A 57,012-nucleotide genomic window follows, 5' to 3' on the forward strand; every position below is an offset into this window, starting at 1 on the left:
CCCCTAGCACCATGCCATCCAGCCAAGGCGCGGCGGCTCCTGAAATCCGGTCGTGCTTCGGTGTTTCGTCGCTATCCATTTACCATTATCTTGCACGAGATTGAAGCCAAAGATTGTGTCGTTCGGGAAACTCAACTCAAAATCGATCCCGGCTCGCAAACAACTGGGTTGGCTATCCTGTCCGAAAACCGAGTCATTTGGGCGTCCGAACTCAGCTATCGCGGACAGCAAATTAAGAACGACTTAGAGAAGCGTCGCGCTTTACGACGCTCCCGACGCCATCGAAAAACTCGTTACCGAAAGCCTCGCTTTCTTAACCGTACTCGTCCGAAGGGTTGGCTTCCACCGTCTCTCAACCATCGGGTCGAAACTACGATGACCTGGGTGAACCGTTTGCGAAAACTTTGTCCGATCGTCTCGATTGCTCAAGAACTCGTGCGGTTCGACACCCAGAAACTCCAAAACCCCGAAGTGAGTGGTATTGAGTACCAGCAGGGCGAATTGTTGGGCTATGAAGTGCGCGAGTACGTGTTGCAAAAGTGGGGTCGGAAGTGCATCTATTGCGGCGCGGAAGACCTACCATTAGAGGTCGAACATATTCATCCCAAATCCCAGGGAGGGAGCGACCGAGTTTCCAACCTCGCTTTGGCTTGCCATCAGTGCAACCAAGCTAAGGGAAACCGAGATATTCGCGAGTTTCTATCGGGCAAACCGTCCGTTCTCGACCGTATTTTGAAACAGGCAAAAGCGCCGTTAAAAGATGCGGCAGCAGTCAACGCAACTCGCTGGAAGCTGTACCAACAGTTGAAAGAAACTGGATTGCCCGTTGAAGTGGGAACGGGCGGACAGACTAAGTTTAATCGGACTCGATTGGGTTTGCCGAAAACTCACTGGATCGATGCGGCTTGCGTCGGGAAATCGACTCCCGATAGATTAGATGTCGCGATCGAGAAACCTTTACTCGTTGCAGCCAAAGGTCACGGAGTTCGGCAACGATGTCGTCCCGATCGATACGGTTTTCCGAGGGCTGTTGCCCCGAAAGCCAAATCTTTTCAAGGTTTCCAAACCGGCGATATAGTCAAGGCGACAATTCCTCAAGGAAAATTCGCCGGAAATTACACGGGGCGGATTGCTATTCGGTTTCGCCCTTCCTTTCGACTGAACGCTGGGGTTAAACCTTTCGACGTTCATCCGAAATATCTGACGACTGTTCAGAAATCAGACGGCTATGAATACAGATTCTCGAAATAAGGATGCCCTGTCGGGCAGTTCGTTTGTTGGCGGGAATTCCCCTCCCGCTAATCCTGTCGGATATAACGGGAGTCCCCTTCCCGCATTTTAGATGGAGACGAGGTGCGATCGCTTCGAGAGATTCAGCCCGAAACTCAAATACCTGCTACGCTACGAAAGCAAGTCAGCCCGCGATCCCATCTATCCGCTGTGAACTCACCTCCGACCCGCTCCTCCGTTCGCATTCTCCACCGATTTGCTAACATTTTGACGTTTTTAAGATGACTGTGTCGAAACTCAACGCTCGCACGATCGTCGCCTTTACTCTCCCCGCCATTCCCATTTCCGCGTTAGGACTGCCGTTAGTGGTGTATCTCCCTCCCTTTTACGGTGGAGAAATGGGGTTGGGCTTGTCTGTCGTCGGAACGATTTTCGCGATCGCCCGTGTTTGGGATATCTTTACCGACCCAGTGTTGGGAGTCGTCAGCGATAAAATATCCAGTCCCTTCGGGCGACGCCGGTTCTGGATTATCTTTTCGGTTCCCATTTTAGTCGCCAGTGCGTACGCCCTCTTTTTACCAAAAGCCCCCGTCAGCCCGAGTTACCTGCTGGTCTGGATGGTGGTGTTGTACGTCGGATATACCATGCTGAGCATTTCCCATATGTCCTGGGGGGCCGAACTGTCCGACAACTACTACGATCGCTCGAAAATTCAAGGCTGGCGCGAATTCGCCCTGACCTTTGGAATGCTGGCCGTGTTGGCGATTCCCGCCATCGTCCAACAAACTCACGATGCCAACGACACCTTAAAAGTTGCGGCGATGGGGTGGTTCGTCATCCTCACCTTACCAGTAGCCGTCGGTTTGTCTGTCAGTACGGTGGGAGAACGTCCCCTACCGCCATCGGTTCCGGTGGGATTGCGCCGCTCGATCGCCATCGTCGCCAAAAACCGACTGTTGCAACGAGTCCTGTTGGCAGACTTTTTAATGGGATTGGCACCGGGGATTACTGGCTCGATTTACATTTTTTTCATCAGCCACGTGATGGCACTGTCGAAGTGGTCGAGTCTGATTTTGTTACTCTACTTCGTCGCCAGTTTGGTCGGGGTTCCCCTGTGGATTTGGCTCAGTTGCCGCTTGGGAAAACACCAAACCTTCATCGCCGCTATGGTCTGGATGGCTTTGATGTTGCCGTTGTTGCTGTGGGTCGAACCGGGAAATCTGACGGCGAACGTCATCGTCAACGCCCTGTACGGTTTGGCAGGGGGAGCGAGTCCGTTTTTATTGCGATCGATTTTGGCCGACGTGACGGATTTCGATACCCTCAAATCGGGGACTCAACGGACGGGGCTGTATTACGCTCTATTGATGATGACGAACAAATTCGGATACGCCCTCGCCGTGGGAATTACGTACCCGATCCTCGATCGCATCGGCTTCGTTCCCGAACAAACCAATACGGCGGCGACGTTGGAAGGGCTGAAAATGCTGTTCGTGTTTTCGCCGATGGTGTTGGTTCTGTTGTCGGCCGCCGTGATGTGGCGGTTTCCCCTCGACGCGAACGCTCAACTCGAACTGCGTCGTCAGTTAGCCGAACGAAACCGGAACTCGTAGCGAACGACGACAACTGGCTGATGCGAAATCGCCGCGTGCGAGCGTCTCCTCCTCTCACCATCTGGGGCGGATCTGGTAGGATGAGATCGTAGCGGCAACGCGCCGTTAGAATACTATGGGTAGGCTGGGAAACACCCCGAAAACCCGTGGTCAAAGAACATCGCTAACTCCAGTGAGTTGGTGTTGCCGGAAAGTTAAAAATCTCCTTACCCGAAGGCGGTGGGGCGCATCGTCTTCGTCCGACAAAACACCTGTGAAGTCCGTTCCGATCGAGGAAGTTTGGCACTCTGCTCGGACATCTCAGTACGAGCTGACAACGCAGGAACGTCCCACTGACTTTCTCGCTCGAGAAAGACCGTCAAAATCGCGGCGCAGTGGGGTAAGAATCTCTAGACTCGATCGACGGTTTGGGTCTTGCCAAAGCGTCCGCGTTTACTCTCGAGGTCAGGATCGCATCTGCTATGGCGCGATCCCGAATCGTAGCCGCTCGCGAGGGCGCTTTTCAAGCGAAACTCGGGTTGTTGTCTGTCCCCGCGCGAACTACTCCCTGACAGTCGCGCGTTTTTGACAAACGTCCATGCACGAACCATCGGCAAAGCTGCACTGCCCCAATCCGACCTGTCAGGCTGTTAATTCAGAAGGCGAAGCGTTTTGCCATACCTGTCGAACGGCCTTGCCCAAACGCTACTTATGGGCGATCGCGCTGTCTCCGTCTCGAGGGGATACGGTGTCCTTAGACGAAGACGCGACGGATTCCCAGTTCGGACAGTACTGGGGCGATCGCTACTGGGTTAAAGGCGATCGCATCGTTCTCGACACGCATCCGGGGAATTTTCCCGACCTTCCCGATCGCGTTCCCAAAGCCCTCGAACCCTATTTGAAACTATTTCCCTATCGCTGGCATCTGCCCCAAGTGTACGGACAAGCCGGGCCGCCGTCACAACTGAGGGGGCGTAACGTCTGGTTGCTCGAAAACGCCCCGATTTGGCAGCCAGACGGCCAAACTTGGACACTGCGACCGAGTCTCGACGAGGCATGGGACGACGCGTCGCCGCTGCGACAAATCAACTGGCTCTGGCAGATGGGGCAGTTGTGGGAACCCTTTTCGCGAGAAGGGGTTGCCGCCAGTTTGCTCGATCTCGATCGCCTGCGGGTCGAAGGGGGGTTGCTGCGTTTGTCGGATTTGGCCTTGGGGCGATCGCAACCGGTTCTCGTGCAGCTCGGTCGCCTGTGGAAACGCTGGGTCGATCGCACGGCCTCGCCCTATCGGGAATTTCTCGACCGGCTGTGTCAAAAGTTGGAAACCCGAGAGATCGCGACTTCCGAACAGCTCGTGGCTGCCCTCGATCGCGCCCTCGACCTCACCAGCCAAAACTACAGATACCATACCGAAATCGCCACCCTCAGCGATCGCGGTCCGAGTCGTGTTCGTAACGAAGATGCCTGTTATCCCGTCAGCGGTCAGATGCCCACCGCCTCTCGCGTCCAGGGAACGGAGGCTCTGACGCGCCAGTTGGCGATCGTTTGCGACGGCGTCGGCGGCCACGAAGGGGGGGATATCGCCGCCAATCTGGCCGTTCACACCATCGAACAACATTTACGCCACCTAGCGACGCCGAAACACCGCCCTTCCTCCCGTGACGATCGCAACAGTCCGGTCTCGGCAGACGTTCCCCCAACCCCGGAAAGCGGCTCTCGAGCGATCCGAAATGGAACGGGACGCCATCACTGGCGCAACGGTCTGTTTTCTGCCATCGAACACGCGATTTTCGAGGCCAACAGTGCGATCGCCGATCGCAACAACCTCGAACAACGTCAGGGACGGCAACGAATGGGAACGACCCTGGTGATGTCTGTAACCTGCGATCGCGACCTCTTTATCACCCATATCGGCGACAGTCGCGCCTACCTCATCACTCGTTACGGTTGCTATGCCATTACGCTCGACGACGACGTGGCCACGCGAGAGGTGCGCCTCGGGTACGCCTTCTATCGAGAAGCACTCCAGCAAACGTCGGCCGGTTCGCTAGTCCAAGCGTTGGGAATGGGATCGTCGATCGACCTCCATCCGACGATTACGCGCTTCGTTCTCGAAGACGATTGTATTTGTTTGTTGTGTTCTGACGGCCTGAGCGATTACGATCGCATCGAACAAATTTGGCAGCAGGAGATCCAACCCCTCATCGAAAACGGTAATCTCCGACAAGGGGTGAAGCGGTTGGTGGCGATCGCCAATACCTCGAACGGCCACGATAACGTGACAGTGGCACTGACGCGAGTGCGCGTCCGACCGAAAGCCCACGCCACCCTCGAAGTTGCCGATCTCTCAGCCTGTTTGGACGACCTGCCGCAAGAGGTCGATAGCAACGACGAAACGATGCAACTGTCGCGATTCGACGATACGGCTTCGACGGAATTCGTGTCTCCGCTGGTGTCGTCGTCCTGGGGAAATCGCCTGCGGACGGGGATCGCGATCGCGTTACTTTTAGGGATTGCCAGCTCGATCGTCTATCGCGTCGGACAGCTCGATCTCACGGGATTCGGTCGCGACGAGTCGAATCCTTCGCCGATTTTAAACCTCACGCCAGAACCGACTCTGTTTCCCGAACCGGGCGAACGGCCGGTTCCCGAGGCGGGAACGCTCGTCCGTCTCAACGGCGATTTGGTCTTGCGATCGCAGCCGAATTCCGAAATCTCTTCGTCGCCTGCAACCCTCCCAACGGGTCGCGTGGTGGAAGTGACGCAAAGCAGACGCCAAAATTCGGCACAAACTTGGTTGGAACTGCGATCGTGTCGCGACCTCGAATCTTCTGCCGATGGCGATCCGTCACCGGACGATTTCGTCAGCGGTTGGATCGAGTGGTCGCAACTCAAAGCGGCGGAATTCGAGATCCTCGAGGAGACGACACAGATCGAGTGTCAACCCCCCGCTACACCCGAGACGACCGAGACGACCGAGTAATTCGTCTTCAAACAAACCGATAGTCTTGCTATTTCGTAAGCCAAAATAGAGCAGTGTCGCGACTTGAGATCGGAGCGATCGGGTAGAGAACTCACCCAGCGATCGCCATGTTCCCCAACCGGCACTGACAACCGTATCGCGAGTGTCGCACCGCACTTTTACACTCGCTTTTAACCTCGAAGCTTACTCTCGACCGATTCAATCTTATGAACGCCAAAGACCTTCTCGGTTTGATTCATCCGGCGATCGCGATCGCCTTTGTTTTTCCCCTCGTGGGTATCGTCGTCAACATGGCTTGGCAAACTCGCCAACGTCGGTTGCATCCGAGTCAAAATAAAAAAATTCCGCCCGTCGTGGGACGCGAACATCTCAAATACGGCCGTTGGCTGACGGGGGCAGTCGTGGGAATTACCTTACTGGCGTTAGCCTATTCAATTTTTATCAAAACGCCGTTTTTCGAGAATCCTCCGTTTCAAATCGGCTTCGTTATCGCCATGTTCGTGCTGACGATCGCCGCATTAATCTTGTTATACCGAACCCGTCCCAACCAACCCCTTTGGCGTGCTGTTTTCGCCACCCTCACCAGTGCGGGACTCGTGGTTCTCGGCTCTCAAGAGGGCGTGTTTCGGCGGACGAACGAATGGTACGTTTCACATTACTATTTCGGCATCGTCGTCTCGATCTTAATGGTCGTTTCGCTGACGATCGTTCCGGAAATTTACAAACATAAAGGATGGCGCGTCGCCCACATAATTCTCAATACCTTGGCTGCATTGTTGTTTGTTGGACAAGCAATGACGGGGGCGCGAGATTTACTCGAAATTCCCCTCAGTTGGCAAGCGCCTTATTTATATCAGTGCGACTGGCAAAATCAGGTGTGTCCCGAACCGCAATCCTCTCGTTCCAGTGAAACCGAGGCTACTGCGCGTGTTTCGCCTCGCACGGATTCGACGCCAACGCTGAGATCGACGCCCGTTCTCTGAGACAGTAGAAAAGCGTGGTATTTTGAAAGTCGAAGCTTCTGCACGCGTTGTCGAGACGGCGCGGGATGCTTTCGGACGCCCTCAACTTCATGCCGATGCACAAGTGGAATCTGATCGACTCTGAGTTTGTCATCAACCATCGTTGGTGTCGCGTTCGTCGCGATCGCGTGAAGTTACCCAGCGGCGAAGTCATCGATGATTTTTTCGTAAACGTTCGTCCCGATATCGCTTTAGTTTTACCGATTACCCCCGAGGGAAACGTGGTGTTCGTTCGTCAATACCGCCACGGAGTCGGTGAGGTGTTGTTGGAATTACCCGCCGGAGCTTTCGATCCCGAGGAGGAAGAAGCTGAAGCCGCAGCGAAACGGGAGTTCGAGGAAGAAACGGGATATCAACTCGATCGCCTCAATAAAATTGCCACGCTTTACGACAATCCCGTTAAAGATACGAACCGCATTCATTTGTTTTTAGCTGAAGAAGTGGAGCTGTCGGGAACGCAAGCTCTCGATCGCACTGAAGAGATCGAAGTGGTATTAGTGCCGATTTCTGAGGTTTCTGATAAAATTCGCTCTGGAGAAATTTGCGTGGCGGGAACGCTCGCCGCGTTATTTTTAGTGTTATCTTCGCGGTTTACTCATCCGTTCGTCCGTCGCGATGCTGAGGAAATTATTTTTCCAGACAATTGAACCACCAAACGGGTGAGGTTAAAATGAGTTTTGCCAGTTTGCGATATCCTCGACGGCGAGGATGGCTACCATCGGTTTCGGCGACCTCGCAATGATAGTTTCGATCGGCTAAGAGGACGGAATGCACGTCGATATACGGAATCTCGAGCCTCGAACAAAGCTGTGAAATGTCGCGAGTCAGCTCGAAAATTCGCTGGTTTTGGGCGCGATCGATCGCGGGAGGCGGACTGATAAAAAGGGTGGGATAGCGTTGTTTGGCTGCTGTTAAAATTTCGACAGTATTCTCGCGCGATTCGGAGGCGGAAACGCGAGGTTTTCCCGCTTCGATCGCCGTATCGTTCGTACCGAAAGAAAAAACTACGCGAGCGTCGCTGTTTTGGGGAAGTCGGCGATCGCATTCGTCTCGCCATCGCTGCAAAATATCGCGACTGGTATCTCGGCGAATTCCTAAATTGTATCCGGTTACGTCGTATCCCTGTCGGCAGGCGTCGGCGCACACCCGTCCCACCCATCCCAAACTCTTTTCGTCTCCCGTTCCGAGAACGAAAGAATCGCCAACAAAACCAATTCGGATATCAGAATTCATGGAAAAGTGGGGTTTGACTCGATCGCCCAAACGTAACAATTTCTCTCGATCGGAAACCCGACTCGATACTGATGGCGCGATCGCGAAGTTCGGGGAACAGTCGTCCGAGCCGTCAAGCAATAAAGTTTTATATATTATTTTCCTTGTTTTGTCAAGTCTAATGAGTCGGTCGGCAACAAACCCGCCGCGAAAAACCGGAGATCGCAGTCGGTATAAACGCTGACACCGAGAATTTTAGATTAATTTTATATTAGATTTCGTAATAACCTCGAATTACCTTAATTAAGAGTCGAGCGGATATGGATTACAAACAAGAGATCGTTACGACGATTCACGATTTCGGCTGCGATCTGGACGTCCTCGAAGCACGAACGCTTCAGTTGAGCGAACAGTTTCCGACGGCCGTTTTGATTCCCGCCCTCTACGAAGAACTCGAACGACCGGCGTTAACGCAAATCCGCGATCGCCTACGCCAGTGTCACTTCGTCAAAACCGTAGTCGTTTCCCTCTATGCGAAATCCCTCGAGCAGTATCGAAAAGCCGTCCAATTTTTTAGCGTTTTACCGCAACAAACCCTAGTGATTTGGGAAAACGGCGCGCGCGTGACCTCGATCCTCGAAGCCCTACGCGATCGCGGTTTGGACTTATTAAAATTCAAAGGTAAAGGACAAGCCGTCTGGCTGGGGTTGGGCGTAGCGTCCCTCACCGCCGATGCGATCGCCCTTCACGACGCCGACATCACCACCTACGATCGATCGTATCCCCTCAAACTGCTGTTTCCCCTCCTCGACAAAGAATGCGGCATCGCCTTTAACAAAGCCTATTACGCCAGACTCGGGAACGAAACCCGCAGTCTCAACGGGCGAGTCGCTCGCTTGTTCGTAACGCCGCTGCTGACGGCTCTAACCGAACTGTTCGGCTATCGAGATTACCTGCGTTACCTCAGTGCGTTCCGCTATCCCCTGTCTGGCGAATTCGCCCTCACCAGCGATTTAGCCTTGACGACGCGCATTCCCGGTAACTGGGGTCTCGAAATCGGAATGCTGGCGGAAGTGTATCGTAGCGTCGCCCAAAAACGGATTTCTCAAGTCGATTTAGGCATTTTCGACCACAAACACCAATCCCTGGGTCAATCGAGCCAAGAGGGACTGCAAAAAATGTGTCGCGACATTCTAAAATCCGTGTTGCGAACCCTCACCGAAACCGAACAGGTGGTGATTTCAATGGACCACATTCGGGCTTTACGAGTGAAGTTCCGTCGCGAAGCCCAAGACTTTACCCGTCAGTACTTCGTCGATGCAGTGTTCAACAACCTCCCCTACGATCGCCATCGGGAAGAAGTCATCGTCGAAGTGTTCGAGCAGGTTATCTTAGAAGCGGGAGAAGAGTATTTCCTGAACCCCGCAGGCGCTCAAATTCCCGACTGGACGCGAGCTTTAGCGGTAATGCCCGACCTCAGAGAGCAACTGCAAGCGGCCGCCGAAACCGACGCGCGAGAGGCGTTATCTGCGGTGGTTCCCGTCGTGCCAGAATTCAACGAAACGCATACCAACGGCTTAGTTCCGACCGCTTGAGCCTCGTATGGCGAGAAATGGCAACCCGGCACTTTCACCGGATTTCAACGTCTGCCCCAGTATAAGATCGGTGAAGGCTAACGGCGTGAAACGGGTTCGAGTTCTCAAACGGATATGAAACGAAGTGTCGGGTGGTTGCTAGGATTCGCACTAACTCTCCTATTGATGTGGGGATGGGGACATCGCGGCGACAGTCAAACCCCAACCCCCACCCAAATTCTCCTCGACGAGTTATCTGACTGCGAACTGGTCGATCGCATTGAAGACGAACGAATTCTCGAAGTGGAGTTTCCACCAGCTTGTCTCGATGAAAAACTGCGACTGTATAAATTTCTCGACGTTGCCAAGCAGCAAGTTAACGATAACGAAAACGTTCCGCTCGTTATTGAAAACTTACGCTACCAACTCATCGACGAGGGGGTTCGGATTCGAGGTAATCTGGCGATCGACTATCCTGTGGTGGGACTGGTCGATTTTGAGGTGTCTCAGACTGTATTCGCCGATCTCACCCACGGCGCGTTGAATTTACGAGCGGGGGAAACCCAAGTCCGAGTTGACGTTCCGTTTTTTGAAAGTAACGATTTGGGCGGACTCGTCAATCAAATTGTCGATACGCAGCTAACGATTTTCAATCAAAAAAGCTTACAGGATTTTCTCTCAGATACGGGATTAGACGAACGGATCGCCGAGGAAACCGATTTAAGCGTCGAGGCGGTTAATTTTATTGCCAAGGCGGTCGAACCGAACGTGAGCGCCCGCATTACGGAAGATGCGGTAATTTTATCGGTTCGATTTTATCCCGAAGACGAAGAAAATTAAGAGTGGTAGTGGGCATCGCCCACCTTTCCCCCAATTTCTTGGAATTAAGATTCCTGAAAGCCAATCGACTCGTAAAACATCTTGAAAGTGGGTGGTGGGCATTGCCCACCCTACTACAATTCAAATTGATTTTTTTAACTTGGAAAATCGGACAATTACGACGATGCGATCGGCTACCCGATCCAGATTCAAATTGATTTTTTTAACTTGGAAAATCGGACAGCTACGACGATGCGATCGGCAGTCGTTTGCGGAGTGACTCGCTCCGTTTTTTGGCGACTTTGTTCTTAGAATCGTATTTTAAAACAGCTTCGTAAGCATCTAATGCTTGGGCGTCTAAATTTTTCTTCTCGTAAGCAAATCCTAAATTGTTTAACGCCGTGATGTATTCGGGTTGTAAACTTAAAGCATCTTTGTACTGACGAATTGCTAAATCGTACTGTTCTTGTGCGGCGTAAGCGTATCCCAAGGCGTTATACACGAGAGCTTTGTTTTCTTCTTCTTTCAAATCTTTGGATTTTAAAGCTTTCTGAAGCTGAACGACTGCTTGAGAATAGAGTTTTTTATCTAAGAGCAAACCGCCGAGTTCGTAAAAATCTTTGGCCGTGGCATCTTTGCCTCGAACGCGCTTTTGCAGTTGAGACAGGGTCTTTTCGATCCGTCGCGTTCTGACAACTTGACGGACGATAAACCAACCTGAAACCAGTAACAAGACGATCAGTACAGATAAGTATAACAGTGGGAGATTACTGTCCATATAGCAACCCTAAATCAGTTGTGTAACAAAATTGAGACAAAAAGGGAATCGGGAACGAGGAACGGGGAACGGGGAACGGGGAGTCAGATTTTTTCTGGTGTTTTAATTTTTGACGACCCATTTGGGACTGCTATAGCACCGAAAACGAACGATAAATGTACACTGAGGCTCTACAATCCCCAGATGGCCGCACGTTCTGCCAGCCAACCTTCAGCACGCCAACGGGCGATCGCCGCGTTCACCTGCTGTCGCAACTCATCATACTGCAATCCTTTCGGCATCACGACCCCCAAGGGTTCGGCGGATAACACTTCCGACAAAAGCCGGTAGTGGGGATAGTTTTGTACCCACCCAGCTAAGACGCTACGATCGCCTGCGAAGGCAGTGGCGCGATCGGCTTCGAGTAGGCGCAACGCTTCTTGATAACTCTCGACGCCGACGAGTCGGGCTGAGGGAAGATAGTAACGCAAAAGGGGAACCGCACTCGAACCGTGCAACAGAACGATGCGACGATCGCGCAAGTCCGAGAGTTGACGAATATCTGGGTTTCGGGTGACGATCGCGGTTCCGTCGAGGTAGTAGGGCAAGCTGAAAGAGACCAAACGTTCGCGAGACAAGGTTTGCGTGACTTGGGCGATCGCTAAATCCACTTCGTCTTCTATGACCCAAGCGAGGCGATCGCGATTCGACACGGGAATCAATTCCACGGCGTTGGCGTCGCCGAGAATCTCCTCGGCTAACCGTCTGGCGATGTCGATTTCTAAACCTCGTAACTGTCCCGTTTCGTCGCGAAACCCTAGCGGACGCAGGTTGTCTTTGACGGCGATCGCCAGATAGCCGCGATCGCGAATTTCCGACAGCGGTGCCGCTACCGCAGAACGGGCGACAAACGAATGCGCCCCGATCGCGCTCAGTCCGAGAATTAAACCCAGACTGACACCAAGGCGCACTGTTTGACGAAATCGTCTCAAAAGTCGCTGACGCTTCATGTTGTGAAGCCTCTATCGAATGGGCGTAAACCTACGCACCTTTGGCCACTTCGACGACTTTGGCAAATCCCTCGGGATCGAGAACTGCCAATTGTGCCAGCATTTTACGGTTGATTTCCACGTTGGTCGCTTTGAGCTTCCCAGTTAGTTGAGAGTAGCTGATGCCGTTTTGACGGGCTGCGGCGTTGATGCGCGTAATCCACAAGCGGCGGAAATCCCGTTTGCGTCTGCGGCGATCGCGGTAGGCGTTCCGCAGGGCTTTCATCACCTGCTGGTTGGCCGTGCGAAAGTTTCTCGAGTGAGAGCCTCGAAAGCCCTTGGCAAGTTTTAAGATTTTTTTACGGCGTTTTCGGGCGACGTTCCCGCGTTTAACTCGACTCATTGAGGAATTCTCCTATTGGTTTACAAATACGGCAGCATATCGCGCACGTTTTGAGCGTCGCGTTCGTCCACGACGGCTTTGTTGCTCAGGTTGCGTTTGCGTTTGGTGCTTTTGTGTTGGAGCAAGTGATTTTTGAAGGCTTTGCGGCGCATAATTTTTTTGCCGCTACCGGTTGCCTTGAACCGCTTGGCTGCGGCTTTGCGCGTTTTCAGTTTGGGCATGGTCGCATAAATTTTGACACAGCATCCTATCATATCGCGATCGATCTTATCTACGCAATCGATTCGATCGATGAAAACCGTTTCCGAGTGGCCGTTTCCAAACCGACCAACTCTGGTACATTAAAACCAACAGGGAATGGGCGACAGAGCATCATGCAGGTTGAGGCAACGAACCGGCAACTTAACGATCGCACCTAACCCAAATCCCTTACGGTTCCCTGTTCCCTCGACCGACGGTCGGTCAAATCGTACTGTCAAACCCTACGCAACACCGACGATCGATGATTTTTGACGAAGGCGTCATCAAATATCACTGCGATTGGCAAACCGCCGAACCCTTAGCGGAGAAACTTCTGGCGCCGTTGATGCAGTGGCGCGATCGCCTCTACGAATTGGGACTCATCGGCACGTACGATAACGGAATCGGCTACGGAAACGCCAGTCTTCGCCTCGACGACTCCCTTGAATTCGCCATTTCCGGCACCCAAACCGGCCATCTCCCCCACCTCGACGCGCAGGGATACACCCGCGTCACCGCCTTCGACTTGGAGGCGAATACCCTCGTCTGTCGCGGTCCGATTAAAGCTTCCTCAGAATCCCTCACCCACGCGGCGATTTACCGCAAACGTCCCGAGATTCGCGCTATTCTCCACATCCACCACCCGCAATTCTGGAAATCCCTGCTGTATCGCGTTCCCACTACGCGCCCCGAGGTTCCTTACGGAACGCCAGAGATGGCGAAGGAGATGTTTCGCCTGTTCGACGAGGAAGGGTTAGACGGGGCGAAAATTTTGGTGATGGCGGGTCACGAAGATGGCGTCATCAGCTTCGGACGGGATTTAGATGAAGCGGGTGAGGTGTTGTTGCGCCACTTTCAGGAATTGCATTGACTTTTAAAGCAATGTGGAACAGGCGCGGAGTTCGTCGGGAATTGTCGCACCGTCGGGGAATTCGAGGAGGGTTTCGTAAGCCCCGAGGTAGCCGCTTTCGGCGAAGGACAACAGCATCCGACAGAGTGCAATCCATACCGATCGCTCGAATTCCCAATCTTCGTCTCTCGGGGCGCGATCGGCGATCGATCTCAACGCCCAAAAATAGCTGTTTCGGGTAACTGAACCGCGTTTCTTATACCCAGGAACGTCGTCTTTGTAGACGTACAACACGCTGTCTTTGATGGTAACTCTCATAGATTCAACAGTATTTTCGGATCTGTTCTAGCGTTTCGAGTTTTTCGGAAAAACGCGATTTTCGCTACAGTGAAATAAATTAGAACAGGACGAGAAAAGATTGCTATGGGCGCTGCTTCAATGTATTCCGAGGATCACTACGTCGTCCTCGAAACCAACCAACCCGAACAGATTTTAACGGCTGAGGAACTGTTCGCCAAACTGAGGGCGATCGTGGAGAGTCGGGCGATCGAGGAACTCCCCCGAGACTTGCAAAAAATCGACGATCTCGACGATCGCGTGCGTTACCTCATCGATAACACCTGCGATCTCGATATGAATCCCGGTGAGTTCCTCCAGTGGTACGCGATTCGCCTGGAAAAATAAACCCAGGTGTACCTTGTCGGTGCGTGACGAGTTCTCGGTATAAGGATTCACACCCTATTTTTCAAGTCACGCACCCTACGCTTTGGCGTCGGAAATCAACGCCACGTCGATAAAATCTTCGTCCGGCTGCTGAACTTCCACGCGCACGCCGGGTCCGAAAAAGGTGGTCATATCGTCGCATTTACCCTTCCAGGTTTCGAGAGAAATGCGGGGGGAGTCGAACTCCAGAATTAACGCATACGCCCCATCGACAGCTTCTTCACGGAGTCCTTCGAGAACGGGGCGTTCTTTGTCGTTGGGGCTAAGTCCCAGGTGTTCCAGGGTTTCGAGGAGATGCGCGCGTTCGGCGTAGCGATAGCGAGTCACGTCGCTGCGGATTTGGTTTTGGGTGTCGGTGGCTTGTTCCTCTCGCAGTTTGAGAACCTCTGGGGGCGTTTCCTGAGTCACGGGAATCGGAGGAAGTTCGGCGGATTTGAGGGCCAAACCGATGAGGAGAATGGGAATTCCGTAGAAGAATCCCGCCAGGTTGAGGGTGGCGTTTCCAGAAAAGTACGCCCCGAAGCCGATGACGGTAATCGCCCCCCCCGCGATGAGGGCGATCGCGGCGAGGGAGGTTTGACGGAGAAACGAGGGAATCATGGGTTAAAAGCCGTAAAAGCGTCGAGTGAACTTCGTTTGCGCGATTGTCGCGTTTTGAGATTGTCGCGCGATCGCCGTCTCGGTTTCAACTCAAGCCAAACCCCTCCTCTTTGTGTCCTCTGTGTCTCCGTGGTGAAAAGTCTTGGACGCGATCGCTTGACGAATTGTTAAAATAACCGCGAACACCCGTCGCCAAAGGCACGCTAAGCATGGATACGACTGCAATCCGCGCCCAAATCGATCTCATTGAAAGCAAGCGAGACGTTTTACTCGACTTACTCGAACGTCCCGATCTCGGAACGCTTCGCATCGATGTCAATCAAGCGTTGGAAGAGATGGACGAGTTAATTGAAGAGTTCAAACGCACCTTTCCCGATTCCGATTCCGACGGCTGAGGCGAATCGTCAATTCTGAAGCCGCCAGTTCGCCAACTGTCTCCTCATCGCCACTGAATTTCCTAGAAATCGCCCCCTTCGCCGCCTGTCTGTACGTGACAGTTGAAATAGCGTCGGGGGCGATCGTCCGTTTCCATCAGAGATCGCGTTTACTGAACCTATCGAACTCAGGAGTGCTATAGCTGATGGAAACGCTCGCATATTGCTTTACAAGTTTACTGCAATTCTCGAATTCCCCTAGGGACAACGTCAATTCTTCCCAAGGTTCTAGCCAGTCGTCTCGCAACGATACATCTGAGACGGACGTGCTAGGACTCGGACTTCTGTAACTCTTTCTTCTGAAATGTTAAAGAACGTTCCGAATTTCTGGAACCGCTCTTTCGCACGCTGTTGTTTACGTTAATACGCTGTTGTATTTGGAGTCACGAACCATGTCTGAGAAAAAAGTTTTTCCCGTCGCCAGTCAACCCCAACGCCAAACTGTCGAACTGGGATATTTTGTCAACGAAGTATTCTGGAACTTGCTGTTTCACCCGCAATGGGAACGAGTTTGTAAAGTGCGATCGAAACGATTGTTCGTCTCAGCTTCCCAAAGCTAAAAATAGCGTTTTTCTTATCATAAATACATCAAAAAGTCAACCCTCTAGCGTTTCGGGATCGATCCCCAACTCTTTCAACTTGGCTGCCAAACGTTCGGCTTTTCGTTCTGCCTCCGTTGCCCGTCGTTCTGCTTCCGTTGCCCGTCGTTCTGCGGTTATCGCCTGTTCTGAGGGCGAGGGAATTAACGCTCCATCGCGAGTCAACCACCGCAACCACAGGCGATCGCACCCTCGATAGCTTCCCCGCCACAGTCCCAAACTTAGCTCGATTTCCGGTATTTCCACCCGTCCCGCCACGAGTTCGACGGGTTCGTAACGTCCGCCTTCGAGCCGAAAAACTCGCAATTCGTCAGTATAGCGACCGAACACCGCGTAATAGGGAACGCGCAAAATTTGCTCGTACACCTGCCATTTCGTGGGCGGTTTTCCCGGTTGCGGCGTGGTTTGTCCCAAATCCTCGTCCTCCGTTCCCGGCGAGAGCAATTCCACCACCACAAACGGATAGGCGGGTTCTTGCCAACAAACGTAACTCAACCGCAAATCTCGTCCGTCGTACAATCGCGGTACCCCCACCGCTGCAAACCAATCCGGGCGTTTGTGCCAAAGCGGATGCGTCACGTCGTAGTAGAGATTTAAATCGCCTCCCGAGAAGATGCGATCGCTTTCCCAGTTCGGCGGTTGAAACGTCGCGTCGAGTAAATGGGGTTGGTCGTAGTGAAACGTATCGGGCAAACCTGGCTCGTCAGGAAACTCGCTAGGCAGATCGTACATCGTCGGGAGCGTTTCCCGTGGCGAACGGGGGGGATCGTATTGAATCATCGAGAAAACTCCGTTGGCACAGCAACATCGAGATGGGGCGATCGCGCTGGGAGGCACTTTGATAAGATTTTGACAACTCCCCGTGCTGAAGCAACGGGGATTCTTCCTTCACAGAACGATGCTAGGCAAAGGCAGTACCCTGGCTCAGTCTTACTCTTTCTCCAGAAGCGGTAGCGAGATGCCCTCCCGCCAAAATTCGTAAACCTTCATCTTTGATATTGATGGCTGCATTGATGTCTCTGTCATGCTTAGTTTGGCATCCTTGACAAGTCCACTCTCGAATATCGAGAGGTAGACTGCCGACTTGATTTAGGCAAACATGACAGGTCTTCGACGAAGGGAAGAATCGGTCAATTTCGACGTACATCTTTCCTTCCCATTCAGCCTTATATTTCAACAGGGTCTGGAACATACCCCACCCCACATCACTAATTGACTTAGCGAGGCTACGGTTGCGTACCATGTTCTTGACGGCTAGGTTTTCGACCACAATGACTTGGTTTTCGTCAACTAATTTACGACTTAGTTTGTGGAGAAAATCCTCACGACAGCGAGCAATCTTCTGATGAACCTTAGCAACTTTTTTACTGGCTTTAGCACGATTGCTAGAGCCTTTTGTCTTTTTAGCTAACCGTTTTTGGCGAATCACCAATTTCTTCTCGTATTTACGGTAATACTGGGGATTCCCATGCTTTGACCCATCTGAAGTAATCGCAAAATGGGCAATTCCCAGATCTACCCCAACCGCTTTACCTTCGCGACTTGGCTCAGGCTTCTCTGTGCCATCGTCGTACAGGCAAGAGGCATAGTATTCCCCTGTCGGTGCCATTGAGACTGTAACCGACTTGAGTACGCCTTCTGGTAAGCGTGAGACCCGGCAGTAGACTTTCTTGAGTTTAGGCAAGACTAGATACTCCCCATCGAGCTGGCAATTCTGAGGAAAGCGAATTGATTGCTTCCGATGCTTACTCTTGAATCGGGGGTATCTCGCTCGTCCCGCCAAGAAATTGAGGAAAGCACTGGACAGGTCAAGTGCTGCTTGTTGCAATACCTGAGAAGGTGGCTCGGTTAGCCATTCATGTTCTTTCTTGAGTCCAGGCAAGAGTTTGACGAGATCGTTGCGACTTAGCCCTTTACCTGTCTCTTGATAGGTCTTGGATGCTAAATCAAGCGCAAAATTAAAAAACCAACGTGCCGACCCGAAGGACTTAGCAAGTAAGACCTTTTGTTCTGACGTTGGATAGATTCTAAATTTGTACGCTTTTAACATGAATTATCACCATCCTGGCCACATACTAACACACTGCCCAGGGAATGGTAAGGTGGAAGTTAAGGCGCATGGCGCATCCCCGCCCTAGAAGGGCGAGGTTTTCCCGCGCCATGTTTTTGATAAACTTGCAAGAATTTCCGATCGCGATCGCACAGCAAACCACAAAAGCACCAAACTTGAGGGTTGAACTGTTTGTGGCGCGTCGTAAAAAAACTCGAAACTGACTCGAAATTAAATTCCTATGGCTCAGCAGTACCGCATTACTCTGTTACCGGGCGATGGTATCGGCCCTGAAATTATCCCCGTCGCCGTCGATGCGTTGACAGTAGTTGGGAACCAGTTCGGCTTCAAACTAACGTTTCAAGAAGGATTAGTCGGGGGTGCTGCCATCGACGCCACGGGAAACCCGCTTCCCGAAGAAACCCTAGAACTCTGCCGCAACAGTGACTCGGTGCTGCTGGCAGCGATCGGCGGTTATAAATGGGATAACCTGCCTCGCCACCAACGCCCGGAAACGGGATTGTTAGGCTTGCGGGCGGGTTTGGGCTTGTTTGCGAACCTGCGCCCCGCCACGATTCTGCCCCAACTCATCGACGCGTCCACCTTGAAACGAGAAATCGTCGAAGGCGTCGATATTATGGTGGTTCGGGAACTGACGGGAGGCGTGTACTTCGGTCAACCCAAGGGCGTGTTTGAAACTGAAACCGGGGAAAAACGCGGCGTCAACACGATGGCGTATACCGAATCGGAGATCGATCGCATCGGGAAAGTGGCCTTTGAAACCGCCCAGAAACGGGGCGGTAAGCTGTGTTCGGTGGACAAAGCCAACGTTTTGGAAGTGTCGCAACTGTGGCGCGATCGCATCACCGCCATGTCCTCGCAGTATCCCGATGTAGAACTGTCCCATCTCTACGTGGACAACGCCGCGATGCAATTGGTTCGCGCCCCGAAACAGTTCGATACCATCGTCACCGGGAACCTCTTCGGCGACATTCTCTCCGACGCAGCGGCGATGTTAACCGGAAGTATCGGGATGTTACCCTCGGCGAGTCTGGGTGCAGACAGCCCCGGCGTTTACGAACCCGTTCACGGTTCCGCCCCGGACATTGCGGGACAGGATAAGGCGAATCCCTTGGCGCAGGTTCTCAGTGCGGCGATGATGTTGCGTTACGATCTCGACCAACCGCAGGCTGCCGATCGCATCGAGAAAGCCGTTATGACGGTACTCGATCGCGGGTATCGCACTGGGGACATTATGTCTGAGGGGATGAAACTCGTCGGATGTCAGGAAATGTCCGATGCGTTGATGGCGGCGTTGGAAGAGTAGGATTTTCGGCGTTCTCGCCTGAAAAAATACTGACTTCTGGTTACAACCCCGGTTTCTTGGAGAAGCCGGGGTTTTGTCGTGGTTTTTTAAAGATTCTGTGAAGCGATACGAAAGGGGCGATCGGACTTGGGCTGTATTTCTGTCTCCATGAAGTTTTCGCGGAATTTAGGCTTCAAAATTCCAGCGATCGCACCGTTGAATCTTACGTTTTATTTGTTAAAAAATGTAAATTTACGATGCCATTCCCGTAAAAATCGTCATTTTTGACCGAGTTAATTAGGGAGGATAGACTCTTCAGTAAATCCACAGATATAGCGCGATCGCTTTACCGAAATTTCACAGACAAATCGGGTGCGATCGGCTAATTTGGACTCAACTTGAAGTACATATCGAATCAATATCGGTTCGTCAAACTTACGTAATCTTACGTAAATAAATACGTAAATAGCATAAGCGATCGCATCTCGTAATTATCTCGTAATCACCATACCGCGTTCTCTCCAGCCATCAGGAGCATCTAAATCATGAGTTCTTCCATTTTCACCAAATGGTTCCAAACCCGCGTCAAGAAGCAAAAGAACGCTGAAGAGAACGCGCAAACCTTTATCGGGTCTTCGGAGTTTGTGGTTATAAGTGTATAAAATGATACAAAAAAATTAAGAATTCGAGAGCCAAAACCTTTGAAATCTCGTGAAGTTCATTTTTCTGTCACCCTAAACTCCGAAGAGCCAATTTCGCCACCCGCCCTTCAAGACTTGCAGGAAATTATTGATTATTTTGGGTCTTCTGGGTTTGTGATGAGAACTGTATCCTAGACTACATAAAATTCAAGCTACAATCGCTGAAATCCTTGGTATCACGTTATCTATACACAAAAAATCACCGTATATCCCGAAGACCCGTAAATTTGAAGCTTGGTGTCAAAAGCTACGAAAATTCCCCACGATCGGCAAACGCTATGATGGTCTCTCGATAGGTTGGAGAGGAGTTTTACTGGATGAATATATTTTATTTTACCGAGTTACAAATAATGTGGTTGAAATTGTCCGCATTGTTTATGGAAGACGAGATTTAATGAGGCTATTCGATCGCAAATAGGTTGTTGTGCTGCTTTGGCAGCTAAATGGATGACATTTCTCTAAACAACCGCAAATCCGAATCTCAGCACCCCAGTATCTCCAAAATACCGGGGTGCTAAACCAGAGCAATTTACGACGACAGCGCGATCGCCCCAACATCCCCAAACCCGTCAAAATAGGGAATCGAACCCCACACCCGCGATTCCCATGAAACACCTCTCCCTACACAACATCCCCACGCAAGGCGTGTCCCACAACCCCAACATCCGCAAACAAGTGATGTTGAAATCGGGAGACCTCCCACACCTGACGAACTTCGCTCAAGCCAGATTCGCCCCCGGACAAGTGGCCGCCGCCCATTCCCACTCCGATATGTGCGAAGTCTTCTTCGTCGAATCCGGTTCGGGGACAATTCGCATCGACGATACGCCCTATCCCCTCGAACCCGGAACCTGCATCGCCGTAGAAGTGGGAGAAGTCCACGAAATCACCAACACGGGAGAGTCCGAACTGGTTTTAACCTATTTCGGTTTGCAAGTCTAGCGATGACTGACATAGGCTTTCCGTAATCGTTCACGAGCAATTACAACGTCCTATGTGGGAGCAAATCGCCGCGCATATTACCGAAGCCACTGGAGAACCGTTTGGTATCTCGACGAACCAATCCGTCGGCGGTGGCTGTATCAGTCAAGGAAGTACCATTTCCGACGGAAAACGCACTTTCTTCGTCAAACTCAACCAAGCCTCCGCTGCGGATATGTTCGCCGCCGAAGCGGTGGGGGTGAAGGAGATGTGGGAAACCCATACGATTCGCGTCCCCAAGCCGATTTGTTGGGGAACGGCGGGAAATTCCGCCTATCTGGTGATGGAATGGCTGGATTTGCGCGGTCGGGGCGGAGGTTCTCAGGTTTGGGAACAAATGGGGCGTCAGTTGGCGCAGATGCACCGTACCGGAACCCGCGATCGCTTCGGTTGGGATCGCAACAACACCATCGGTTCGACGCCCCAGGTGAATACTTGGACGGAGGACTGGGCGGAGTTTTTCGCCGAACACCGCATTCGCTTTCAGTTGCGGTTAGCCGCCCGTAAGGGGATGCGTTTCGACGGTGGGGAGGCGTTGGTGGAGAATATTCCCCAGTTGTTGGCGGGACATCAGCCGATTCCCTCGATCGTTCACGGGGATTTGTGGGGCGGTAACGCTTCGGTGACGGCGGATGGAGAACCCGTTATTTTCGACCCGGCGACGTACTATGGCGATCGCGAGGTGGATATTGCGATGACGGAGTTGTTCGGTGGATTTTCCGGAGCGTTCTATCAGGGCTATAACGAGGAGTGGTCGCTAGATGAGGGGTACGATCTCCGCAAAACGCTGTACAACCTCTATCACATTATCAATCACTTCAATTTGTTTGGAAGTGGTTATGCAGGTCAAGCGCAGCGCATGATTCAGCAACTTTTACGCAGTTAGGTGCATGGCTCTCGTCAATGGATGTCCTCAGTTTCTTGGGAACTGGGGATTTTTTTTGAAGGCTTTTTTAAAGATTCTGTGAAGTTACAGAAGCCGTTTGATTCCGAACTGGATGTATCGCTTTTGATGTGGGGAATTCACGCGATCGTTCTCTCCAATTTTTCGAGGAGCGATCGATAAATTTATTGTTTAAATTGTTAAAAATTGTAAATTATTAACGCTATTGCCGTAAAAATCGAAAATTTTGACCGAGTTAATCAGGGAAGATAGATCTATCTATAAATCCACGGATATTGGTCGATCGCTTTACCGGAAATTTACAGACGAGCTAGAAAAAATCGAGTAACTTAGAGTCAACTCAAAAGACCCATTGGGATTTTTGGTTTTCCGTATTTTTACGAACAAAAATACGAAAGTATATGAATCGATCGCCCCAGAGCGATCGCGTTCGCTCGAGACTGTAACTTATTTTCAGCCATCAGGAGCATCTATAGCCATGAGTTCTTCTGTCTTCACAAAATGGTTCCAAAGCCAAGTTAAAAATCAACAAAACAGAGAAAAAAATGCACAAACTTTTATTCTCGAACCCATCTACACACCGAGTGGTTTAGTTGATGGTGGAGATGACGCCGAGGCGATCGAAGTTCCTGCGATCGACGACCTAGAAGATCTCAGTGAAAATACAGAAGAAATGGAGGCGATCGATGCCACAGAAGTCGAAGATAGCAGCGACACCGAAGACACCAGCGACACCGAAGATAGCAGCGATACCCTAGACACCACCGACGCCAGCCACATCTCCGACGAAGACATCGGCGAAGACATACCCTTCATCGAAGACGACATCGAAAGCGAAGACACCACAGACGACGTATCCGCCACCGCAGAAACCTCAGACTCAACCGAAGACGACACCACTGAAGAACCCGTCGCCGCCGAAACCACCACAGAAAAAGGGGTTGAAGACGACGCCACCGAAGAAGTCGTAGCCGAAGAAGAATCGAGCCAAGCCGATACCTCTGAAGACACCGTCGTTGAAGAGTCCGAATCCTCCACAGACGACGAAACTTCTGAAGACACCGTCGCCGAAGACGACGAAACTTCTGAAGACACCGTCGCTGAAGAGTCCGAATCCTCCACAGATGACGAAACTTCCGAAGAAACTGTCGCTGAAGACGACGCCAACGAGGACACCGTCGCTGAAGACGACGAAGAACTCGACGAAGAAGCCACGGCTGAAGACGAAGAACTCGACGAAGAAGACGAAGAGATTCTCGACGAAACTCCCAAATTCGAGCTTCCCAACTTCAACTCCGGCGTCTTCACCGTCGGTGAAAGCGGAGAAGTGGGAATTGACTTCCTCTACGACGGCGGGAAATATCGCGGTGAAGTAGCTATTTTCAGCCTTGCGGGTTTAGACGAACTGGAATTTGAAACCGTCGAAGACTTCATCGCCGAAGCCGCCAATCGAGCCGCCAGTGGCTCCGACCTCGGACATATTGTGATTAGCGACCCCAGCGAAGGCGCCCGGTTTAACGGTTCCCTCGAAGGAGGAGAAGACTGGAACAGTGGGAATTACCAAGGTGTGAAGACCTTCACCATGAAAGCCGGAGAGAAATTCGGCGTCATGCTGGTTCCCAACGGTCGCGTTTCCGAGGTGGTCAACAATCCCGAAATCGGTGGCGCCAAACGACCGCTGTTTTCGCTGTCTACCGCCAACCCGGATGACGAGTTTCATATCGGTCAGATTGCGGACGTGACGGGGGATGGAAATACCTTCGTCATGGAAGATATGCGAGCGGACGACCGGAGCGATCGCGACTATAACGACCTGATTTTCCAAGTTCGGGGCGCGAAAGGTCAAGCCACCTACATCGGTAACGTCATCAACAGCAACAACGACTGGCGAACCGAGGACATGGGGAAAGCGTTACTGGCGTATTCCGAACCCTACATCACCCCCGACCCCGTTCAAATTGACTTGACCGAGGCGGTTGAGACAGAACTCGATGTCACCGAAGGGGGAGAAGACGCCACCGTTGAGGAGGGTTCGGAGATCCCTGCTGAAGACAGCGACGAGTCCGTGGTGACGGAAGCCGAGGCGGACAGCGAAGCAGTTGATGAGGAAGCTGCGGTAGAAGACGCCGAGTCCGAAGCCGAGGAAGAGCCAGCCGCCGAGGTATCTCGTCCGGTTGTGGAAGAATCGGAGACGGTTGAGGAAACGGCTTCTACGGATACCGTTGAGGAAACGGAGGCTTCGACGGCGGAACCCGTAGACGAGAGCGACGCGACGGAATCTGAGGAATCGGCGACTGAAGCGGTAGAGGAGAGCGAGGAGGAAGTTACCGAGACGGTTGATGCTGTTGAGGAAACTCAAGAGGAAATTCAAGAGAGCAATTCCTCGGAACCCATCGTAATTGAGGATAAGTTTGAGTTTGCAAAAGAAGACCAACCCGATATCGGAATTATCGATACGGGATTTGCGGCGAACAATCCCGACCTCGATTATGACAACATCACGCAAGGAACAAATGTCGTCGATGGCGATGACAATCCGTTCATAGAGGAGGGTGAAGGAAGCGAACACGGAACCCACGTTTTAGGGATTATTGCGGCGGAACAGGATAACGGTGAAGGAATCGACGGAATCAACGACGATGCGCCGATTTGGGTCGGTCGAGCCATTGGTTCCGGGAAGTGGGCTGAGTCGTTAGTGGAGTTTGTCAACCACGCCAAGGAGTCCAGTCAGCCGAATGCGGTGGTGAATCTGAGTTTGGATTTGACGCAGATTGACGCTGAAGGGAACGTGACGACTCGCTATGAGTTTACGCCCCAGGAACGGGCGGCGATTGAATACGCCCGTCAGAATAACGTGTTAATCGTGGCGGCGGCGGGTAACGACGGCGGTGTGATGTCGGTGTTGGGTCAGGCCTCGCAGGAGTTTGACAACATCATCACCGTTGGAGCGGCTGAGCGGGTTAACGATGAAATCGCCGCTGCGAAGGCTCACGACCGAGCAGACTATTCGAGCTATGGACAGGGCTTAGGTATTCTGGCTCGTGGCGGTACGAACGACAACCCGGAACTGTCTTTGACTGGCGATGGTGTCGGGACGATGGCGGGTACGTCTGTGGCGACGGCGAAGGTGACGGGCGCAATTTCGCAAGTTTGGGCGGCGAATCCCGAACTCAGCTATCGTCAAGTGATTCAGGTTGTTAAAGACACTGCAACTGATTTGGGTGTGGCCGGTTTTGATAACGAGACAGGTGCAGGCTTGTTGAACCGGACTGCTGCGGTGTTACTGGCGAAAGCTACTACGCCGGAAGCGCACTTTGCACCGTCTTCTGTCATTCCTGATAGTTGGAGTGGGGAAGGAACCTATACCGCTGGTGAGCGTGCCGTCAAGATTCATGAGACTGGTCAATTTCATGGTCAAGTTACTGCAACTATTGGTGCCAATCTGCGTGGCGGATCGAGTACGAGCTATGGCATCGTTGGCTCTGCGAGCTACGGAAAAACTCTGACATACGATGCATGGCAGGAAGGTGAATATATTAACTATCCAGGTTTGGGGGCAACAAACCGCTGGTATCGGATTGCAGGTACAAATCAGTGGATTTCTGCCGCAATTACAACTGGTAATCCTCCGGCTGTAGTGACGCCTCCACCTTCTAACAATAATCCTCCGTCACCGCCTCCTGCTCCCGGTTATTCAACGGTTGAGAACCCAATTCTGTCGCGAGTAGACGCAAGCTACTTCAATGCACGTCCGCAGTACTACACCAGCGGTAACATCTTTGCCTTGTCGATGTATGGCTCTAGCTTGGTTGGTGGACGTGGATATACAGAAGGAAACTGCACCTGGTACGCTCATGGTCGCGTTCTGGAGCTAGGGGGTAATAAGGCTGCATTGCAGTCGATGCGCGGTAATGCCAACGAGTGGCATACTCAAATTTCTAATGGAACGCAGATTGTATCGAGTCCTCGTCCTGGCGATATCGCTCAGTGGACGAGTGGCGGTGCAAATCACGTAGCAGTGGTTGAGAAGGTCAATGATAACGGCACGATCGTTATTTCTGAGTCTCACTGGAAGAGTGAGATGAGTGGTTCTAATTATTTAGGACGTAATAACGGCACGTTGCACAACGTTCGGACAATTTCAGCGAGTAACCCGGATCGCTTTCTCCGCGTACCTGGGGTGAAAGTCGAGAATAACAACGGATACTCGACACCGCCAGTTTCGGGGAATACGTTCACGGGTCGCGTGATTGCCACAATTGGAGCTTACTTGCGCGCTACACCGAATAAAACGGGTAATCCTGTTGGCTCAGCAAATTATGGTGCAACACTCACTTTTGACAAAGCAATAACCGGTGAGTATGTCTCCTATCCGGGTTTAGGAACCGCCAGTGACCAATGGTATAAGATTGCAGGAAAAAACCAGTGGATTTCGGCTGCTCTCATTCACGGTTCGCCGCAGTCGTCAGTTGACGATCCTTCGGCGAAGCCTGGCGAACAGATGCAATACATCGTCAAGCCGGGTGATACGTTGTGGGGAATTGCCTACGATCGTTGGGGTGATGGTAGCCGTTGGCGGGAGCTGCAAAAAGCTGATGGTAGTACGTTTACGGATGCAGATGCACGGAATTTACGGGTAGGACAGTCAGTTTACATTCCGGTTTCATATGAATCGGGTACGGGTCAACCTATTGAGAATAATCCTCCTAGTTCTGATCCAGGTTCAGAGAGTGGAATTAATTGGGTGGACTTTACGGGATGGGTCGGACCCAGTCAAGGTGTGAATCTTCGCCATAGTCCTCGTCACGAAGATCGAAGCAATCGCAATGAGCCTTATCGTAAGACACTTGAGTTTGATGGTTGGAAGTATGGCGAGACAGTAACTGATATTTGGTTAGGGACACCTGATTCTCGCTGGTTCAAAGTTAAGGGAACGAATTATTGGGTGCCGAGCGCTTATATCTGGGGAAATCCTTCTGATGCTTCAGATTCTCCAGAAAACAATGAGAACTCAGGAGAAGCGGAAGCCCATGTCGATATTGACTCAGAACTTATAGATGATTCTCCACAACCCAACTATTGGCGTTTTTGGGAAGCACTGGAATATATGGTCGACGAAATGAAGACGAACGTAAATAGCTCGACGGCAAATGATATCCGGAATTCTAATAACAGTGCAAAATATCATTTAGAGAAAGAGCAAAGCTACTTCTGGAATATCTTAAAGAAGCAGTATCACAATGCTCAGTACATCTATCACCAATCATCTGCTCTTTTGCAGTGGGCTGGAATTGTCAAAACGGATGCGGAGTGGGATCACAAACCTAAGCTCACCACACGTTTGGAACTAAATAATCCTCCTGACTACTATTTCCCCATCCCAGGTGGCGGAAATCATGAGTACTACTATGATATTTGGTCTAACATTCACTATGGCTATGTGGGAGCATCTGTAGGTTTTGATCGATCAACTTTACAATTTGGTGCTAATCTGCATGAGCAATTTACAGGTGTGAATGATGACTCTGATGTAATTGCTGTAGACATAGGAATTTCTCTCTGGCAGAAGTATGCAGGGAATATTTCAAAGAATCTGCTTCATGAATTGATTATTTCTCACAAAGACAAGCTGAACCGTACATCAAAAATGATCAATTACGTATAGTTTTTGAGTCACACAAAGTCTGTTTATTGTTAAGGTAAACAGAATGCTTGTCTTAACAATAAACTTGTTTTTTAGAAAAGAAAAATCGCTTTTTCGAGAGGATGTTTAAAAAGTGGTAAGATGGTGGGGTGCGTTCCAGCTCTGTTCAATCCTTGCATTTTGCCAATTAAGATTAAGCCAGCCGGAACACACCGATTCGGGAACTAAGCATTTGCTCTGGCGTGAGTTCCAACACCAAACCCTCCAAAACAGGCAACCTTTCTCTACCTTGAAACAAGCCAAACCGATCGCCCGATCGCATCACCATCACCACCTCTTCTTCCGGATCAACTAACCACCCCAATTGACCTCCAGCCTGTAAACAAGTTTGAATCTTCGCAATCAGCCGAGTCGTACTCTGATTGGGGAGACAAAATTTCAATTATCCAAGCAGGCGCACCGGAAAACGGTAAGTTTCCCGCTGGCATCGTGTCGCGCCGCACTACTGCAATATCGGGAACGATCACATACGAATCGAACAGACAACGTAACTCAGGAAAAGCTTCGTAGGGAGACTCACAAGCATCGACGATCGCCACTAAACGCTTCTGAAGAATACTATGATAAGCCGTTGACATGGGTTTCTGTTTGGGGTGTCCGTCGAGTAACTCCCAAGCTGGCGAATCGTCAATTTCAGGTAACTTTAGAAACCCTTGAAGATCGATCGACGAACCTGTCGTAATCATGCTCTCCCCTGTAAAGACGAACGCGCTACGATTTTAGCGCAAGCGATCGCCCAAACCCCACTCATCCACAACTCCCGGCTTGCGAGCGACGAAATCATTGTCATTGAGGTTGAAATCGCGATCGCCAAAGCCCAAACGGCCAGAGCAATTGCCCTCAGCATGGCAATTACTGTCATTTTTTGCCATAGTAGAGGTGTTGAATGCCACGACTCTGCCATGAAAAGCATGAATGTCTCTCTTCCCGATTCAATGCGGGATTACATCGATCGCCAAGCTCAAAGCGGAGGTTACGGGAGTGCCAGTGAATATGTCCGCGACTTGATTCGTCGAGACCAAAAGCGACAAGCTCAAGAAGAATTAGAAAACTTACTCCTGGAAGGACTCAGATCCGGTCACGCAACTGACATGAGCGATCGCGACTGGCAAGACATTCGTAAAGCTGTTCGAGATAAACTCAACCAGCAGCAAGATGCTTGAGATTCGCAAACGTCCACAGGCCGTTCGCGACTTAATTGATATTGCCACCTACATAACACCAACCTTGACCAAAGCGATCGCTTTCTTCAGTCCGCTGAAGCAACATTCCAGAACCTGGCCAAAATGCCAGGAATCGGTAAACGCTGCCAATTTCACAACTCTCAATTAAAGAATATCCGGCAAGCTGGAGTCAAAAACTTTAAGAAATATCTGGTGTTTTACCGCGCCAGCGAGCATAGCATTGAAATCATCCGATTTATACATGGATCGCGCGATTTAGAAAACCTTATAACGGAAAAGAATGAAGATAAAACTGACTAAAATCTATCAAATATACCTTTCAAAAATTATCTGATTTAACTAACTTTACTAAAGATAGAGACCTAAACCGATGGTTGCCATCCCCCACCACATCAGCCCCACTGACTACCTCGCACTCGATCGCCAAAACCCCATCCGCCACGAATACCGCCAGGGACTCGTCTATGCCATGACTGGCGGTAGCGACGCTCACTCGCGGATTACAATCAACCTCCTCAGTCTCCTCAATCTACACCTCGACGAGACACCCTGTCGCCTTTACAACGGTGATGTCAAGGTTAACTACCAAGAGGACTTTTATTACTACCCCGATGCCTTCGTCACCTGCGACGAACGAGACCGTCAAGACCGCTTTATCAAACGCTACCCCAAATTTATCGCTGAAGTCCTTTCAACCAGTACTGAAGCCTTCGATCGCGACCTCAAATTCACCGACTACCAAAACCTCCAAAGCCTTGAAGAATACGTTCTGATCTCCCAAGATGCCCAGCGCGTCGAATGCCGTCGCCGCACCGCCGCCGACACCTGGGAAACCACCATTTACCAAACCGGCGATCGCATCACGCTCACTAGCCTCAATCTCGAATTTCCGATCGACCGACTCTATCGCGGCCTCGACTAGCGATCGCCCCTAACGCAACCAGCCAAACATTTGCTCTGGCGTGAGTTCCAACGCCAAACCTTCTAAAACCGGCAAACTTTCTCCACCTCGAAACAAGCCAAACCGATCGCCCGATCGCATCACCATCACCACCTCTTCTTCCGGGTCAACTAACCACCCCAATTGACCCCCAGCCTGCAAACAAGTTTGAATTTTCGCAATCAACCGCGTCGTACTCTGATTGGGAGACAAAATTTCAATTATCCAAGCAGGCGCACCGGAAAAAGGTAAGTTCCCAGTTGGCATCGCGTCGCGCCGCACTACTGCAATATCGGGAACGATCGCATACGAATCGAACAGACAACGTAACTCGGGAAAAGCTTCGTAGGGAGAATCACAAGCATCGACGATCGCCACTAAACGCTTCTGAAGGATACTATGATAAGCCGTTGGCATGGGCTTCTGTTTGGGGTGTCCGTCGAGTAACTCCCAAGCTGGCGACTCGCCAATTTCAGGTCCCTGAAGAAACGCTTGAAGATCGAGCGAGGAACTTGTCGTAACCATACTCTCCCCTGTAAAGACGAACGCGCTACGATTCTAACGCAGGAGATCGCCCCACGGACATCGATCGTCCTACTATTGAATTCCCCAAGAAACCGGGTTTTTTAGAACCCGATCCTCTAAATCTGTCCACCCGACCAGTTACTCATCCACACGACCCACCAAAATGCGATCGATCGACTCATCCAACCCTAAAACCTCACTAGCCGCACGATTCCGCCACGCCTTACTCCGCCTGAGCATTGCATCCGTGGGAACGATCGCCCTCCTAACCGCCACCGATCGCACTGCGATCGCCCAAACCCCACTCACCAACAACTCCTGACTCGCGATCGACGGAATCAGCCCTATCGCAGGAACGTTTCGTCAAAAAACCGTTGCATCGTCGCCCAAGCCTCCTGTGCCACGTCCTCGTCGTAAGCCGTTCCCTCAAACGGATCGTCGTCAGCCCCCGGATCGGTGAAACTATGAACGGCGTTTCCGTACATCACCATTTGCCAATCGACGTTTGCCGTCTGCATTTCCTCGATAAAGCCGTTGACGTCAGCGATGGGGACGAACGGATCGTCAACCCCGTGCAACACCAAAACCCGCGATCGAATATCGGCCGCATCCTGGGGATCGGGAGTGTCGAGGTTGCCGTGAAAGCTGACGACTCCCGCCACAGATGCACCGCTACGGGCAAGTTCGAGGACGGTTCCGCCGCCGAAACAATAACCGATCGCCGCAATGCGATCGCTCTCCGTCATCGCTAAATCGCGTAAAAAGTTCGCCCCAGCATTGGCCCGCGATCGCAACAGTTCCCGATTTTCTCGATACAGCGTCGCCAGTTCGTTCGCTTCGTCAGTATTGCTCGGTCGCACTCCTCGCCCGTAAATATCGGCCGCTAAGGCTACGTATCCCATTTCCGCCAGTTCTCGCGCCCGAGCTTTCTCGAAATCCGTCAATCCCATCCAAGTGTGAACCACCATGACGCCGGGGCGTGGGGCGACGATGGCGTCGTCGTAAACGAGATAGCCTTCGAGAACCGTTTCGCCATCGCGATACTCGACGGTTTCAGTGCGAATTTCAGCCAAGGCAGTTCGGACGCTCAGGAGTGCCGTGGCAGCGGCCAGGATCGGGGAAACCCAGGAAAATTTCATCAGTGTCTTCGTGGTATCGTGTGCCGCTAATATTATCGATGGTCTTCGACGGGCGAACGAAATCTTTCTAGACTAGATCGCAATGTTGGAAATTTGAAGCCGTTTAAAAACAGTCATGGCAACCTATCTCGTAACCGGCGCAAGCGGTGGCATCGGCGTAGAATACTGTCGTCAGTTAACAGAGCGGGGAGACGAGGCGATCGCCGTCTGTCGCTCGAGTTCGCCAGAATTGGACAAGTTGGAAATTCGCGTCGAAACGGGAATCGACATCACCTCCGACGAGGCTGTCGCCGACTTGGTGTCTCGCTTGCAGGGTAAAGCGATCGACGTTTTAATCAACAACGCCGGTCTCCTCAAACGCGTTACCCTCGACAACTTAGATTTCGACAGCATCCGTCAACAGTTTGAAGTTAACGCTTTGGGGGCGTTGCGAGTCACGGCGGCGCTACTCCCCAACCTCCACGACGGCTCGAAAGTCATCATGATGACCAGTCGCATGGGATCGATCGACGACAATACTTCGGGGAGTTCCTACGGTTATCGGATGTCGAAAGTTGCCATGTCGATGGCGGGAAAATCCCTCTCCCACGACCTCAAACCCCAAGGAATCGCAGTGGGAATCCTGCATCCAGGGTTGGTGAGTACCCCCATGACGAACTACAACGGCATTTCTCCTGAAGAGTCGGTAAAAGGACTGTTGGCGCGTATCGACGAGCTGAACTTAGAAAACACCGGTACGTTTTGGCACGCCAACGGTGAAGTGTTGCCGTGGTAGGGGGAGCAAGGGAGAGGGGGAGAGGGGGAGAGGGGGAGACAAGGGGATAAGGCAGAACTTCACCTTATCCCATCATCTCCTCATCCCGCCATCCCATCACTGGTGACTGGTGACTGGTGACTGAAGCACTGCCTCGCGGCTCACTGTTCACTGCTCACTGTAAAAGGCTGGTGACTGGTGACTGGTGACTGAAACCCATCACTGCTCGCTGGGAATTTTGATGAAAATATCGTAGCGACTGCTGCGCTCGTCGAGGATTCCTGCACGAACGCCGATGGCGTCGATCGCCTCGAGCAATGCTTGTTGGTTGTCGGGTAGGCGCGGTAAAAATAGGTTAGCTTCCCCTTGGCTGTCAGCTAAATTGAGGAAAAACAAACCGTTGCTGGGGTTCGGTTGTTGGGGAACCACTCGCTCGAACAGGGGTGTCTCGGACAAAAATTGAGCATCGCTGGGAGTTAGGCGATCGCTCGTCGGAACGCCGACGCTGAAAAATGCCAGAGTACTGTTGAGCCAACCGTGGGTGACGTCGAGTCCTTTGCGTCGCGTGTCCCACTGAACTAGGGGCAATCCCGAAAGTTCGCCGACTTCGACTTCAAAATCGTATTCCTCAGCCACAGCGCGATCGATCTTGTCGAAAAACAGATCGGCCGCGCGGCGATCGCCCGCTTGAGCCATCAACACCAGCGCTCCAGGAAACGTCGCGTCTGTAGTGTCCGTCGCCGGAACTAAGGCCAGGGCAAACTCTCCCGTCATCCACGAGAGAACTTCCGCTTCGAGATCGATGCCGACGGTTTGTTGTAAAGCACTCCGCAGCCACGCGGCATCGAGGGGTAGCAGAGCGTTGGCGCGAGCGTTTTGTAAATAGTCTTGCCAGAGTTGTTTGAGGTTCGATCCGGCTACGACCAAGACCGTTTCGGCCGGGAGGCGATCGACTGTCGTGGGGGGTTGGTTGCGTTCTGGATCGAAGGTCGTTTCGCTGTTGGGAGCCAGCCACGACAATCCTTTGAAGCGAATTCCGTCGTTTTCGAGGTTGACGGCGATCGCGACACCTTGCGTTTCGACCCGTTCGAGGGCTTCGGATTCAACCGGACGAGTCGAGGTTTCCGAAACCGCTTTCAGGGCTTGGGGAACGTTAACGAATAGGTTCGCCGCATTGGGGTCGGTGGCGTCCAAGGTTTCCCAAGCGCGGTTGTAGCCGGGGGTCGAGACGATCGAACTGTTGCCTTTGTACGCATCGATGGCGCGATCGATGGCACTGGTGTCCGTCGCCGCCAAGAGAAACCGTCGGTCGAGAATGGCGATCGCGTAACTCGACCCGTTGTCTTGTCGTTCGCGAACGGTAATCCCTTTATAGGTTCGTTCTTGCCAGGACGAGGACGGGTCGCCTGCTTCGGCTAACTGTCTGACGCGGTTGAGATTAGCAATTGGTAAAACGAACAGGGCAGCGCGATCGGCTTTGAGGTCTTCGGGGTCGGTCTCTGGCGAGATCGGCGGTGGCGGAAGAAACGCAACGGTGATGCGATCGCCGACCCAAGGTTTGATGTCTTCGGTGTAGGTATAGCCGCTATCGCCCAGTAGACGCTGTTCTAGTTGTGCCAAACCCTCGCGGAACAACGTCTGACTGTCCGGCGTTCCGTAGCGAGCGAGCCGTTGCCAGCGATCGTCGGCCGTCGAAACCGACACGGCCATCAGCGCGTCTTCGGGGATCGATCGAGCGCCTGCCATCACGGTTTCGTCGGCAGGTTTGCGCGACAGAACCCAATAGGCTAGACTCCCACCGAAAACCAGGAGTACCGCGACACCTAACAGACGCCAACGAGAAGATTTCCGAACTGTCATCATAGGGAGGCTGCTTGTGAGAGTCAGAGGCTGTGTGCCGTGCCTCTGACACTTTATCAGGATTTTTCGTCAATGCGATCGATCGCGCAACTTCGGCAGAGTTCGCCGAATCTACGGTCTCGACTCGACAAAAGGCGATCGTAGATACCAAATTCGCCTCAAATCGGGCGCTCGGGCGACTTTCCCTTACGAGAACTTTAAAAAACCACAAATACCATGAAGATTAGACAAACATCAGATAGGAAACAAGACAGCGTCAAAATGCATCTCATATATTGGAACCAAAGGGCTGACTTGTAAAGCTACGAAGAGCGCCAACCGTGACTACGACACTGCCTTCGCAAGTAACTTCGTTTGACCGACACCAACCAACAGGTGTCGCCATTTTCTCAGAACCGGTTCATGCTTCTGTGAACAACCGTTTCAAACGGGCCGTCGACATCGCCGGTGCGGTGGTCGGATTGGGCATTACTGCGGCTGTCGCCGTCCCTGTGGCGATCGCCATGCACTTGTCGGACCCCGGTCCGATTTTTTACAGCCAAATCCGCTGCGGATATAAAGGCAAACCATTTCGGATCTGGAAATTTCGCTCGATGGTGGTCGATGCCGACCGCAAAAAGCATCTCGTCGAAAACCAAGCCGAGGGATTCATCTTCAAAAACGAAAACGATCCGCGCATTACATCGATCGGACGCTTTCTCCGGCGCACGAGTTTAGACGAACTACCTCAGTTTTGGAACGTTCTGACTGGCGATATGACCTTAGTTGGAACCCGCCCGCCGACACCGGACGAGGTAGAGCGGTATAACGCCCATCACTGGCGGCGTCTCGACGTCAAACCGGGCATCACCGGAGAATGGCAAGTGAACGGTCGGTCTACCGTGAAAAACTTTGAAGATATCATCGAAATGGATCTTCAATATCAGGAAAAATGGTCTGTTTTTTACGACTTACAACTGATCTTCAAAACCATTGCTGTCGTGTTCAAAGGAAGCGGTGCTTGTTAGGTTGAGAACTATTTTCTCGGTGCATCTCACCGTTTCGCTCTCGCACGATTTGAACGATTGCCGATACATCTCAAAGCCCGCTCCTCAGCGGGCTTTTTGGTGTTTGTCTTCAAGGATGTTCGTACTTGGTAGGACTTACGCAGTTCGACCGAAATTACACTAAATGGAGAAGTCGATGGGCATTGCCCACCCTACAAATGGTGTAAATGCGTAACTCCTGCTTGGACACCAGAAAAAATCCGATTCCCTATTCCCGCTTCCCTTTTTGTCCCGATTTTGTTACACAACTGATTTTTGAATTTTAAATTTGTAAAATTTGCGATTTGATTTTTTGCGAAACAGGTTTCAAGAAATTTTTGATTTACTTGGAAGCATCAATCGAAACGGGGATTTCCACAACAAACGACGTTCCAATATCCACTTTAGATTTAAAATATAACTGTCCACCGTGAGTTTTTGTGACAATTTGATAGCTAGTAGATAACCCGATTCCTGTCCCTTGACCCACGGATTTTGTGGTAAAAAACGGCTCGAAAATTTTGCTCGATAACTCTTCTGAAATTCCAATACCGTTATCTGAAATTTGAATACGAATTCTTGTATCTTTGCCTTGAAAATATTCAGTTTTTATGTTAATTTCTGGAATCTCTAGATAGTTCGATCGAGCGTCGATGGCATCGATAGCGTTAGCAATTAGATTTAAAAACACTTGATTGAGTTGGCCGACGGCACAAGTGACGGGGGGAAGGTCGCCAAAGTCTCGGATCAGACGAATTTCTCCTCGCGTCTCTGTCGCCTGAAAGCGCTGTCCGGCAATGTTTAACGTATTCTCTAACTGCTGGTGCAAATCGACGGTTTTGATTTCAGCTTCGTCGAGGTGGGAAAACATTCGCAGAGATTCGACGATTTTTTGAATGCGATCGGCGCCAAATTTCATCGAATCCAGCAATTTGGGAAAATCTTCGGCAAGATAGTCGAGATCGATCGCCTCGATTTCCTCGAGAATCGTTTCGGGAGGGTTGGGATAGACTTGTCGATACAATTCGATCGCGCGGATTAATTCTGCACTGTAACCGTGGGCGTGTGGGAGATTTCCCGCAATAAAACTGATGGGATTGTTGATCTCGTGGGCGATTCCCGCGACAAACTGACCCAATGCAGACATCTTTTCGGTGTGAATTAAGCTGGCTTGGGTATGTTGCAACCGTCGCAGCGTCTCGTTTAACTGTTGGACGTTGCGCCGCAGTTCCATTTGCGCGATCGTCTGGCGACTGAGGGCGCGTAACGCCCGCAATTGTTCGGAATTGAGTTGGCGAGGTTTGCGATCGATGGCGCAAACGGTTCCCACCGCGTAACCGTCTGGCGTCACCAACGGCGCACCGGCGTAAAAGCGAATTTGAGGATCGACTGTGACGAGGGGATTGTCGGCGAAGCGTTTGTCAGTACTGGCGTCGGAAACGACAAAGATATCTTTGGGTTCGAGGATGGCGTGGGCGCAAAACGCCTGTTCGCGGGGGGTTTCGTCGGCGTCGAGGCCGTATTTGGATTTGAACCATTGGCGATCGCGATCGACTAAACTAATTAAGGCGATGGGCGTCTCGCAAATATACGCCGCCAAAGTTGTAATGTCGTCGAAAGCCTCTTCCGGTAAGCTGTCGACAATATTGTAGCGATCGAGTGCCTTTTGGCGATCGGCTTCGTTACTCGGGTTTGGGGCGCTTGGCATATTTAGGCGATAATTTGATTCAGTTTTTGACTTTTCTTTGACGAGACCTTTAGAACGCTCGTCGATGTAAACCTATCTCGATGTTAACATTTTCGATCGAAAGTTTTTAAATACCTTGAAAAAATCCTGCGTATCAGATATTATTTGGCATTTTCGAGATGCCGGAAAGCTGGCTGTAGCGAGAGAGCCTCGATCGCTATCTTCAGCAGGATACTTACAGTACGAACGACTTCAACTTTCGGATTTCAAGATTTTCTCAAACTTGCAACATAGAAAACAAAATTGGGTGCATTTCAAAAATGTAAATTTATCAGATCGGAGTCTCTACAGTGAATTGAGCTGTTCGCCCAATTTTTTAAACCACGGTGTCGGCGGTCAGTTTTTAGGTTTTAGACGTATTTTCTCGTATTCAATGCTCGATCGGATAAGTGCCAAAGGCAAAATACTTAAAGCTGAATTGAGTTGAGTTCTGGAAATGATACTTCATCCTTTTCCGATAAGCTAGGTTTCAAGAAGTCTTCACCACATCCCCCCTTAGCCCCCCTTTGAAAGGGGGGGTGGGGGGATAGAGAGACTTTTTAGGTTGGGCAAAACCCGTGTTTGAGTTCGGATTCCGTATGACACACCGATATCGAGAATAGCTCCATTTCCAGGCTGCAACTGAGCCGCAACAGCCATGACTTTCGCATCTGGTGCGTTTCCAAATAAGACGCAATTTTCTCGATCGACTAATGTTTGAGTTCGATCGTCAATGGATTCGATCGCCGCTTCAATTTGACATCAAAACTCATTTTAGCGATCGGCAAACTTCGCCGTGACATCCGACCAATGCAACCCGTCCAAACTGGGCAACACCCAATGAGCCGCCCCCACCCGTTCGGCCGGTCCGAGTCCGACGACGTGCATTTTCGCCGCCAACGCCGCCTCGACACCGGACTCTGCATCCTCGAACACGACGCAGTTTTCTGGCGAAACCCCTAACTGTTCGGCGGCGTGTAAAAATACGTCCGGGGCGGGTTTGGGGCGATCGACACAGTAAACGTTGGTGATGGTGTCGATATCGTCAGCAATTCCCAACTGTTCGATGACGGCGTAAACGTTCTGACTGGCCGAGGCCACCGCCATTTTAATCCCAGCGGCGCGAACCTCGTCGAGGAACGATCGCACCCCCGGTAACAGATGTTCGGAACTCATCGTCTCCACGAACTCGCGGAAATATTGATTTTTGCGGTCTAGTAGCGTTTGAATCTTCTCTTCCGGTAGCGTCCGACCGTTCAGCATCCGCAGCAGCGAATCCCGTCGCGACAAGCCCCGTAGCGCTTCGTTGGCTTGGCGATCGAAGGGAATGCCTTCTTCGTCGGCTAAACGCTGCCAAGTTTGATAGTGAAATTCGATCGTATCGGTCAGCACGCCGTCCATATCGAAAATTGCCCCCTGTAGGGCGACAGACGGTACGGAACGAGTAGACGAGACGGAAGACTTCATGGGCGGCGAGGGGAGAACGCTACGACCCCAGATTACGGAGTTCTGCGTCTCTTTGTCTAGCATCTTGAAGTCGAGCTTCTTGTAGGTTGAGTTTTTGGTTGAGTTCCCGCGTGCGGCGAGACAACAAGCGAATGATATTGATGGCGATTCCAGGGGTTTCGTCGATGGCGTCGTAAAGTTGTTGTTGGGTCAACATCAAACACTCGCAGGGTTCGCAGGTTGTCACCGAGGCCGATCGCGGTTCGGCGTCGAAGAGGGACATTTCGCCGAAACAAGCGCCTTGGGACAGCCGTGCTAGTTCGCGATCGCCGATATGCACGCGCACCACACCCGAGACGACGATATACAGCGATCGACCTTCCTGCCCCTCCGTAAAAATCGTATGGTTGGCGGGAAAGGACAGTTCGTCCATCACCGAAGCCAAACGCACGAGAAAGTCGTCCCGCAGTTCTTTAAAGATCGGGACGCCTCGCACGAACAACAAGCGATCGACACTGGTAAGCATGGGGCAGAAAGGAAACGAAGATTAGGGAGCCAAAGCAGACACCATCAACGGAAGCTCGGGCTTCCGTTTCGATCGGGCGATCTCCGAGGCTTACCGCTTTCTAATTTTACCGCTTCGCTTTCGCTAAGCTTTGGAAGAACTCAACCCAAACTGAACCATTAGCTCGCGAACTTGAGCGGCCACGAGGGGATCGGGATCGTTTTGCAGTTTCGGGAGTAATTCTAGCAGGGCGCGAGGCGAGGCGACCTCTAAATAAGCCAGCACCGCTTCCCGCACGAATCCCGTCGGGTGTCGTAACCCGGCTAGGGTTTGGTCGGCGCCGATACTCCAGCGAGCGACTCGGGCGACGTGAAAGCAGCAGGCTAGAGGCCAGTCGGAGAGGAACAGGCGCAACTCGAGTAAAAACCGCAGGCGATCGCTCGGCGACATCGGTTGATAGTCCACTAACTCCGAGAGATTTTGCAGTTTTTCTGCGTCCCCTTGGCGATCGAGAACGCTCAACAGCGATCGCTTGCTGGGAATGTCGATAGTGTTGTCGAGAATTTCCAACCCCCGCGCCATATACGATCGCGATCCCGACTTGAGGTTGAACGCCGCCGCTTGAATCGAGCTGAGGGGATATAAGAACTTCATCAACAAGAACAACCGCTCGATACTGTCAGCTTGTAAGTCTTGCAGGGCGCGACGCAACAACTCGATGGCGTAGTCGGCGGTCAAACTCACGTGACCGTTGGTTCGCGGGCGACTCGCCACCGCTTCGGGTTCGCCTGGGGGAACGCTCACCTCGGGTAAATCCACTAAGGCGGCGTATAACTGTCCCACGAACATCAACTCTTGGTCGATGAGGATCTCCACGCCGCGACGTCCCAGGCGATCGAGAACCCCTTCGATACCCTGTTCTTCGGGCATTTTCAACAAAATTCGCAAGATGTTGCGGCGGTTGGTTCCCCATGCGGTCATCAAATGGGCGACCAAGACGTCGAGAGCTTCGACGGTTCCGATTTCGCCGATGGTACTCCAAGCGTACATCCGTACTAAATCGGGTTTGTGAACGTCTTCGGCTAACGTCACTAGGCGATCGAGGACTTCGTTATCCAACCGTACCAACGCCTGCATCGCGGCGTCCCGCGTAGATTTATACGACAGTCCCCGCAACAGAGACGGATAGTACTCTTCTAAATGAGTCGAGGCGATGACCTCCAACAGCGCACAGCGCACCCGTAACGATTCGTCTTGGAGTAAGTTGGGGACGTACAATCGCAGCCCTTGCAGGAAATCGGCTTCGCCTAACGCGCGAGTTCCCATGACCCGTTCCCGTTCCTGCTTGTGGGTCAACATTCGCCGTAAGGCGTTGGTGGCTTCTGCTTTCTGTTCGCGATTGCCCTTGCGTAAAATTAGCGAGGCTGCCGTCGCTCGCACCACCGGATCGACTTCCGGGCGCAGGTAAGGCCGTAACTGCCGCATATCCGGCGTTCGTTCCGTCAGCCAAACATAGCGCAACGCCAAGGCCAGCACTTCCGGCGGTTGGGGGCGATCGATCAGCGCCCGCACCTGGGGCAAATACTCGGCTTTGGGATGTTCGAGCATCACCTCTAAGCTTTGCCGCTGTAAGGCGGGCGATAGCGTCGCCAGTAGCGGCGCGAGGACTTCCCCCACGTTTTTCGGATCGATTTGAGCCAGGAGTTCGACACAGGAGCGCTTGTCGGGGTCGGACTTGGGTTTTTCGAGGGTTTCGACTACGGAGCGCTTGAGAACCCGTAAATCCACGTCGGAAACCCCCAACCGCCCTCGTTCGGCACTGGAGACGAGCAGACCCACGTAGCGCGATCGCATCAACAAAATGATGGCAATCCAGGCCAGGGCGACCAACACCACCAAAAATACGAAAACTGGACTTTGCAGAGCTTGCCACTGGTCTTTCCCCAGAAAGCGGCGTCCGCCCCAAATAAACGTCCACATGGCCAAACCCGCCACCCCCGTCGCCACTGGCTCCGCCACGCCGTTAACGAGGGCTTGCATATTGTTGCGCTGGGATTCTGGCAGGGGTTGAAACAGTACCGGCCCGGTGCCTTCGATGAGGGTGTAGTGGAATAGTTCGTCGACGAACTTAATGGCGATCACGCCGAGGAAAAGGTCGAACCAGCCCCCAAAGGAGCTGGAGATGGAAATCACCCCGATCAGCACCACCAGCATCGGCAAAATCGACCCGGCGCGAAACACCCCCATCCGCTCCACGACGCGACTGGAGGCGAACCACTGGGTCACTAACTCGAAAATCCCCAGAATTCCGTTAAAAATCCCGACGAAACTGGCGATACCATTGGCTAAATCGACGCCGCCTTGGAATTGCAGCTCTAGTTCGCTGTAAAACTGAAATTCGATGAGAACGTAGAGAATTTCGACGAGGACGAAAAACGTCACCAACAGCCAAACGTAGGTTCGCAGCGGTCCTTGGAAGCGGCGCGTGGCGTAATCGGAGGGATCTTCTTCTTCGGTGCGCCGACTGGCATCGGGAAAGGCTTGTCGGTAGTTTTCGCTGAGGTAGAATAGCAGAAACGCCCCCAGGACGAGCATGAAGCAGGCCATCAAGGTGACGTTTCTCAGACCCACGCGGGAGATGAGGGCGGGTAGCGAAAACCCGCTGATCACGTCGGCCAGGAGGATTCCGCTGCTGATGATGGGGTAGGTTCGCTTAATTTCGCGAATGTTGAAGAGTTGGTTGGCGGTAATCGAGGTGTTGAGGTCGTTAAGGATGTAAGCTCCGTCGATCCACAGCCGCATGGAAAAGACGGTGATGCCGAAGAGCAAGGGAAGTTCGAGTCCGACTCGGAACAGCACCAAGGGCAAGGCCATCAGCAGGGCGATCGCGACGATCGCGCGACGCATGGGCAACACCTCTTGCAGCCAGGAGTAGAAAAATCCCAACCCCGAACCGATGGCCGAACTGGCGATATAGATAATCGTCAGGGATTCAGCACCGTATTTATCCAGAAATAAGCCGTAGGTGACGGCTTCGAGCCAGAGCAGGCCGATCGAGGTCGCCGTGTAAAAGGCAAACATCAGTAGGGTGCGCTCGCCTTCTTCGGGACGAAGGTTCACCCATTGCAGCACCCGCTGTCCCCAGCCACCTTGGTTGAATTGCCAGTTTTTCAGTTCCATGCAGCGTCGATCGTCCTGATGTCGGTCTTTGGGGAGCGAGACTCGCTCGGCTCCTGCCGTCTAGAGTAACGCGCCACCCAGTTCGGCGAAAAAAGTTCCGCTCTGCTTTAAGCGCGAACGGCTAAATTCAGGGTAACAATAAATTGTCGCTGACAAACGCTCTTGGCGTTTTTCCCGTTGAACTGCACTGGGGAACGGTTCGGCGGCGCGACCGGCCGGATTCGACACTCGAATCCGTCTGGCGACCTCGGGTCTCGACCGCCGCTACCTCGCCAACGTTTCGACTATGTCTTCTTCGGCGACAGTAGCATCATCATGCTACGTCCTTCTCGTTTGGGCCGTTGCTGGACTTCGGCCAGGTCGGTTAAGTCTTTGGCTAAGCGTTCGAGCAACTGTTGGGCGAGGTCGGTGTGTTGGATTTCTCGACCTCGGAACATCACGGTGGCTTTCACCTTGTCTCCCGCTTTGAGGAAGCGCACCGCCTGCTTGACGCGCACCTGATAGTCGTGATCTTCGATCTTGTAGCGCATCTTCACTTCCTTGAGTTCGGAAGAGTGCTGCTTCTTCTTGGCTTCCTTAGAGCGTTTCTCTTGCTCGAACTTATATTTGCCGTAGTCCATGATCCGACAAACGGGCGGATCGGCTTTGTCGCTGACTAAGACCAGATCGAGGTCTTTTTCTTCAGCAATTTTCAAGGCGTCGGCTGGGGACATGATACCGAGTTGCTCTCCCTCTGTATCGATCGCTCGAATTTTGGGAAAGCGAATTCGCTCGTTGATTTGGGGTAAATCCCGTTGTCGTCTTCTTCCGATTGCAGGCATATGAATTGGTTTGATTTATTGGCTCGATAGGTTCGTGGTTGGGTAAATTTTGGTCTGAGATCGAGAACAGTCGTACTAACATTCTACTCGGAATATTTTCGATCCTCATCTAGATTTAAGAGAAATTCTAAAATTGCCCGACGGCCGACTGGGGCAAACGGCCAGGTGGGATCGCCTACAATGGGGAGATACGACGTTTCGCTCGAGAGGACGCAACTATCGCCAGCTCTACTCCCGGTCTCGATTTTCCCCGGCGGCGCGATTGGATTTGGCGTGGATGGCAAACTCGCTACGCTGTGGCTCGTCCGACAGCGGTGGAGGCATCGCCGACTCCCGTGGTGTTACTGCACGGGTTTGGCGGTTCTATCGACCACTGGCGCTACAATGTCGGACCGTTGAGCGATCGCCACCCCGTTTACGCTCTGGACTTACTCGGGTTCGGAGCGACTGAAAAGGCTCCGACTCGCTACAGTGTCGATCTCTGGGCCGATCAAGCTTACGAGTTTTGGCAACAGACCGTCGCGCGTCCGGCGGTTTGGGTGGGTCACTCGATCGGCTCGCTGGTCGGTGCGACCCTCGCACGACGATACCCAGAGGCGATCCGAGGATTGGTGTTCTTGACGTTGCCCGACCCGGCGTTACGCCGAGATCTCCTCCCGCCACCGCTCCGGCCGGTGGTTCGCGCGATCGAACGCTTGTTTTCTTCTCCCCTCTTGCTCAAGCCGATTTTTTACTGGATTCGCCACCCCGAACGATTGCGGTCTTGGATGCAGTTGGCTTACGCCGACAGCGGTTCCGTCCCCGAAGACCCGGTGGAAGTTTTCGCGCCCCCCGCCTTCGATCGCGGTGCGGCGGGCGTCTTCTGTCGCCTCGCCCGTGCTAGCAGCGAGGTCGAGTTCTGTCCCGACGTGGCTGCTTCTCTACGTCAGTTAGAGGTTCCCGCTCTGTTGGTGTGGGCTCGCGACGATCGCATGGTTCCGCCGAAACTCGCCCGTCCCCAGCAGTTCCAACAGGTCAATCCGACCTTGGAGTTGTTGGAATTCGATCGCGGCGGTCATTGCCTTCACGACGAACGCCCCGACCTCGTCAACGAGGCGATTCTCGATTGGATTCAACGGCGTGTCGATGTCCGGTAACGGCGATCGCGCCTCCGTAATAAGATGGAAACCTTTGGTTTCCGTTGCCCTATCCCAGAGCTTCACCCTACTCTGGGTGAAGTTTTTATGCTATTTTTCAAGCCAGTTTGTCGATCGGCTCGTCGGGCAAAACAGTTCGGGAAAAATCGGCGATGTCTAAAATCGGCTCGTCTGAAGCGACGATCCTGTCAATAAGGAGAAATATGGTCAGAGTTCACTGGTTGCTCCCAAGTCTCGCAAGTCTGCTGGTGGTGTCGGAATTCAGTGCGGTGGCGCGATCGCAACCCCTCGATCGCGCCACGGAGGATCTCAAATCGATGTCGTCTTCGACGCCAACTGCGATCGCCGACCCACGAGAACTCCGAGACCCCCTGACTCTTTCCGGCGACCTCGCTCGAGACGAGATTCGACTCGGCCGAAAAGCGGAGGACAGGCAAGACGACCGGCCGCGACGGGTTCAGCGCAACCGACAAACCGCGACGATCGAGGCGGTCGAAATTACCGTCGATGGAAATCGCGCTCTCGTGCGCGCCGATCGCGCTATCCAACCTGTCGGCTACTGGGATCGGAGAACTCTGGCGTATCAAATTGAAATTCGCAACGCCCGCCTCGCACCGGGATTTCGCGTCCCCAGCGCCCGCGACAGTTCGGCGATTTCTTGGATACAGGCCGAGCAGGCCGACCCCGAAACGGTCATCGTGCGGGTCATGCCCGCCCCACAAGTGTCGATCGAAGGTCTCAACCAACCCAGCACGCAAACGCTCGCCCTCGAACTCCGACCGTACAGTGCTGAAGCCGCGCCCCCACCGATCGCCAACCGCCGCCCTGCGAATTCTTGGGGCGACGTGCCGCAAATTCCTCAAGGACAAGTGGTCGTGGTCATCGACCCCGGACATGGCGGCAGCGACCCCGGTGCGGTCGGGATTGGCGGCCTCAGCGAAATCGATATCGTCAATCCAATGTCCCATCGCATCGCGGATATATTGGAAGCAAACGGCGTGGCGGCCGTTCTCACGCGGGAAGACAACCGCACTGTCGAACTCGAGCCGCGCGTTCAGTTGGCAAACCGCCTCAACGCCAATCTGTTCGTCAGCATTCACGCGAACGCTATCAGCATGAGCCGACCGGACGTCAATGGCATCGAAACCTATTACTACCAAACGGGAGGCGATCTCGCCCGCACGATCCATCAAAATGTCGTTCGGGCGACGGGGGGGCCCGATCGCGGCGTGCGGACGGCTCGGTTTTACGTGCTACGCAATACGGATATGCCAGCGGTGTTGGTGGAACTCGGGTTCGTGACGGGGGCTTACGACGCGCCGCGACTGTCAGACCCGGAATATCGTGAGGTTCTCTCGCAAGCGATCGCTCGAGGTATTTTGCAGTACGTCAACCAGTACTGTCCCGGTCCGCTCTGTCAGTGACGGCGAGTTTGCATTCTACGCCACCTTTGCTCCGGTAATATCGGTATTTCACAAACACCTCATGACAAACAATACTCGCTCGATCGGGATCTTCGACAGCGGCGTCGGTGGTTTGACCGTGCTGCGGGCAGCGTACCGACAACTCCCTCACGAGTCGGTTTTGTATTTCGGCGATACGGCACGGTTGCCCTACGGCACGCGATCGCCCGAGGAAATCGTGCAGTTCGTGCGAGAAATCCTGCATTGGATGGCTCAGTGTCGGGTCAAAATGGCGATCGTTGCCTGTAACACCAGTTCGGCGCTGGCGTTGGAAACGGTGCGCGACGAATTCGATTTTCCGATTTTGGGCTTGATTCTACCGGGAGCGAGAGCGGCCGTGCGTCGGGGCAGCCGTATCGGGGTCATCGCGACACCGGCTACGGCGAAAAGCGGCGCGTACCGTCGGGCAATTTTGGAAACGAACCCTTCGGCTCGGGTTTGGGAGATAGGCTGTCCGGAATTCGTGCCGATCGTCGAAGGAAACCGCATTCACCATCCTCGTACTCGAGAGATCGTTCGACAGTACCTCGAACCGTTGCTCGAACACCGTATCGATACGCTGGTGTACGGTTGTACTCACTACCCCCACCTCGAACCGGTTTTACGGACGTTGCTTCCGGCGAGGGTGTCTTCGATCGATCCGGCCGAACACGTGGTGGTGGCGGCCACCCGAGAATTGGATTTACTGGGATTGGCAGCGGTGGCGACGCCCTACGAACATTCGGTTTCACCGAGACACGGAACCCGCTTTTGCGTCAGCGGTTGTCCGCAAACGTTTGCGAGTTTGTCGAAGCAATGGCTCGGATTTGTCCCCGAGGTCGAAAAAATTTGGCTTCCGGCGCTCGATCGCTCCCATAATGCCGATCTCGATGAGAACGCGATCGCTCTATCCGAGTCGATCGATAGTCGGGTTTGTGGGGAACCGCAATCGGGAGACGCGATCGTGTAGAGTCCTGCATCTCTGCTCCCTGCGGTTACCAGGAGTTTTGGGTTTAAAGCCTCGCCCATAAGCAGGCGACTTGGTTATCATGGGGGGAACGGGAACGGTATTCAACCCGTTTAAAAACCGAGCCTAAAATCCACGGCAATCGAACCTTGAAAACTAGAGTTATGGGTTTCCACTTGGGAAAGAAAGCTCAAGCGGGTAAAAGCTCTAAGCACCACGGACATCTCACGGTGGCGAACTCGGTTCGCCACCCGTGTCCTCAAGTACGGGGAACCAGTGTTTCAGGATTCTCAGGTACGGTAGGGCATACCGGAACCTCCTCTGAAATGGGGAAAACGCCTGGGGAGATAAACCCCTCTGGTATTCATTGGCAACAATGAATATTAAGGGTTGTCAGAGAACCAGGAATCCAAAGCCGTGAGGCTTGGAGAATCGCCGTCCCTTCGACTTTGCTCAGGGCAAGCCTTCTAGGGCGGTGAGTATGTCAAATAATGTTAAAGGAAGAAGATGTGAGTAACACGCGATCGCACTATGGTTTTCTTTGGATTCGGAAAAAAACTGACACTACCCAAACCGCAAGACGCCTTACCGGGACGAGATACACCGATGCCCGTTCCCGACAAGCACTTCGTTCTCAAAACCCCCCTAACACCGCCCTATCCTGATGGAATGCAGCTAGCTATGTTTGGGATGGGTTGCTTCTGGGGCGCCGAGCGTCGTTTCTGGCAACTCGATGGGGTCTATTCGACAGCGGTGGGTTACGCGGCTGGATACACCCTCAACCCCACCTACCAAGAGGTCTGTACGGGGATGACGGGACATAACGAAGTGGTGCGCGTGGTGTACGATCCCGAGGCGATCTCTTACGAGATGCTTTTGAAAACCTTTTGGGAAAGTCACGATCCCACTCAGGGAATGCGACAGGGAAACGATGTGGGAACCCAGTATCGTTCGGGAATTTACTGTTACTCGGACGATCGACGCCGACAAGCTGAAGCTTCCCGCGACGCCTATCAGACGGAACTTAAAAAAGCCGGATACGGCGAAATTACCACGGAAATTCTCGAAGCCCCCGAGTTTTACTTTGCGGAGGACTATCACCAACAGTATTTGGCGAAGAATCCCAACGGCTATTGCGGGCTAGGTGGAACGAACGTTTCTTGTCCGACTGGAATCGGAGTCTAATTCTCGCTGTAGGAGTGTTCCTGGCAACGCTCCTACCCCAAAACTTTCGGTAAGGGCTGTCAGTGTAAGGGAACGCTCGCTCGAGACGAAGGCCGATCGCCGTCCGTAAAACTTTCGGTAGGGGCTGTCAGTGTAAGGGAACGCTCGCTCGAGACGAAAGCCGATCGCCGTCCGTCCGATACCCAAATATGTCGAGACATTCTGCTCGACTGACGAACGCGAGGGGGGAGGTTAAATCTCCACTCGCGTTTTGCTCTGTAAAGTCTAAAAAAGTTAATTATTTGGCGGTTGCGGTGACTGAGGTTTGTTCGGATCTGACGTTAAGGTGGATCGAAGAATCTTGCGTATATCCCCACAGCGTTAAAGCGACTATTGAGAATGTCAGTACCATGCCGATCGTGCAATCGATTCGATCGAGGCGTTCCATGTTCGGTTCCTCTATAAAATTTTCGTAGATAAGGTTGAGTTCGATCGCGTCTCGCTGCTCGTGACTCGAAACGTTGGCAGCGCTCCTCACTTTTTTAGTTTTAACGAGTTTTTCCTGGGGAGAATTTGAGTGAGATCGCCGCAGCAGCGCGAAAGCTACTTTTGGTTTTTGGATTCATTTCAGCGTGTTTTAACTCAATTCTCCCTGGTGTCTACTGTACCCGATCGATATCGATCGATTAACGCCTTGAAAAAAATCTTTACTCAAATTTTAAAAGCGAGGAATTTTAAACGGCGTTAACTTTATAGATCGGGCAAAATTACTGGATTTTGACGATACGATCGATTCGTTCTTTTGAAGGTTTCGGATATTGCTTACGTGATTTAACGTAGTCGAAACTAAGTTTTCTACAAAGCTCCGTATTTTCCGAAAAATAAAGAATCGACCCTGTTGCCATGTAACGTTTCAACGAGCGAAAACCTTCCATAGTAAGGACTTGAGAGTCGAGATGTCAGATGGAATCCGTTTCCGATAAGCTTCACCACAGAGACACAGAGGACACGGAGAAGGGCTTATTGCGTTCGGCTAAGCCACTGTTTGAAATGCAAATTCTGTATTAAATTTCAGTGTGGGTCAATTCGAGCGGAGGCGATATCGAGCGGTCGGTCGATTCTCATTTTTTTACTTGTAATGGTTATTCTGGTAACGTTTCTTGGTCGCGAAACGAGAGTTTTGGATAAGAAATTCCTGCTTTGGACAAGGCTGCTTTTGCACGTCGAATCAGATCGGTTTGGTAAACAAATTCGTCTCTAGCGTCGATGGGATAACATTTAAGTTTGAAGTGAGTTCCCCACGGAGTTTCTTCAATGATGACTAAAATCGGGAAGTCAATTTGCGTGTACTTGCTCGTTTGAGCAGTGCGTTTTAGAATTTTACTGACGCGATCGACCTCGATGTCGTGGGCGAAATAGAAATCGACGACAGTTTGAGCTTCGACATTCCCTTTATTCGCGTTGACGATCGCGTCCGTCCAAATTTTATTGTGGGGAATCGATACGATATCGTCGTTGGGGGTGCGAATGCGGATTCCTCGCAAGCCGTAATTGATAATTTCGCCGTATTGGTCGCCGATGGTGACGCGATCGCCCACTTGATAGGGACTTTCAAACAATGCGATAATTCCTGCAATCACGGAACTGGCGTAATCTTTAAAAGCAAATCCCAAAGCGACAGCGACAGTTCCCGTAATCGCGAAGAGGTTGTTCGCCGAAAAGTCGAGAAACAAACTCAGGAGAAGGACGATCGCCAATCCTAAAACGAAAGCTTGCCAAAACGGAAGCGATTGTGCGATCGCCAAGCGAAACCGCAGGGGAACTTTTTCCGCCAGCCACCGCACGACTTTATCGATCGCGACAGTGCTGAAATAAGCAATGACTACGACGGCGATCGCTTGTAGAATTTTAGCAGTCGTAATTTCTTTAAAAACTTCGGTCGCATTGCTAACTGCGTTCCCGTTACTTTGGGCGATCCAGAACTGTTGAATAATTAATTCGTTCACGATTTTGAGTCTCCGATACGAAATTGATTGTTACTCAAATCTCGATACAACCGGGGATAGTGAACGGGTTCGAGTTGGAAAAATTCGTCGGGTTGGCGTACTAGAGACACAGACTGCAACCGACGCACTCGCTGCAAAACTTCGAGGGGGGAATCTCCCAAGGTTTTCGCTAAGTCCCCAACCGTTATATTTCGATGTAAGCCGAGGGAATACAGTAAAAAGCGATCGTTTTTATCGAAAGTGGGCAGTTCGGGAAGGTGAGGACGTTGGGCAAAAATTCCCTCTTCACCCTCAATGTGGTGGAGCGATCGCAGCCATAAATTCGAGGCGACCGCCGCACTTCCTAACGATAGTTCGGCGAGTCGGTGGAAATAGGACTTTTCGGATTTCGAGTTCCAGAAGTCGTCTTCGTCGTCTTCAGTTTCGGAATTTTCGTTTTCGTCGGCTTCTTTTTCAAACTGACAGTCGGCGAGGTGACAGACGGGAGACAACCAGGTTTTTAAGTCTTCTGGAGAAAGTTCGGGTAAGATACTAGGTTCGGGAAAACTTACTGACAGGTCACAGGCGAGATCGAGATAGTTCCACGCAAACGTGTTGCAACCGATCAGCCAAAATCGAGAGCGATCGCGTAAAACGCAGTCCTGTAAAACGTCGATGCTGTCTAACCCTTCTACACACCGTAAAAAACACTGGCTCAAATCGGGAACGACGATAACGAGATTGCGATTGGCAGACCGAACGAAGTCCGAATCGGACGTTTTGCGAAGTTGTCGAACGATCTCCGAAACGTCGTGCGGTACTGTCGAAGATGCTAACGTTTTAACCAGTAGAACGCTGTCGTTTTCCCACGAGGAAATGGCAGTGTCGAGCAGTTTTGAAAACGAATCGACGGGAGTTCCGAGAAGTACGAATCCATTGGGAGCGGTTTCGTCTTGTTGCCACTGTTTCAACCGTTGGGAAAGCTGCGATCGCACCTCCTCACAATAAGGATTTGGAGCGTCTAGTTCGAGGAGGCGATCGATCAGTTTTTGACGAAGGGTAAAATTGAGGGGAATTCGATCGACTTCGGAAAACTTGGCTTCCAATTCAGCAGCGTGTTCCTTTAGTTTCGCTTGAGCTTTGGGAAACCACGATCGCACGCGAGCCAATATATCGCCGATTTTGAATTTCATTTATCCCCGCCGCACCACTTGCGTTGCGGTGGCTTGTTCTGTCGGAACCACTAACACTTCGCTGATGTTGACGTGAAGCGGACGACTGGCACAAAATAAAACGATATCCGCGATGTCGTCTGGGGTTAACGGCGTCAAGTTTTCGTAAACCTTTTTCGCCCGTTCTGTATCCCCGTGAAATCGCACGTCGCTGAACTCGGTTTCTACCAAACCGGGATCGACTTCGCTGACACGAACTGAGGTTCCTAATAAATCCTGTTTCAACCCTTGGGTAATGGCGCGAACCGCTGCTTTTGAGGCACAATAGACGTTACCGTTGGGATAGGCGTGTCGTCCGGCGATCGAACCGATATTAATTATATGTCCGCGATCGCGTTCTACCATTCCCGGTACTACGGCACGAGTCACGTAGAGCAATCCCTTCACGTTGGCGTCTATCATCTCTTCCCAGTCGTCGATATTCCCTTCATGAAGCTTGTCGAGTCCTCGACTCAATCCGGCGTTGTTGATTAATATGTCGATCTCTTGCCAGTTTTGGGGTAATGTGGCGAGGGTTTCGGCCACTTGTTGGCGATCGCGAACGTCGAGTTTGAGGATGCGAACGTCGGTTCCGTGATGTCGGTGTAATTCGGCGGCGAGGGTTTCGAGGCGATCGGAGCGACGGGCGGCTAAAATCAGTTTGGCACCCGCTTCAGCAAAGAATTTGGCACAAGAGGCTCCGATTCCGCTGCTGGCTCCCGTAACGAATACAATTCGATCTTTGACAGACCCCATCACAGATTCTTTAACGTTGCGACTTTCTCAGTTTAGGACATTTTTTTGGAGAAACAGGGGTTTTGAGGTTTGAAAAAATCCGCGTGAAAGAACTCTCGTTCGTGTCGCGAGCAAAATGATTGACGTTTTCCTTTCGAGGAGTTATACTATAAAAAACTGTAACAATCTTTATAATATAATTAAAATTGACTTAAAATTCAACACTATAAATAAGTATTAGAAATATCGAAGGCTTTGAAGTTGAGTAGAAGAACCCGAAGTCATCATCAGAGCGATCGAAATTCCGGGTTTCTAGTATAGATCCCAGCCAGACGCGTTCGATGCACACCGATCGCCAGGAAGTTTGCTAAGATGCAGAACTCAACTGACGTTAATGTTAGGATTTGAGTTCACGCGATCGCGAAATCATGGCTGTGAGACAGACTGTATCTCTACCCAATATCGAACTTTCCTATCTCGAATGGGGCGTTCCCGGTAACGAACCCGTCTTATTACTGCACGGACTCGCAGACCATGCGGGGGTGTGGTCGAGTTGCGGCGAATCCCTTTCCTCAGCCTATCACGTCGTCGCGCCGGACTTGCGGGGACACGGCAACAGTAGCAAGCCCCGAACCGGATATCGAGCGATCGACATTATCCGAGACTTACAGCATTTAATGCAACATCTCGGCTGGACTTCCGCTCACATTGTCGGACATTCGTGGATGGGGAAAGTGGTGCCGAAGTGGGCAACCTTACACCCCGAACAGTTTAACACCGCCGTACTCGTCGATCCCTTTTTCATCGGTAAACTTCCCCAAATTTTTCGCTTGACCTTTCCCCTCCTTTACCGCGTGCTACCTTTTTTAAAAGGTATGGGTCCTTTTGAAACCTACGACGCAGCCGTGGAACGCGCCAAAACCCTAAAACAGTATCGCGGCTGGAGTGCCTTACAACAGAACGCCTTCAAAGAAAGTCTCGAAGAAAAACCCGACGGTATCTGGGGCAGTAAATTCACCATAGACGCCAGAGACGGCGTATTTGAAGACGTGATGCTAGTAGCAGGCTTGACACAGGAAATCGACGTTCCGACGCTGTTCGTAAAACCCCTCGAAGGACTCAACCGAACTGCCTTTCAACTGAAACCCTACCGTCAATATTTAAAAAAACTAGAAATTCGGGAAGTTCCCGGAAACCACTGGGCGTTTTTAGTCGAACCCGAAGCTTTTAACGCCACCCTTTTAGACTACTTCAAACAACACTCGTTTACTTCGTAGACTTATCGTAGATTGCATCGATCGCATGAAATTTTCACTCCCCCGACAACGGTTTTACCAAGAAATCAACCGAGACGACGAGAACATCGATTTAGCTGTCGCGGCGTTGTGCGTCGCCTGGGAAGAATATCCCGATCTCGATATCGAAGAATATCTCAACGCCTTAGATACGATGGCATCAGAAGCAGCGGAAAAACTACCCGCCGAACGCTATCCCATGCGAGTGATTCAAGCCCTCAACAAATATCTGTTTGACGACTTAGGATTTCAAGGCAATCGAGACGATTATTACAATCCCCAAAACAGCTATCTCAACGATGTTATCGACAGACGGTTGGGAATTCCTATTAGTTTGTCTTTGGTTTATTTAGAAATTGCCAAACGCCTCGATTTCCCGATGGTAGGAATCGGAATGCCGGGACATTTTATCATCCGCCCCGACTTTGAAGACGCGGGAATTTTCGTCGATGTTTTTAACGGCGGCGAAGTGATGTTTCCCGAAGATTGCGAAAACCGGTTGCGTCAAGTGTACGGACAACCGATCCGATTTCGTCCCGAATTTCTCGAGCCGATTAGTTCGCGACTGTTCCTCGTGCGGATGCTGACGAACTTAAAAGCCGTGTATATTTCCAAACAGGAAATGTCGAAAGCCTTAAGTGCGATCGAGCGAATTTTGCTATTAAATCCCGATTCCATCATGGAACTGCGCGATCGCGGACTCTTGTATTACCAAGCCGGACGGTCAGTCGAAGCCACCCAAGACTTAGAACGCTATCTCGAAATGCGTCCCAACGCCCCCGACGCCTCCACCATTCAACAGTTACTCGAAAAACTCAATAATTAATTGATAGGGAACGGGGAACAGTCCGTAGGGTGCGTGACTTGAAAAATCGGGTGTCGAACACCAGACCGAAAAATCGTCACGCACCGCCAATGTACACCGCCCACAGACAAGAGAAAAATCGGGTGTCGAACACCAGACCGAAAAATCGTCACGCACCGCCAATGTATTCTCCCCCTCTCCTCTGCTCCTCCTCTCCCTGACTCCCCCTCTCCTCTAAAATAGTGAATCGGTCACATTTACAGAGGAAGACACAATGGAGGCGAAACCGGAAAACTTGCAACAGCTTAAAGATAAAGTGGCCGTGGTCACTGGGGGGTCTCGCGGTATCGGAAAAGCCACCGCCCTCGCCTTAGCCGCAGAAGGGGCGAACGTGGTGGTAAACTACGCCAGTTCTAGTACCGCCGCCGACGACGTGGTGAAAACCATCCAAGAGATGGGAGGCGAGGCGGTCGCCGTCCAAGCAGACGTATCCAACGCCGAACAAGTGGACGCCTTGGTGAAAGCCACCACCGAAAAATGGGGCAAAATTGACGTTTGGGTGAACAACGCTGGAATCACCCGCGATACGCTGTTGCTGCGGATGAAACCCGAAGACTGGCAGGCGGTTATCGACTTAAACTTGACGGGGGTGTTTCTTTGCACCCGAGCCGTCAGTAAACTGATGTTGAAGAAGAAAACCGGCCGCATCATCAATATCGCCTCCGTCGCCGGACAGATGGGGAACCCCGGACAAGCCAACTACAGTGCAGCCAAAGCAGGCGTCATTGGATTTACCAAAACCGTGGCTAAAGAGTTAGCCAGTCGCAGCGTGACGGTTAACGCGGTTGCACCGGGATTCATCGAAACGGACATGACGGAAGGCTTAGCCGCTGACGAAATCCTCAAAGCGATTCCCTTGGGACGATACGGAAAAGCCGAGGAAGTGGCGGGGTTAATTCGTTTCCTGGCGGCGGACCCGGCGGCGGCGTACATTACCGGACAAACCTTTAACGTCGATGGCGGAATGGTGATGGCTTAATTGTCTGCAATCGGACGAATTGAGATTTGAGAGGGCGAACCGACGTTCGCCCCAACGAGAAATTTTACGAGATACTTAGAGGATGCCCATCCAGGTTAACAGACCTTTTCCGGTGAGGATTTCTAAAATGAGCAATCCCACGAAGCCAATCATGGCAAAGCGTCCGTTAATCTGTTCGGCGTAGGGCGTCCATCCGAAGCCGGGTTCGTAGCGATCGCTGTTCGTTTCTTGTACGTTGGGCGTTTCGTTCGTCATGGGGTTCTCAACCAACTGGGGATATCACGATTACATAGGATACCGCGCTCCTCTTCGCTTCGCTACGATCGCATCTTTCGAGAAAGTGAGATACTAAAGTAAAATTGAATCGAGATGTCGCAACAGGGAGGAGCGATCGTGAGCAAACCAACGAAATCTGAAAACGTTCCCAAGGCAATGCAGAAAAAGTTCGATGAAATTGTTGCGATAACCGAGGAGTTTTCCAAGCAACACTTGAACGAAGAATACGCCGAACTGATTCGCTTCGCCACCGCCGCACTTTGTCGAAAACGGCCGTCTCCCTTGGCTCGCGGTCGGGCAAAAACTTGGGCTTGCGGAATTACCCATGCGATCGGAATGGTGAACTTTCTCTACGATCGCTCGCGGGAACCGTACATCAGTGCTAAAGATTTGTATCAGTGGTTTGGCGTGAGTTCCAGTACCGGTCAAGCCAAGTCCAAACTGGTACGAGATACCTTAAATACACATCAACTCGATCCAGAATGGAGTATAAAAAGTATTAATAAAGACAACCCACTGGCTTGGATGGTGACGTTAGAGAGCGGTCTCACGCTCGATGTGAGAACGGCACCTCGGCACATTCAAGAACTCTTCTATCAGAACGGTTTGATTCCATTTCCTCCGGATGCTTTCGAGTCTGAAGACACCCCATCGCGACCCAGAGCCTCGAAAAAGCGAAAGTCCAAACCCACGAAGGCGGAACTCAATTCTTTGTACGTCCTCGATGTCTATCTTTTTGACGGTTTGGTGACAGAGGAATTTATCAAGACAAATCCGGTGGTCTGTCGAACTATTGAAATTAAAGGTAGCAACACGTTAACCGACCTCCACGATGCGATTTTCGATGCGTTCGATCGCGAGGAAGAACATCTTTACGAATTTCAAATCGGTGGAAAAGGACCGAACGACCCGGAGGCGGTACGATACGGTATGAAATCACCGTTTTCGAAGCCGATGTTTGGGAACGACAGCAAGGACGCCGAAGCGACCAGAATCGCCTCTTTAGACTTGTCGGTTGACGATGCGTTTGGCTACTTGTTCGACTTTGGCGATAGTTGGATGCATCAAATTAACGTGATGTCGATTTCGGAGAACGCCCCGAAAGGGAACTATCCCAAGGTGACGAAGCGGGAAGGAGAGAGTCCGCCGCAATATCCCGATTTTGAGGAAGAATAGGAAAGCCTGTCTCTCCAAATCCCCGGCATCTCGAAGATGCCAGAGATCTCACGCAGCTATTGACCGATCGAGAAATTTTGGGTCTGTTGGAATTGTGGTGTAATACGGAATCCAAATCTCAAACAGCAGTTTCTCTAAACTCTGCATCACCCCTTAGCTCCCCAAGGGAGAGGGGAGTTGGGGGGATGTGTCTCTGTGGTGAAGACTTTTTGGTATTTTCATGTCCATTAAATCTGTCCAACGGAACTCTACATCTTACCCAAACTGCTGCAACAACCAGCGATTCACCGCCCCATCATCCTCCGTCTGACTCCGCCGCAACGCCTCTTCCACCGTAGACATCGCCAACCCCGGTAACACCGCCGATACCGAAATCTGACGACTTCCCCCATTCGCCACCGCAAACGCAAAGACTGCGGCCGCCTCCACGTCTATAACCCAATATTCCCGAACCCCAAACCGTTCGTATAACAAACGTTTCTGTCCCAAATCCTCGCTTAACGTCGTCGAAGAAATCTCAATGGCCAACGTCGGCGTTCCCCAAACCTCAATATCGATCGCTTGGTTTGTCTTCGTCGGTCGCCTCACCTCAGCCCCGATGTAATAGGCCAAATTTGGCTGACATTCCCGTTCCCCCGTTTTGCGAAAACTGGTATTCGTAAACGACACATAGGGGATGTTCTTCAGCGTTCCGTACAGACTGACGATCGCCGCCACGATCGCATTATCCTGTCCGTGACCCGACCCGATGGGCATCGTCTCAATCCTCATCCAACCGGAATCGTAGTAGCATCGCACGTTCTCGAATTCGGACTGTTGCGAAATTGCCAAAAAATCGTCCCAAGTGGCAGAAATCCAGGTTTCGGCGATCGCATTTTGGGGAGTTGATACCATATCGATTTCGCTTCACCGCTGGTTCTTCCACTGTACTCGACCCGCCGGACACCTCTCACCCAAAACGCCAAACCCCCCGTCACCGGAGGGTTTGGAAGGAATCAATAGA

The 57,012-nt window shown here is 51.9% G+C and carries 57 protein-coding genes and 1 pseudogene; 31 read left to right on the forward strand and 27 right to left on the reverse strand.

Translation table 11 applies throughout. The features are described from left to right. Nucleotides 1-1,251, forward strand: a 1,251-nt coding sequence (gene iscB, locus POG22_RS23800; RefSeq protein ID WP_498907379.1) for an RNA-guided endonuclease IscB, incomplete at its 5' end; no start/stop codon positions are given. A 260-nt stretch (nucleotides 1,252-1,511) separates the two neighbouring features. Continuing rightward, complete coding sequence (locus tag POG22_RS23805; protein ID WP_063715659.1) at nucleotides 1,512-2,843, forward strand: MFS transporter; 1,332 nt, start codon at nucleotides 1,512-1,514, stop codon at nucleotides 2,841-2,843. Nucleotides 2,844-3,049: 206 nt separating this feature from the next. Here the strand turns inward: POG22_RS23805 and POG22_RS23810 are convergent, their stop codons facing one another. Continuing rightward, the gene (locus POG22_RS23810; RefSeq protein WP_498907380.1) at nucleotides 3,050-3,205 is read right to left on the reverse strand and encodes a hypothetical protein; all 156 of its coding nucleotides are present in this window, start codon (nucleotides 3,203-3,205) and stop codon (nucleotides 3,050-3,052) included. 215 nt (nucleotides 3,206-3,420) lie between these two features. On the opposite strand from POG22_RS23810, the gene POG22_RS23815 reads away from it, so the two are divergent. The 3 genes from POG22_RS23815 to POG22_RS23825 all read left to right on the forward strand — a co-directional run bounded on the left by POG22_RS23815 (nucleotide 3,421) and on the right by POG22_RS23825 (nucleotide 7,474). After that, complete coding sequence (locus POG22_RS23815; RefSeq protein WP_498907381.1) at nucleotides 3,421-5,805, forward strand: protein phosphatase 2C domain-containing protein; 2,385 nt, start codon at nucleotides 3,421-3,423, stop codon at nucleotides 5,803-5,805. Nucleotides 5,806-6,011: 206 nt separating this feature from the next. After that, a complete protein-coding gene (locus POG22_RS23820; RefSeq protein WP_498907382.1) occupies nucleotides 6,012-6,788 on the forward strand; it encodes a DUF4079 domain-containing protein in 777 nt (258 codons plus the stop codon). Between the two features lie 65 nt (nucleotides 6,789-6,853). Next, nucleotides 6,854-7,474: an NUDIX hydrolase gene (locus POG22_RS23825; protein WP_498907383.1), complete on the forward strand. Its 621-nt coding sequence runs from the start codon at nucleotides 6,854-6,856 to the stop codon at nucleotides 7,472-7,474. Here POG22_RS23825 and POG22_RS23830 read toward each other — a convergent pair. After that, a complete protein-coding gene (locus POG22_RS23830) occupies nucleotides 7,455-8,060 on the reverse strand; it encodes a GDSL-type esterase/lipase family protein (RefSeq protein WP_498907384.1) in 606 nt (201 codons plus the stop codon). The two genes, POG22_RS23825 and POG22_RS23830, sit on opposite strands and share 20 nt — an antisense overlap. A gap of 299 nt (nucleotides 8,061-8,359) precedes the next feature. Here POG22_RS23830 and POG22_RS23835 point away from each other — a divergent pair, with 299 nt between their 5' ends. Next, nucleotides 8,360-9,634, forward strand: a complete 1,275-nt coding sequence (locus POG22_RS23835; RefSeq protein ID WP_498907385.1) for a glycosyltransferase family protein — start codon at nucleotides 8,360-8,362, stop codon at nucleotides 9,632-9,634. A gap of 114 nt (nucleotides 9,635-9,748) precedes the next feature. Continuing rightward, nucleotides 9,749-10,453, forward strand: coding sequence for a hypothetical protein (locus POG22_RS23840; RefSeq protein WP_498907386.1), 705 nt, complete (start codon nucleotides 9,749-9,751; stop codon nucleotides 10,451-10,453). Nucleotides 10,454-10,676: 223 nt separating this feature from the next. On the opposite strand, the gene POG22_RS23845 is transcribed toward POG22_RS23840, so the two are convergent. The 4 genes from POG22_RS23845 to rpmI all read right to left on the reverse strand — a co-directional run bounded on the left by POG22_RS23845 (nucleotide 10,677) and on the right by rpmI (nucleotide 12,802). Then, the gene (locus POG22_RS23845) at nucleotides 10,677-11,210 is read right to left on the reverse strand and encodes a tetratricopeptide repeat protein (RefSeq protein WP_063715654.1); all 534 of its coding nucleotides are present in this window, start codon (nucleotides 11,208-11,210) and stop codon (nucleotides 10,677-10,679) included. A gap of 170 nt (nucleotides 11,211-11,380) precedes the next feature. Further along, on the reverse strand, nucleotides 11,381-12,199 hold the full coding sequence (locus POG22_RS23850) for a transporter substrate-binding domain-containing protein (protein WP_498907387.1): 819 nt from the start codon (nucleotides 12,197-12,199) through the stop codon (nucleotides 11,381-11,383). Nucleotides 12,200-12,230: 31 nt separating this feature from the next. Beyond that, nucleotides 12,231-12,581: a 50S ribosomal protein L20 gene (gene rplT / locus POG22_RS23855; protein ID WP_017661379.1), complete on the reverse strand. Its 351-nt coding sequence runs from the start codon at nucleotides 12,579-12,581 to the stop codon at nucleotides 12,231-12,233. A 20-nt stretch (nucleotides 12,582-12,601) separates the two neighbouring features. Then, the gene (rpmI, locus tag POG22_RS23860; RefSeq protein ID WP_026097699.1) at nucleotides 12,602-12,802 is read right to left on the reverse strand and encodes a 50S ribosomal protein L35; all 201 of its coding nucleotides are present in this window, start codon (nucleotides 12,800-12,802) and stop codon (nucleotides 12,602-12,604) included. A gap of 281 nt (nucleotides 12,803-13,083) precedes the next feature. On the opposite strand from rpmI, the gene POG22_RS23865 reads away from it, so the two are divergent. Next, the gene (locus tag POG22_RS23865; protein ID WP_498907388.1) at nucleotides 13,084-13,692 is read left to right on the forward strand and encodes a class II aldolase/adducin family protein; all 609 of its coding nucleotides are present in this window, start codon (nucleotides 13,084-13,086) and stop codon (nucleotides 13,690-13,692) included. A 3-nt stretch (nucleotides 13,693-13,695) separates the two neighbouring features. Here the strand turns inward: POG22_RS23865 and POG22_RS23870 are convergent, their stop codons facing one another. Continuing rightward, entirely contained in the window at nucleotides 13,696-13,989 is a 294-nt protein-coding gene (locus POG22_RS23870) for a hypothetical protein (RefSeq protein WP_017661382.1), read from the reverse strand. Between the two features lie 105 nt (nucleotides 13,990-14,094). Here POG22_RS23870 and POG22_RS23875 point away from each other — a divergent pair, with 105 nt between their 5' ends. Beyond that, nucleotides 14,095-14,355 (forward strand): CRR7 family NDH-1 assembly protein, encoded by a 261-nt coding sequence (locus POG22_RS23875; protein ID WP_498907389.1) that lies wholly within the window; start codon nucleotides 14,095-14,097, stop codon nucleotides 14,353-14,355. A gap of 75 nt (nucleotides 14,356-14,430) precedes the next feature. Here the strand turns inward: POG22_RS23875 and POG22_RS23880 are convergent, their stop codons facing one another. Further along, nucleotides 14,431-14,994: a DUF2854 domain-containing protein gene (locus POG22_RS23880; protein ID WP_498907390.1), complete on the reverse strand. Its 564-nt coding sequence runs from the start codon at nucleotides 14,992-14,994 to the stop codon at nucleotides 14,431-14,433. 209 nt (nucleotides 14,995-15,203) lie between these two features. Here POG22_RS23880 and POG22_RS23885 point away from each other — a divergent pair, with 209 nt between their 5' ends. Next, nucleotides 15,204-15,389 carry a hypothetical protein gene (locus POG22_RS23885; RefSeq protein WP_017661385.1) on the forward strand — a complete coding sequence of 62 codons (186 nt, stop codon included), beginning with the start codon at nucleotides 15,204-15,206 and terminating at the stop codon, nucleotides 15,387-15,389. Nucleotides 15,390-15,820: 431 nt separating this feature from the next. Then, nucleotides 15,821-15,988 carry a hypothetical protein gene (locus tag POG22_RS23890; RefSeq protein WP_017661386.1) on the forward strand — a complete coding sequence of 56 codons (168 nt, stop codon included), beginning with the start codon at nucleotides 15,821-15,823 and terminating at the stop codon, nucleotides 15,986-15,988. 36 nt (nucleotides 15,989-16,024) lie between these two features. Here the strand turns inward: POG22_RS23890 and POG22_RS23895 are convergent, their stop codons facing one another. Next, nucleotides 16,025-16,807 (reverse strand): Uma2 family endonuclease, encoded by a 783-nt coding sequence (locus tag POG22_RS23895; RefSeq protein WP_498907391.1) that lies wholly within the window; start codon nucleotides 16,805-16,807, stop codon nucleotides 16,025-16,027. A gap of 121 nt (nucleotides 16,808-16,928) precedes the next feature. Continuing rightward, entirely contained in the window at nucleotides 16,929-18,077 is a 1,149-nt protein-coding gene (locus tag POG22_RS23900; RefSeq protein WP_498907392.1) for an RNA-guided endonuclease TnpB family protein, read from the reverse strand. 241 nt (nucleotides 18,078-18,318) lie between these two features. Between POG22_RS23900 and leuB the strand changes: the two genes are divergently transcribed. From leuB to POG22_RS23925, 5 genes are all read left to right on the forward strand, one after another. Then, the gene (gene leuB, locus POG22_RS23905) at nucleotides 18,319-19,404 is read left to right on the forward strand and encodes a 3-isopropylmalate dehydrogenase (protein WP_498907393.1); all 1,086 of its coding nucleotides are present in this window, start codon (nucleotides 18,319-18,321) and stop codon (nucleotides 19,402-19,404) included. 888 nt (nucleotides 19,405-20,292) lie between these two features. Then, nucleotides 20,293-20,502, forward strand: coding sequence for a type II toxin-antitoxin system RelE/ParE family toxin (locus POG22_RS23910; RefSeq protein WP_223307421.1), 210 nt, complete (start codon nucleotides 20,293-20,295; stop codon nucleotides 20,500-20,502). A 188-nt stretch (nucleotides 20,503-20,690) separates the two neighbouring features. Then, nucleotides 20,691-21,026 carry a cupin domain-containing protein gene (locus POG22_RS23915; protein WP_063715910.1) on the forward strand — a complete coding sequence of 112 codons (336 nt, stop codon included), beginning with the start codon at nucleotides 20,691-20,693 and terminating at the stop codon, nucleotides 21,024-21,026. A gap of 52 nt (nucleotides 21,027-21,078) precedes the next feature. After that, nucleotides 21,079-21,951 carry a fructosamine kinase family protein gene (locus POG22_RS23920; protein ID WP_498907394.1) on the forward strand — a complete coding sequence of 291 codons (873 nt, stop codon included), beginning with the start codon at nucleotides 21,079-21,081 and terminating at the stop codon, nucleotides 21,949-21,951. A gap of 370 nt (nucleotides 21,952-22,321) precedes the next feature. Beyond that, nucleotides 22,322-27,634 (forward strand): S8 family serine peptidase, encoded by a 5,313-nt coding sequence (locus POG22_RS23925; RefSeq protein WP_498907395.1) that lies wholly within the window; start codon nucleotides 22,322-22,324, stop codon nucleotides 27,632-27,634. A 172-nt stretch (nucleotides 27,635-27,806) separates the two neighbouring features. Here the strand turns inward: POG22_RS23925 and POG22_RS23930 are convergent, their stop codons facing one another. Next, a complete protein-coding gene (locus POG22_RS23930) occupies nucleotides 27,807-27,977 on the reverse strand; it encodes a hypothetical protein (RefSeq protein ID WP_498907396.1) in 171 nt (56 codons plus the stop codon). Then, complete coding sequence (locus POG22_RS23935) at nucleotides 27,961-28,359, reverse strand: Uma2 family endonuclease (RefSeq protein ID WP_498907397.1); 399 nt, start codon at nucleotides 28,357-28,359, stop codon at nucleotides 27,961-27,963. The genes POG22_RS23930 and POG22_RS23935 overlap by 17 nt, the downstream gene beginning before the upstream one ends. On the opposite strand from POG22_RS23935, the gene POG22_RS23940 reads away from it, so the two are divergent. From POG22_RS23940 to POG22_RS23950, 3 genes and pseudogenes are all read left to right on the forward strand, one after another. After that, the gene (locus tag POG22_RS23940; protein WP_498907398.1) at nucleotides 28,327-28,836 is read left to right on the forward strand and encodes a type II toxin-antitoxin system ParD family antitoxin; all 510 of its coding nucleotides are present in this window, start codon (nucleotides 28,327-28,329) and stop codon (nucleotides 28,834-28,836) included. The genes POG22_RS23935 and POG22_RS23940 overlap by 33 nt on opposite strands. A gap of 111 nt (nucleotides 28,837-28,947) precedes the next feature. After that, nucleotides 28,948-29,157: pseudogene (locus tag POG22_RS23945) on the forward strand (type II toxin-antitoxin system RelE/ParE family toxin); the annotation flags it as partial. Between the two features lie 70 nt (nucleotides 29,158-29,227). Next, complete coding sequence (locus POG22_RS23950; protein WP_063715917.1) at nucleotides 29,228-29,779, forward strand: Uma2 family endonuclease; 552 nt, start codon at nucleotides 29,228-29,230, stop codon at nucleotides 29,777-29,779. Nucleotides 29,780-29,788: 9 nt separating this feature from the next. Here POG22_RS23950 and POG22_RS23955 read toward each other — a convergent pair whose 3' ends face one another. Continuing rightward, nucleotides 29,789-30,322 carry a Uma2 family endonuclease gene (locus POG22_RS23955; protein WP_498907399.1) on the reverse strand — a complete coding sequence of 178 codons (534 nt, stop codon included), beginning with the start codon at nucleotides 30,320-30,322 and terminating at the stop codon, nucleotides 29,789-29,791. A gap of 163 nt (nucleotides 30,323-30,485) precedes the next feature. On the opposite strand from POG22_RS23955, the gene POG22_RS23960 reads away from it, so the two are divergent. After that, nucleotides 30,486-30,644, forward strand: a complete 159-nt coding sequence (locus POG22_RS23960) for a hypothetical protein (protein WP_190288513.1) — start codon at nucleotides 30,486-30,488, stop codon at nucleotides 30,642-30,644. Nucleotides 30,645-30,666: 22 nt separating this feature from the next. Here the strand turns inward: POG22_RS23960 and POG22_RS23965 are convergent, their stop codons facing one another. Then, nucleotides 30,667-31,461, reverse strand: a complete 795-nt coding sequence (locus POG22_RS23965; RefSeq protein WP_017661405.1) for a dienelactone hydrolase family protein — start codon at nucleotides 31,459-31,461, stop codon at nucleotides 30,667-30,669. A gap of 115 nt (nucleotides 31,462-31,576) precedes the next feature. Here POG22_RS23965 and POG22_RS23970 point away from each other — a divergent pair, with 115 nt between their 5' ends. Next, entirely contained in the window at nucleotides 31,577-32,236 is a 660-nt protein-coding gene (locus POG22_RS23970; protein ID WP_498907400.1) for an SDR family oxidoreductase, read from the forward strand. 198 nt (nucleotides 32,237-32,434) lie between these two features. Here the strand turns inward: POG22_RS23970 and POG22_RS23975 are convergent, their stop codons facing one another. After that, a complete protein-coding gene (locus tag POG22_RS23975; protein WP_498907401.1) occupies nucleotides 32,435-34,078 on the reverse strand; it encodes a DUF3352 domain-containing protein in 1,644 nt (547 codons plus the stop codon). A gap of 329 nt (nucleotides 34,079-34,407) precedes the next feature. Between POG22_RS23975 and POG22_RS23980 the strand changes: the two genes are divergently transcribed. Further along, a complete protein-coding gene (locus tag POG22_RS23980) occupies nucleotides 34,408-35,082 on the forward strand; it encodes a sugar transferase (RefSeq protein WP_051044203.1) in 675 nt (224 codons plus the stop codon). Between the two features lie 361 nt (nucleotides 35,083-35,443). On the opposite strand, the gene POG22_RS23985 is transcribed toward POG22_RS23980, so the two are convergent. The 5 genes from POG22_RS23985 to infC all read right to left on the reverse strand — a co-directional run bounded on the left by POG22_RS23985 (nucleotide 35,444) and on the right by infC (nucleotide 42,778). Further along, complete coding sequence (locus tag POG22_RS23985) at nucleotides 35,444-36,808, reverse strand: sensor histidine kinase (protein ID WP_498907402.1); 1,365 nt, start codon at nucleotides 36,806-36,808, stop codon at nucleotides 35,444-35,446. Between the two features lie 792 nt (nucleotides 36,809-37,600). Continuing rightward, a complete protein-coding gene (pgmB, locus tag POG22_RS23990) occupies nucleotides 37,601-38,293 on the reverse strand; it encodes a beta-phosphoglucomutase (RefSeq protein WP_498907403.1) in 693 nt (230 codons plus the stop codon). Between the two features lie 19 nt (nucleotides 38,294-38,312). Beyond that, a complete protein-coding gene (locus POG22_RS23995) occupies nucleotides 38,313-38,798 on the reverse strand; it encodes a Crp/Fnr family transcriptional regulator (protein WP_017661411.1) in 486 nt (161 codons plus the stop codon). Between the two features lie 123 nt (nucleotides 38,799-38,921). Continuing rightward, nucleotides 38,922-41,957, reverse strand: a complete 3,036-nt coding sequence (locus tag POG22_RS24000; RefSeq protein WP_498907404.1) for an MFS transporter — start codon at nucleotides 41,955-41,957, stop codon at nucleotides 38,922-38,924. Between the two features lie 284 nt (nucleotides 41,958-42,241). Next, the gene (infC, locus tag POG22_RS24005; RefSeq protein ID WP_017661414.1) at nucleotides 42,242-42,778 is read right to left on the reverse strand and encodes a translation initiation factor IF-3; all 537 of its coding nucleotides are present in this window, start codon (nucleotides 42,776-42,778) and stop codon (nucleotides 42,242-42,244) included. A 296-nt stretch (nucleotides 42,779-43,074) separates the two neighbouring features. Between infC and POG22_RS24010 the strand changes: the two genes are divergently transcribed. The 5 genes from POG22_RS24010 (at nucleotide 43,075) to msrA (ending at nucleotide 47,508) form a co-directional block, all read left to right on the forward strand. Next, the gene (locus POG22_RS24010; RefSeq protein WP_498907405.1) at nucleotides 43,075-43,914 is read left to right on the forward strand and encodes an alpha/beta hydrolase; all 840 of its coding nucleotides are present in this window, start codon (nucleotides 43,075-43,077) and stop codon (nucleotides 43,912-43,914) included. After that, entirely contained in the window at nucleotides 43,898-44,074 is a 177-nt protein-coding gene (locus POG22_RS24015; RefSeq protein ID WP_498907406.1) for a hypothetical protein, read from the forward strand. Before POG22_RS24010 ends, POG22_RS24015 begins: the two co-directional genes overlap by 17 nt. A gap of 43 nt (nucleotides 44,075-44,117) precedes the next feature. Further along, the gene (locus tag POG22_RS24020) at nucleotides 44,118-45,338 is read left to right on the forward strand and encodes an N-acetylmuramoyl-L-alanine amidase family protein (protein WP_498907407.1); all 1,221 of its coding nucleotides are present in this window, start codon (nucleotides 44,118-44,120) and stop codon (nucleotides 45,336-45,338) included. 61 nt (nucleotides 45,339-45,399) lie between these two features. Next, nucleotides 45,400-46,326 carry a glutamate racemase gene (gene murI / locus POG22_RS24025; RefSeq protein ID WP_498907408.1) on the forward strand — a complete coding sequence of 309 codons (927 nt, stop codon included), beginning with the start codon at nucleotides 45,400-45,402 and terminating at the stop codon, nucleotides 46,324-46,326. Nucleotides 46,327-46,854: 528 nt separating this feature from the next. Beyond that, nucleotides 46,855-47,508: a peptide-methionine (S)-S-oxide reductase gene (gene msrA, locus POG22_RS24030; RefSeq protein WP_498907409.1), complete on the forward strand. Its 654-nt coding sequence runs from the start codon at nucleotides 46,855-46,857 to the stop codon at nucleotides 47,506-47,508. Nucleotides 47,509-47,567: 59 nt separating this feature from the next. Here the strand turns inward: msrA and POG22_RS24035 are convergent, their stop codons facing one another. The 5 genes from POG22_RS24035 to POG22_RS24055 all read right to left on the reverse strand — a co-directional run bounded on the left by POG22_RS24035 (nucleotide 47,568) and on the right by POG22_RS24055 (nucleotide 51,439). Next, a complete protein-coding gene (locus POG22_RS24035; protein ID WP_498907410.1) occupies nucleotides 47,568-47,708 on the reverse strand; it encodes a hypothetical protein in 141 nt (46 codons plus the stop codon). A 77-nt stretch (nucleotides 47,709-47,785) separates the two neighbouring features. Next, complete coding sequence (locus tag POG22_RS24040; protein ID WP_144053831.1) at nucleotides 47,786-48,025, reverse strand: hypothetical protein; 240 nt, start codon at nucleotides 48,023-48,025, stop codon at nucleotides 47,786-47,788. A gap of 604 nt (nucleotides 48,026-48,629) precedes the next feature. Beyond that, nucleotides 48,630-49,493, reverse strand: a complete 864-nt coding sequence (locus POG22_RS24045; RefSeq protein WP_498907411.1) for a mechanosensitive ion channel family protein — start codon at nucleotides 49,491-49,493, stop codon at nucleotides 48,630-48,632. Then, nucleotides 49,490-50,665 (reverse strand): hypothetical protein, encoded by a 1,176-nt coding sequence (locus POG22_RS24050; protein WP_498907412.1) that lies wholly within the window; start codon nucleotides 50,663-50,665, stop codon nucleotides 49,490-49,492. The genes POG22_RS24045 and POG22_RS24050 overlap by 4 nt, the downstream gene beginning before the upstream one ends. Continuing rightward, nucleotides 50,666-51,439: an SDR family oxidoreductase gene (locus POG22_RS24055; protein ID WP_017661424.1), complete on the reverse strand. Its 774-nt coding sequence runs from the start codon at nucleotides 51,437-51,439 to the stop codon at nucleotides 50,666-50,668. Between the two features lie 407 nt (nucleotides 51,440-51,846). On the opposite strand from POG22_RS24055, the gene POG22_RS24060 reads away from it, so the two are divergent. The 3 genes from POG22_RS24060 to fabG all read left to right on the forward strand — a co-directional run bounded on the left by POG22_RS24060 (nucleotide 51,847) and on the right by fabG (nucleotide 54,557). Then, nucleotides 51,847-52,695 (forward strand): alpha/beta fold hydrolase, encoded by an 849-nt coding sequence (locus POG22_RS24060; protein WP_498907413.1) that lies wholly within the window; start codon nucleotides 51,847-51,849, stop codon nucleotides 52,693-52,695. 25 nt (nucleotides 52,696-52,720) lie between these two features. Next, the gene (locus POG22_RS24065) at nucleotides 52,721-53,539 is read left to right on the forward strand and encodes a SirB1 family protein (RefSeq protein WP_498907414.1); all 819 of its coding nucleotides are present in this window, start codon (nucleotides 52,721-52,723) and stop codon (nucleotides 53,537-53,539) included. Nucleotides 53,540-53,792: 253 nt separating this feature from the next. Continuing rightward, nucleotides 53,793-54,557: a 3-oxoacyl-ACP reductase family protein gene (gene fabG / locus POG22_RS24070; RefSeq protein ID WP_498907415.1), complete on the forward strand. Its 765-nt coding sequence runs from the start codon at nucleotides 53,793-53,795 to the stop codon at nucleotides 54,555-54,557. 75 nt (nucleotides 54,558-54,632) lie between these two features. Here the strand turns inward: fabG and POG22_RS24075 are convergent, their stop codons facing one another. Then, nucleotides 54,633-54,812: a CAB/ELIP/HLIP family chlorophyll-binding protein gene (locus tag POG22_RS24075; RefSeq protein ID WP_017661428.1), complete on the reverse strand. Its 180-nt coding sequence runs from the start codon at nucleotides 54,810-54,812 to the stop codon at nucleotides 54,633-54,635. Between the two features lie 138 nt (nucleotides 54,813-54,950). Here POG22_RS24075 and POG22_RS24080 point away from each other — a divergent pair, with 138 nt between their 5' ends. Continuing rightward, a complete protein-coding gene (locus tag POG22_RS24080) occupies nucleotides 54,951-56,009 on the forward strand; it encodes a plasmid pRiA4b ORF-3 family protein (protein WP_498907416.1) in 1,059 nt (352 codons plus the stop codon). 255 nt (nucleotides 56,010-56,264) lie between these two features. Here POG22_RS24080 and POG22_RS24085 read toward each other — a convergent pair whose 3' ends face one another. Next, on the reverse strand, nucleotides 56,265-56,903 hold the full coding sequence (locus POG22_RS24085; RefSeq protein WP_498907417.1) for a Uma2 family endonuclease: 639 nt from the start codon (nucleotides 56,901-56,903) through the stop codon (nucleotides 56,265-56,267). Between the last annotated feature and the right edge of the window lie 109 nt (nucleotides 56,904-57,012).

The organism is Geitlerinema sp. CS-897 (genome assembly GCF_028368005.1).
Classification (GTDB): Bacteria; Cyanobacteriota; Cyanobacteriia; order Cyanobacteriales; family Geitlerinemataceae; genus Baaleninema; species Baaleninema simplex.

Bases quoted from the DNA above. Each gene is read 5' to 3' on its own strand.
- POG22_RS24000 (WP_498907404.1), bottom strand. From the start codon at position 41,957: ATGGAACTGAAAAACTGGCAATTCAACCAAGGTGGCTGGGGACAGCGG.
- POG22_RS23870 (WP_017661382.1), bottom strand. From the start codon at position 13,989: ATGAGAGTTACCATCAAAGACAGCGTGTTGTACGTCTACAAAGACGAC.
- POG22_RS23885 (WP_017661385.1), top strand. From the start codon at position 15,204: ATGGATACGACTGCAATCCGCGCCCAAATCGATCTCATTGAAAGCAAG.
- POG22_RS23995 (WP_017661411.1), bottom strand. From the start codon at position 38,798: ATGCTTACCAGTGTCGATCGCTTGTTGTTCGTGCGAGGCGTCCCGATC.
- POG22_RS23805 (WP_063715659.1), top strand. From the start codon at position 1,512: ATGACTGTGTCGAAACTCAACGCTCGCACGATCGTCGCCTTTACTCTC.
- POG22_RS23960 (WP_190288513.1), top strand. From the start codon at position 30,486: ATGCGATCGATCGACTCATCCAACCCTAAAACCTCACTAGCCGCACGA.
- pgmB (WP_498907403.1), bottom strand. From the start codon at position 38,293: ATGAAGTCTTCCGTCTCGTCTACTCGTTCCGTACCGTCTGTCGCCCTA.
- POG22_RS23835 (WP_498907385.1), top strand. From the start codon at position 8,360: ATGGATTACAAACAAGAGATCGTTACGACGATTCACGATTTCGGCTGC.
- leuB (WP_498907393.1), top strand. From the start codon at position 18,319: ATGGCTCAGCAGTACCGCATTACTCTGTTACCGGGCGATGGTATCGGC.
- POG22_RS23890 (WP_017661386.1), top strand. From the start codon at position 15,821: ATGTCTGAGAAAAAAGTTTTTCCCGTCGCCAGTCAACCCCAACGCCAA.
- POG22_RS23845 (WP_063715654.1), bottom strand. From the start codon at position 11,210: ATGGACAGTAATCTCCCACTGTTATACTTATCTGTACTGATCGTCTTG.
- POG22_RS24050 (WP_498907412.1), bottom strand. From the start codon at position 50,665: ATGAAATTCAAAATCGGCGATATATTGGCTCGCGTGCGATCGTGGTTT.
- POG22_RS23920 (WP_498907394.1), top strand. From the start codon at position 21,079: ATGTGGGAGCAAATCGCCGCGCATATTACCGAAGCCACTGGAGAACCG.
- POG22_RS24075 (WP_017661428.1), bottom strand. From the start codon at position 54,812: ATGACGAACGAAACGCCCAACGTACAAGAAACGAACAGCGATCGCTAC.
- murI (WP_498907408.1), top strand. From the start codon at position 45,400: ATGACAAACAATACTCGCTCGATCGGGATCTTCGACAGCGGCGTCGGT.
- POG22_RS23815 (WP_498907381.1), top strand. From the start codon at position 3,421: ATGCACGAACCATCGGCAAAGCTGCACTGCCCCAATCCGACCTGTCAG.
- POG22_RS24065 (WP_498907414.1), top strand. From the start codon at position 52,721: ATGAAATTTTCACTCCCCCGACAACGGTTTTACCAAGAAATCAACCGA.
- rplT (WP_017661379.1), bottom strand. From the start codon at position 12,581: ATGAGTCGAGTTAAACGCGGGAACGTCGCCCGAAAACGCCGTAAAAAA.
- POG22_RS23900 (WP_498907392.1), bottom strand. From the start codon at position 18,077: ATGTTAAAAGCGTACAAATTTAGAATCTATCCAACGTCAGAACAAAAG.
- POG22_RS23985 (WP_498907402.1), bottom strand. From the start codon at position 36,808: ATGCCAAGCGCCCCAAACCCGAGTAACGAAGCCGATCGCCAAAAGGCA.
- POG22_RS23955 (WP_498907399.1), bottom strand. From the start codon at position 30,322: ATGGTTACGACAAGTTCCTCGCTCGATCTTCAAGCGTTTCTTCAGGGA.
- POG22_RS23935 (WP_498907397.1), bottom strand. From the start codon at position 28,359: ATGATTACGACAGGTTCGTCGATCGATCTTCAAGGGTTTCTAAAGTTA.
- POG22_RS23970 (WP_498907400.1), top strand. From the start codon at position 31,577: ATGGCAACCTATCTCGTAACCGGCGCAAGCGGTGGCATCGGCGTAGAA.
- POG22_RS24060 (WP_498907413.1), top strand. From the start codon at position 51,847: ATGGCTGTGAGACAGACTGTATCTCTACCCAATATCGAACTTTCCTAT.
- POG22_RS23975 (WP_498907401.1), bottom strand. From the start codon at position 34,078: ATGATGACAGTTCGGAAATCTTCTCGTTGGCGTCTGTTAGGTGTCGCG.
- POG22_RS23825 (WP_498907383.1), top strand. From the start codon at position 6,854: ATGCTTTCGGACGCCCTCAACTTCATGCCGATGCACAAGTGGAATCTG.
- POG22_RS23840 (WP_498907386.1), top strand. From the start codon at position 9,749: ATGAAACGAAGTGTCGGGTGGTTGCTAGGATTCGCACTAACTCTCCTA.
- POG22_RS23865 (WP_498907388.1), top strand. From the start codon at position 13,084: ATGATTTTTGACGAAGGCGTCATCAAATATCACTGCGATTGGCAAACC.
- fabG (WP_498907415.1), top strand. From the start codon at position 53,793: ATGGAGGCGAAACCGGAAAACTTGCAACAGCTTAAAGATAAAGTGGCC.
- rpmI (WP_026097699.1), bottom strand. From the start codon at position 12,802: ATGCCCAAACTGAAAACGCGCAAAGCCGCAGCCAAGCGGTTCAAGGCA.
- POG22_RS23830 (WP_498907384.1), bottom strand. From the start codon at position 8,060: ATGAATTCTGATATCCGAATTGGTTTTGTTGGCGATTCTTTCGTTCTC.
- POG22_RS23915 (WP_063715910.1), top strand. From the start codon at position 20,691: ATGAAACACCTCTCCCTACACAACATCCCCACGCAAGGCGTGTCCCAC.
- POG22_RS23965 (WP_017661405.1), bottom strand. From the start codon at position 31,461: ATGAAATTTTCCTGGGTTTCCCCGATCCTGGCCGCTGCCACGGCACTC.
- POG22_RS23880 (WP_498907390.1), bottom strand. From the start codon at position 14,994: ATGATTCCCTCGTTTCTCCGTCAAACCTCCCTCGCCGCGATCGCCCTC.
- POG22_RS24035 (WP_498907410.1), bottom strand. From the start codon at position 47,708: ATGTCTCGACATATTTGGGTATCGGACGGACGGCGATCGGCTTTCGTC.
- POG22_RS24055 (WP_017661424.1), bottom strand. From the start codon at position 51,439: ATGGGGTCTGTCAAAGATCGAATTGTATTCGTTACGGGAGCCAGCAGC.
- infC (WP_017661414.1), bottom strand. From the start codon at position 42,778: ATGCCTGCAATCGGAAGAAGACGACAACGGGATTTACCCCAAATCAAC.
- POG22_RS23850 (WP_498907387.1), bottom strand. From the start codon at position 12,199: ATGAAGCGTCAGCGACTTTTGAGACGATTTCGTCAAACAGTGCGCCTT.
- POG22_RS23895 (WP_498907391.1), bottom strand. From the start codon at position 16,807: ATGATTCAATACGATCCCCCCCGTTCGCCACGGGAAACGCTCCCGACG.
- POG22_RS24085 (WP_498907417.1), bottom strand. From the start codon at position 56,903: ATGGTATCAACTCCCCAAAATGCGATCGCCGAAACCTGGATTTCTGCC.
- POG22_RS23875 (WP_498907389.1), top strand. From the start codon at position 14,095: ATGGGCGCTGCTTCAATGTATTCCGAGGATCACTACGTCGTCCTCGAA.
- POG22_RS23950 (WP_063715917.1), top strand. From the start codon at position 29,228: ATGGTTGCCATCCCCCACCACATCAGCCCCACTGACTACCTCGCACTC.
- POG22_RS23820 (WP_498907382.1), top strand. From the start codon at position 6,012: ATGAACGCCAAAGACCTTCTCGGTTTGATTCATCCGGCGATCGCGATC.
- POG22_RS24020 (WP_498907407.1), top strand. From the start codon at position 44,118: ATGGTCAGAGTTCACTGGTTGCTCCCAAGTCTCGCAAGTCTGCTGGTG.
- msrA (WP_498907409.1), top strand. From the start codon at position 46,855: ATGGTTTTCTTTGGATTCGGAAAAAAACTGACACTACCCAAACCGCAA.